The organism is Streptantibioticus ferralitis (assembly GCF_029223525.1).
GTDB classification, from domain to species: Bacteria; Actinomycetota; Actinomycetes; order Streptomycetales; family Streptomycetaceae; genus Streptantibioticus_A; species Streptantibioticus_A ferralitis.
In genome coordinates this window covers 57672-112868 of sequence record NZ_JARHTQ010000003.1, presented here as the reverse complement: position 1 = coordinate 112868, position 55197 = coordinate 57672, and the positions used below count along the sequence as shown (strand labels likewise).

Here is a 55197-nt window from a genome sequence, read left to right as displayed (position 1 = left end):
ACGGTGTCCGCGGCCTTCATGAACACGACCGGCTCGGCCGGGATCGGCGCCCCGGTCTCGACGGCGTGGTCATGGTAGTTGAGCCCGATGCAGACGATCTTTCCGATCCGGCCGAGCGGTGGACCGATGCGCGGCCCCGACTGATCGAGCACCGGCAGCGCGCCACCCTGCGCGGCGTCGCGCACAGTGGCCAGCGCGGACTCGTCGGCGAGCAGTGCCCCGTCGATGTCCGGCACCAGTCCCGACAGGTCGCGCAGGATCCCGTCGTGGTCCAGCAGCGCCGGGCGCTCCGCTCCCGCCGGTCCGACACGCAGCAGCTTCATTGAGGACTCCCGTGGTCGAGGGGTGGACACGTTGTGACGCAGGGCTGGCAGCCATGCGGTTCCACGCAGCCGACGAGGACGGTCATCGGATGACTTGTCTGATCCTCCAATCCCGGATGGCCACTCCGCAAGACCGGTTCACGGAATGGACTCAACGGCACCGGGTGCCACCTCGGGTGTGTCCGGAGTCCGTTGCAGCAGCGCCCGCTCAACGGCGGTCCAGGTCATGGTCGTCGCCAGGTACAGCCCGGTGGCGAGGGGGACGACGGCCGCGGTGACGAGCGTCCCGAAGGACAGCAGCGGAAGGAACTTCGCCAGGCCGCCCGCCCCCGGCAGTGCACCGGGTGCCGCGGCCGAGCCCGCATGCGCCGCCGCCTTGCGCGCTCGCCGGAAGGTCCAGGCCGCGACCGCCGTGATCACCGCGAACAGAGCAAGGAACACCACCCCATGCGGCCCGAACACCCCGCCCGCGCGCACCGCGTCCAGCCAGTGCCCACCGAGCGGCGCGCCCGCCAGGGTGTGGTCCCGTAGCGCCCCGCCGCCACCCGAGAACAGGTGGTACGTCACGGCGAAGACCGGCAGTTGCAGCAGCGTCGGCAGACAACCGGCGATCGGCGACACCCCCTCCTTCGCGTACAGCTCGGTCAACGCCCGTTGCATCCGCTGCGGATCGCCCTTGTGCCTGGCGTTCAGTTCGGCGATGCGCGGCGCCAACCGGTTGCGCACCCGCTCGCCTCGTGCGGCGGCCCGGGCCAGCGGGTGCAGTACGAGGCGTACGCACAAGGTGAACAGGACGATCGCGGCGGCCATCGCCGAGGCGCCGAACAGCGGTTGCAGGAGATGGGCGAGTTGGGACAGCAGGGTGACAAGTGGCGTGAAAACGGACATGGTTGAGCCCTCCACGGGTCTCGTCGAGCCGGAGCCGAGTAATCGGAATCGGAATTCGGCATGACGAGCCGCGTTGGCGTGTCCGGCGAACCGGACAGGCGCTTGCGCCTACGCGGCCGTCCAGAGCGGACGGCCTGGCGCTCGGGGCCGCGGACGGCCGGAGGCATCGGGATCCCGCTGTGCCAGAAACGCCGTTCGGCGCTCCCGATCGCGGATCGCGGTGCGTATTCGCCCCGGCGGCACGGGGCGGGCGGCGGCCGCGGTGACGAAGGCGCGGCACAGCAGCACCGCGGCGGCGGTGGTCGCGGCTGCCGCGACCACGGTCGTCACCTGGGCCTGGGTCAGCAGCAGCCCGCCCAGCAGAAGGATCAGCGTGCCGAGGCAGGCGCGCAGCGCGTGGACACCGCGGGACCCGCTGTCGCGGAACATCTCGGCACCCCCCTCCAGGTCTCAGGCTTCGACCTCGGATTCGATACTAGACCGCCTCACCGACAACGCGTTCGGGTCGGCCCTCCCCCAACGCCTCCTCGGCCAGCACCTCTTCATCGGGCCGCGGATCCGCCGAGCGCGGGCCGAGGTATGTCACGGTCAGCGTGACCAGCACGTTCACCCCGAGCGCGAGCAGCCCGGCATTCACCCCGCACAGCGGATCTTGGTCGGAGAAGACCAGCAGGCAGGCCACCGTGAACCCGGCCACCAGCCCGCTCACCGCGCCGACCAACGTCAGTCGGCGCCACAGCAGCCCCAGCAACACCATCGGCACGAGCTGGGCCATGCCCTCGTAGGAGATCAACGACAGCCGCACCAGCGTGTTGGGCGCCTCGTACGTCATGAGCAGCGCCGAGACCCCCGCCAGCACCACGACCAGTTGCGACCACAGCTTCTGCCGATTCGCCAGCCGCGGTACCGCGCCGAGCACGCTACGCCCCCACATCGTGCCGATGACCAGCATGAACACCGCCATCGGCACGATCGAGGAGAGTGCCGCCGCCACCCCGACAAGACCCACCAGCCATCCGGGCAGCGAATCGACCACCAGCTTGAACAGCGCCAGGTTCGACCCGGCACCGGTCAGCCCGGGCACCACGAACAGCGCGGCCATCCCCAACAGCACGGGGACGAACAGCAGCACCTGGTAGCAGGGCAGCCAGATCGCGTTGCGCCGGAGCACCTCGGCGTCCCGAGCGCCCAGATAGCCCGCGACGGTGGTCGGGAAGATCACGACCGTCAGCGAGTTGAGGACCGTGGTGGTGATGAACCAGGTCTGCCCCAGGCCGCCCGAGGCATGCCCGGGAAACGTCAGCCACTGCGACTTGTGCTGCACCAGCCGGCCGAACAACTCCCCGTACCCGCCGAAGTAGTGGACCGGCACGTACACCGCGAGGAATCCCAGTGTGCCGATGACCAGTACGTCCTTGAGGACCGACACCCAGGCGCTGCCGCGCAGCCCGCTCACCACCACGAAGCCGGTGGTCACCAAGAAGGCGATGAAATAGGCCCAGTTGAGGCTGATCACGCCATGGGAGACGGTGGTGACCACCACCCCCATGCCGGTGATCTGCAACTGGATGTACGGCAGCAGGCAGACCGTGGCCAGCACCGCGACCGCCGCACCGAGCCAGGGGCTGGCGAACCGGTGCGCGACCAGGTCGGTGATCGAGACCAGGCCGTGCCTGCGGGCGTAACTCCACAGCATCGGCCCGACGACGTAGCCCACCGCGTAGCCGCACGACAGATACGCGATGACGTAGAGCACCGGTGCGCCGTAGTTGTACCCCCAGCCCGCCGCGCCCAGGTAGCTGAAGCTGGTGTAGCTCTCCCCGGCCATCAGCAGCCAGATGAAGAACGTGCCCAGACTTCGGCCGCCCACCGACCAGTCGGCGAGGCCGCCCCCGGAGCCGCGGCCGCGCACCGCGAGCAGCCCCAGCGCCACCGTGAGCACCATGAAGACCCCGAACACCGAGGTCGCCACGGTGGCGTTCATGACCGCACGCCCCTGTCGCCGCGGTGCGCGAGCCAGACCGCGAGCGGTGTCACAGCGGTCGCCACCAGCATCCAGAAGAACAGGAACGGAATCCCCAGCACCACCGGATGAACCCGGTTCACCAGCGGTAGTGCCGCCAGGAAGAACACATACGGAACGAGCAGCCAAAGCAGCGAACGGCGGCGTTTGAGTGGCGTTGACACTCACTGACCCTAGCGTGGCCGCTCGGCCGTCAACCGCCCCCACACCACCAGCCGGTACCGCGAGGTGAATTCGGGTGTGCAGGTGGTCAGCGTGATGTAGTAGCCCGCACCGGTCATGCGGTCCTCCGGGTGCACACTGCTGTACGGCACCGGGTCGATGACCGATCCGTCGAGCGCCGAGGTCTGCGCAACCGTCTGGTCGACCACGTAGGTGAAGCGCGCCCGCGCGGTCTCCACCAGCACCTGGTCGCCGGGGCGCAGCCGGTTGATGTAGCGGAACGGTTCGCCGTGGGTGTTGCGGTGTCCGGCCAGCGCGAAGTTGCCGGGCTGGCCGGGCTGTGCGGTGTGCGGATAGTGGCCCACATAGCCGAGGTTGAGCACGGCGGTCTTGCTGGTGCCCTCGGCGACGGGGGCGCTGACCCCGATCGCGGGGATGCGGATGACGGCGTACGCCATGTCCCATTGCGGGGCGGGCGGCGGGTCGTTGGCGGGGGGCGCGGCGGTGGGAGCGGCGGTGCGGGCCGCGGATTCATCGGAGGTGTGGACGGAGGCGACCGGCGCCTGCGGCGGGGAGTCCCACTGCTGCTCCAGGGCTGCGACCTCGCGGTGCGCGGCGCCGCGCGCCTGGAGGTTCGTCCACCACAACTGGTGGACCACCAGCAGCAGCACGACGGCGCCGAGGGTCACCGAGGCCTCGGCCAGCCACCACCATGCCCGTACCAGCTTGCCCATGCGGGCAGGCTAGGTGACGCATCGTCAGGTATCCAGGCTGGCGGTGGAGGTTTTCCGCTTGCTTCGCTCCCGGATCCCGGACGGCTCCCCCGGCGGTCCCTAGCCGCCGACCACCCGTGACACCGTGAAGATCAGCAGACCCGCCAGGGCGCCGACCACCGTGCCGTTGATGCGGATGAACTGCAGGTCACGGCCGACGTGTGCCTCGATCTTCCGGGAGGTCTGCTCGGCGTCCCAACCGGCCACGGTCTCCGTGATCAGCGCGGTGATCTCGTCCCGGTACGTGGTCACCACATACGTCGCGGCGTCCTCCAGCCAGCCGTCCACCTTCGCCTGCAATCGCCGGTCGGACGCCATCCGGGCGCCCAGCGACAGCAACGACGCCCTGGTCCGCAACCGCAGTTCGCTGCGCTCGTCGCCGGCCGCCGAGACCACCATCGAACGCACCGCGTTCCACGTCGACTCGATGAGGTCCTGCACCTCGCCACGGGCCAGCAGGTCCCGCTTCAACCGTTCCACCCGCTCACGGGTGTCCGGATCGGACTGCAACTCCTGCGCGAAGTCCGCCAGGAAGCGGTCCAGCGCACCGCGTGCCGGATGGTCCGGCATGTCCCGCATCTCGCCGACGAACCGCAGCAGTTCCTTGTAGACCCGCTCCCCGACCCGCCGGTCGACGAACCGCGGCGTCCAGCCGGGTGCCCCGTTCTGCACCGCGTCCATCACCGAGTCGCCGTGCAGCACCAGCCAGTCGTGGGCCCGTACGCACACCAGGTCCACCACCCGGCGGTGGCCGCCCTCCCCGACCACCCGCGCCAGCATCCGACCCAGGCCCGGCGCCACATCCATGGTGTCCGCCCGCCGGGTGATCGCCTCGCCGACGACCGCCTGGACGTCGGAGTCCCGCAGCACCTTCAACGTGCCGCGCAGCGCGGCAGCCGCCTGCTCGGTGACCCGGTCGGCATGGTCCGGATCGGCAAGCCAGCCGCCCAGCCGCGAGCCGATGCCGACCGCCCGCAGCCGGGCTCTCACCACCTGCTCGGACAGGAAGTTCTCGCCCACGAAGTCGCCGAGCGACCTGCCCAGTACGTCCTTCTTCGTCGGGATGATCGCGGTGTGCGGGATGGGCAACCCCAGCGGCCGTTTGAACAGCGCCGTCACCGCGAACCAGTCGGCCAGCGCACCGACCATGCCGGCCTCGGCGGCCGCCGCCACGTACCCCGCCCAGGCCCCGGCACCCGCGGCGCCCGCCCACTTGGCGAGCCCGTACACCACCGTCGCCACCGCCAGGAACCCGGTCGCGACCAGCTTCATCTTCCGTACGCCGCGCCGCCGCTCCTCGTCCGCCGGGCTGTACGAGAATCCGCCGTGCCGCCCCGCAGGACCGCTGTCGACGGCGGTCTTCGCCACCACATCCATCCGTTCCACCCCGTGATTGTCTCCGTGATCGTCCACGTCACATCCACCTCTGGAACGATCGGCAGGTTCCCGTCGTCTCTAGGGGCGGAAACCCGCGGGTCAGCCTGGTCAGCGGGGAGTTCCGGAGCGCCCCATATGATCATGGGGCGCGGCGCGCGGTACCGCCGCCAGAGGACCGAGGAGAAGCACCGCGTGACCAGGAAGTCCGGTTATGCCCTGCTCGCTGCGCTGGCGTCGGTAATCGGCGTGGTGTGCACCGCGATATTCGTCGGCATCGGCGGTGCGCACACCGACGACACGCCGACGGCACCCCGGCCGCACTCCACCGCCGCCGCCCCGGCCGCCGCCGGAGCCTGGGTCGGCACCTGGGCCACCGCACCCGCAGCCGCGGAACCGAACACTCCGCACGGCTACCCCGGCATGTCGATCCGGAACGTGGTGCACATCAGCGTGGGCGGCACCGCCGCCCGGGTCCAGTTCTCCAACCTCTTCGGCACCGCACCGCTCACCCTGACCCACACCACACTGGCGGTCGCGGACGGCACCGGCGGGGCGGACGCGCTCCCCAGCACGCTCGCCGGGCTGGCCTTCGGCGGGCGCACCGTGGTGACCATACCGGCGGGCGAGAGCGTGCTCAGCGATCCGGTACGGCTGCCGGTGCCGAGCGCCGCCGACCTGCTGATCACCACCTTCAGCCCGTACGCCTCCGGTTCCGTCACGTACCACCCGCACGCCCGCCAGACGTCCTACGTGGCGCGCGGTGACCACGCGGCGGACGCGGGCGGAACCGCCTTCACCGAACAGAGCCCGTACTGGCGCTATGTGACCGCCGTCGACGTCTGGACCGATCAGGCCAAGGGCGCGGTGGTCGCCCTCGGTGACTCCATCACCGACGGCTTCACCTCCACGGTCGGCGCCAACCACCGCTGGCCCGACTACCTCGCCGAGCGGCTGGACGGCAGCGCCGCCGGGCCACACCTCGGCGTGCTCAACGAGGGGGTCAGCGGCAACCGTGTGCTGCTCGACGCCGCCCCGAACCTCGCGGGCAACGGTCCGAGCGCGCTGCACCGTGCCAACCGCGATGCGCTGTACAGGACCGGCGCCAAGACCGTGATCGTCGAGCTCGGCATCAACGACATCATCCAGACGCCGCGTCAGGCCGACCCGGACGCCATCGTCGCGGGCCTACAGGAGATCACCCGCGAGGCACACGCCCACGGCATCCGTGTGGTGGGTGCCACCTTGACCCCCTTCGAAGGCGAACGCGGCTACGACCCCCGCCTCAACACCGTTCGCGAACAGGTCAACGCGGCGATCCGCAGCGGCCGGGTCTTCGACTCGGTGGTCGACTTCGACCAGGCCCTGCGTGACCCCGCACACCCCGCTCGGCTCCGCCCGATGTACGACTCGGGCGACCATCTGCACCCCAGCGACGTCGGCTATCAGGCCATGGCCGACGCCATCGACCTCAGCTCCCTGCTGGGCGACGCCCCGGCCAGCCTCTGAACGGTCACTCCCGGGAAAGCGCGGCCGCACCCCGCCCCCCGTACATCCTGGCGATGACGTCCTCGATCGCGGGCTCCCGCACCGATAGGTCCACCAGCGGGTAACGGGCGGCCAGTTCGGCCACCAGGGGCGCCGCGCTGGTGGATGCCGGGAAGGCCAGCCACTGGCGCGGACCCTCGGTGCGTACCGATCGGGCGCCGGTGATCCGTACCGGGGGCAGTTCGCGGTCGAAGTCGACCACCAGGGTGCGCTCGCTCTCGCCGGCCGCGTGCAGGCCGTCGAGGCCGCCGTCGTAGACCAGCTGTCCATGGTCGATGACCATGACGCGCTTGCACAACTGCTCGATGTCCGTGAGGTCATGAGTGGTCAGCAGTACGGTCGTGCCCCGCTCGCTGTTGACCTGCCGCAGGAACTCCCTGACCTTCACCTTGCTGACGACGTCCAGGCCGATGGTCGGCTCGTCCAGGTAGAGCACCTCGGGATCGTGCAGCAGGGCCGCCGCGATGTCGGCGCGCATCCGCTGGCCGAGCGAGAGCTGGCGTACGGGGACGTCCAACAGCTCGGTCAGATCGAGGAGTTCGACGCACACGTCCAGGTTCGCCCGGTAACGGGCGTCCGGGATCCGGTAGATGCGGCGCACCAGCTCGTACGAGTCGCGCAGCGGCAGATCCCACCACAGCGTCGTCCGTTGGCCGAAGACCACGCCGATACGGCGGGCCAGCCGGGTGCGTTCGCGGGACGGGTCGACTCCCGCGACGCGCAGCCGTCCGCCGCTGGGCACGAGGATCCCGGTGAGCATCTTGATGGTGGTGGACTTGCCCGCGCCGTTCGGCCCGATGTAGCCGACCATCTCGCCATGCGCCACCTCGAAGTCCAGTCCGTCCACGGCGCGCACCGTACGGCGTTCGCGCCGGAGCAGCCCGGCCCTGCGGCGCACCTCGAACACCTTGCGCACGTCGTCGAGTTGGATCAACGTATCCATGGGCTCAGCTCCCTGTGCTTCGGTACGACCGCAGGCCCGCCCGCCAGGCCAGCCCGGCCAGCGCGCACACCGCCAGCGCCACCAGCGGCGAGCAGAAGTCCACCCACCCGGGCAGGCGCAGCGGATTGTCCCGGCCCAGGATGTGCAGCGCGGGCATCCAGTTGACGAAGGCGAGCGGCACGACGAAGGTGGCGCCGCGCACCAGATCCTTCGCGAACACGGTCGGCGGATACTGGGTGAGCGCGTTGCCGCCGTAGGTGAAGGAGTTCTGCACCTCCGCCGCGTCGGTGGCCCAGAACTGGAAGGCGGCTCCGGTGGTGAAGACCGCGGCGAATATCCCGGCACCGCTGAGCAGCATCACGGGAACGAGCAGTACGTTCACCGCCGTCCACGCCACGTGCAGCCGTGTCATCGACCAGCCGAGCACCACCGCCGCCTGGGTGATCCGCCCCAGCCGCCGCAGCGCGAAGCGGTCCGCCGCTGCCTGCGCGAAGACCGGTACCGGACGCACCAGCAGGGTGTCCATCGTGCCGTCCCGCACCCGCCGCCCGAGCCCGTCCATGCTGCCGACCGCCAGGTCCGCCAGACCGAGTGCGACGCCCGAACTCCCGTACAGGAAGGCCGTCTCGGTGAGCGTGAAGCCGCCGAGGACCCTGGTGTGCCCGAAGATGATCGCCACCGCGGCGAAGTCCAGTGCGGTCATGGCGAAGTTGCCGAGCGTCATCAGCACGAACGAGGTGCGGTACACCACCGTGGAGCGGACCCACATCCCCGCGATCAGCAGATACCCGCGCAGTCCGTCACGTACGGCGGCAGTCCGCCCACGGGGTTCGAACAGCGCGGTCCGCCGGCCGACCGGGTACTCGGCGTCAGCCACCCTGCACCACCACCTTGCGGGTGGCCACCGACTGCAGCAGTCGCCCGGCGCCCAGCAACACCGCCGCCCACCCGGCCTGGAAGGCCAGCGCCCACAGCTCCCCCGTACCGCGGTGCCGTCCGAGGAAGACGTCCGCGGGGACCTGGAGCTGGGCCGACCACGGCAGCGCCCGGGCCAGGGTGCCGAGCCAGCCGGGGAAGACGGTGAGCGGCAGCACCATCCCGGAGAAGAAGGTCGCCAGCAAGGTGGCCAGCAGCAGCGCGCCCGCGCCGTCGAGCAGCCAGAAGCTGGTGAGCGCCACCAGATAGCGAATGGCGAAACTGACCAGCACACCGAGCCCGACGGAGACCAGGAAGCAGACCCACGTGGACACCTCGGCGGGCCAGGCGAGCCGGAACACCACCGAGGCGGCGGCCATCGGCAGCACGCCCCGCCCGATCAGATGGAACGCGGCCCGCCCGAAGTCGCTGGCCAGCCACCACAGCTGCAGATCGGCGGGCCGGTAGAGGTCGATCGCCACGTCGCCCGACCGGATGCGTTCCACGAGTTCGGTCTCGAATCCGCCACCGAGCAGCGCGGTGGTCATCAGCAGCGCCTGGCCGAGCCAGACGAACGTCACGGCGTGCGGCAGGTCGTAGCCGCCCAGCCGCGGCCGTACGCTCCACAGGGCGGTGAAGGTGTAGGCGACGATGAAGCCGAAGACGGTGTTGGTGAACACCCCGGCCAAGGTGGCCACCCGGTACGTCGCGTACCGGCGGAAGCCGCGCACGGCGACGGCCGCGTACAACCGCATGCCCCCGCACTCCCATCACCCGACCGTGCGCCGAACCGCGCCTTACCGTCCGCCGAACCATGTCCGGCCCGGGCCGATCCCGCGCCTGACCATCGGTCAGCCCGTCGTCCGGCCGAAATCCCGCAGTGTACGGGCGCGGGCTGGACCGCAGCCACAGGTTTTGTCATCCGTTCCAGTGGAACGACACAGCCGTTCGGGCCGTGGGATGGTCATCTGGGTGCGCCCGCCGTTGGCGTCGCGCCTGATGGTGCGAAAGTGTCCCGCGGTACATCGCCTTTTCATAGCGTTCCGCCACGGCACAACCCCCAAGGCGGCCTAGGAGTCCGTACAGACATGAGCGACGAGCAGCCGGAGCGACCAGTGCGCACCAGCGCGGGGGACGGGTCCCCGCGCACCAAGCGGACCGGTCTGCGCCGCCTCGTCCCCACCTGGCGATTCACGCTCGGTGCCGTGCTGCTGTTCCTGATCGCGGTGAGCGGTGCGTTCATCGCCGGTTATCTGCTGGTCAGGATCCCGGCCGCCAACACCATGGCGACCGCGCAGAGCAATGTCTACCTCTACTCGGACGGAAAGACCGAACTCGCCCGCAGCGGAGCGGTCAACCGCGAGGAAATCCCGTTGAGCCAGGTTCCCAGAAGCACCCAGTACGCGGTGCTGGCCGCCGAGGACCGCGGCTTCTACCACGAATCGGCGATCGCCCCGCGGGCGATACTGCGGGCCGCCTGGAACACCGTGAGCGGCAAGGGCACCCAGTCCGGCTCGACCATCACCCAGCAGTACGTGAAGAACTACTACCTCAACCAGCAGCAGACCGTCAGCCGGAAGGTCAAGGAGTTCTTCATCGCGATCAAACTCGACCGCGAGGAGTCCAAGGAGGAGATCCTCCAGGGCTATCTGAACACCAGCTACTTCGGCCGCAACGCCTACGGGATCCAGGCCGCCGCCCAGGCCTACTACGGCAAGGACGCCAGCAGACTCAGCACCGCCGAGGGCGCGTACCTCGCCTCGCTGCTCAACGCGCCCAGCGCGTTCGACGTGGTCGCCGACCCGCAGAACAAGGACCGGGCGGTCGCCCGCTGGAACTACGTACTCGACGGCATGGTCAAGGAGCACTGGCTGAACGAGTCGGACCGGACGAAGATGACCTTCCCGATGCCGGGCAAGGCCAAGGCCACCACCGGCCTTTCCGGACAGCGCGGCTATCTCGTGGAAGCGGTCAGGAACTACCTGACCGAGAACAAGATCATCGACGAGCAGACCCTCGCCGCGGGCGGCTACCGCATCACGACCACGATCGACAAGCGCAGGGAGGACGCGTTCGTCAAGGCCGCCCGGGACCAACTCCTGGGCAAACTCGACCCGTCGGCCAACCCGACCGACAAATTCGTCCGGGCGGGCGGCGTTTCCATCGACCCGGGCACCGGAGGCGTGGTCGCGATGTACGGCGGACTCGACTTCACCAAGCAGTACGTGAACAACGCCACCCGCCGCGACTACCAGGTGGGCTCGACCTTCAAGCCGTTCGTCTTCGCCTCGGCGGTGCAGAACAACTCCACCACGCAGGACGAGCAGCCGATCACCCCGAACACCGTCTACGACGGCACCAACCACCGCCAGGTCCTGGGCTCCGACGGCCCGGTGAACTACGCACCAAGCAACGAGGACGACGTCGACTACGGCAACATCACCGTCTCCACCGCGACCAACAAGTCGGTCAACGCCGTCTACGCGCAGATGGCCGAGGACGTCGGCCCCGACAAGGTGAAGTCCACCGCCATAAGCCTCGGACTCCCCTCCAGCACACCGGATTTGAGCGCCTACCCGTCGATCGCGCTCGGAGTGGCGACCGCCAGCCCGCTGGACATGGCGCAGGCGTACGCGACGCTCGACAACCACGGCACGTACATCCCGTACACGCTCGTCAACAGCGTCACGAAGGGCGGCTCCCCAGTCCCCCTGCCGGGCCGCGACCACCGGCAGGCGGTGCCCAGGGAGGCCGCCGACACCACCACCTCCATGCTGCAGAACGTGGTCAACGCCCCGGACGGCACCGGCACCGCCGCGCAGGCCGCCGGGGTCCCCGCGGCGGGCAAGACCGGTACGGCGGACGAGGACAAGGCCGCCTGGTTCGCGGGCTACACCCCGAACCTGGTGACCGTCGTCGCCGTGATGGGGCAGAACTCCGACAACGGACAGCAGGAGAAGCTCTACGGCGCCACCGGCCTCGACCGGGTCAACGGCGGCGGCTTCCCGACGCAGATCTGGGCGGACTACACCGCGGCCGCCGAGCGGGGCGGCTCGGTCCCGGACTTCGACCTGCAGTTGCAAAGCGGCGCGAGCCCGTCGCCGAGCGGCGCGCCCTCGGAGAGCGGCGGACCGCCGACGGAGAGCGGTCCGCCGGGCAGCGAGCCACCGGGCAGCGGCCCGCCCGAGTCCCCGCCCCCGTCACCGCCGCAGATGAGCCCGGTCACCGGAGGGCTCAACGGCGGTCTCGACCAGGGCACGACCAGCGGTACCGACGGCGGTACCGGCGGCGGCGGTCCCAGCGGCGGCGGCACGGGCAGCCCCACCTCCGGCGGCACGTCAACGGGCGCGGCAGGCGGTACGACGGCGGGCGCCACGAACGGCGTGGGCTCGGGCGGCTCGAGCCCCGGCGGCGGCGCGAGCGGGACACCGGGCGGCACCACCGGCGCCACCCGGACGCCCAGCGGCACCACGGGCACGTTCGGGCCGTAGCCGGTCAGTGGCTGGACGTGGCTTCCAGGCCCACCACGGCCGCGACCAGCAGGCAGACGAAGAAGACCCGGGCGGCGGTGACCGGCTCGTGGAACAGCACCATGCCCAGCACCGCCGTGCCCACCGCCCCGATGCCCACCCAGATCCCGTAGGCCGTGCCGATCGGCAACTGTCGTACCGCGAGCGACAGCAGGCCCATGCTCACCGCGATCCCGGCCACCGTGAACAGGCTCGGCCACAGCCGGGTGAACCCCTCGCTGAACTTCATGCCGATCGACCAGGCGACCTCGAACAGACCGGCAAGCAGCAACAGCGCCCATGCCATGACGGCACCTCCGTGGTGGATGTCTCTACGGGGTGCGTCGTCTTTGCGGGGCCCGGTACGGCGCGTCTCGTCGGGTGCCACCGACCGTAGCAAAACATGAGAAAGCGGGCGGTGACCTCGGTCACCGCCCGCTTCCCCGCGGACAACGCCTTACAGGTACAGGCCCGTGGAGTCCTCCGAGCCCTGCAGCCGCTCGGCGGCCACCGCGTGCAGATCACGCTCGCGCATCAGCACGTACCCCACGCCGCGCACCTCGACCTCCGCGCGGTCCTCCGGGTCGAAAAGCACCCGGTCGCCGACCTCCACGGTCCGTACGTTCTGCCCCACCGCGACCACCTCGGCCCAGGCCAGCCGACGGCCGACCGCTGCGGTCGCCGGGATCAGGATGCCGCCGGACGAGCGGCGCTCGCCCTCCGGGATGTCGGTGCGTACCAGCACCCGGTCGTGCAGCATGCGGATGGGCAGCTTGTCGTGCGTACGCGCGTCGCGCGCGGCACCGCCGTCGAGGGACGTATTCGAGCTCACGGGCACGACGTTACCTGGCGTCCGGCGGGTGTGGCTCCCCGGCGCCCGTGATGCGCCGCTACGTACCGCACAGGACGGGCCAACGCACGCTATTTGCGCTTGCGCTTGCGCCGGGAGGACCGCCCGGACACCACCACGATCAGCGCCACCGCCGCGACCGCCACCGGCACGATGCGCTCCAGCCGCGGCGCGCCGTCCGAGGAGAACAGCTCGCCGCGGATCCCCGTCACCGCCCGGTTCACCGCCACGTACGCACGTCCGGCGGTCTGGTCCACCTTCTCGCGCACCGAAGCCGACGCGTTGCCAACGATGGTCTTGGGGTGCACTCGCACCCCGATCTCGTCCAGCGTCACGGCGAGCTCCTGCCGCCTGCGGACGATGTCCGCCTCGATCTGAGCGGGAGTCCTGCCATCCGACACCGCGCCGCCTCCGTCACCTAGACCGATATCGCAAAGTCGAACCGATACCGAACAACCGATATACCTTTGTCGATCAGTGTGTCAGCTCCCCTTACGGCGCGCTGCTTGGCACCCCGATTAGGCTCAACGGGTAGCGAACCCCGAGCCCGCACACGACGAGGAGCCCCAGCCATGAGCGAGCGCCTGACGCCCGGTGACACCGCCCCCGCCTTCACCCTGCCGGACGCGGACGGCAACCGGATCTCCCTCGCCGACCACAAGGGCCGCAAGGTCATCGTCTACTTCTACCCGGCCGCCCTCACCCCCGGATGCACCAAGCAGGCCTGCGACTTCACCGACAACCTCGACCTGCTCGCCGACGCCGGTTACGACGTCATCGGCGTCTCCCCCGACAAGCCGGAAAAGCTGGCGAAGTTCCGGGAAAAGGAGAACCTCAGGGTCACCCTGGTCGGCGACCCGGAGAAGAAGGTACTGGAGGCATACGGCGCCTTCGGCGAGAAGAAGCTCTACGGGAAGACCGTGACCGGCGTCATCCGCTCGACCGTCATCGTGGACGAGCAGGGCAAGGTCGAACGCGCGCTGTACAACGTCAAGGCGACCGGGCACGTAGCCAAGATCATCAAGGATCTCGGCGTCTGAACGCGGCAAACCAACCTTTGCCAGGCCCCGTCACCCGAACCGCGGCTTCCACCAGTACGATGGCGTTCGACAAGCGGCCGTGGTGGAACTGGCAGTCACGCTGGGTTTAGGTCCCAGTGGGGTAACACCCGTGAGGGTTCGAGTCCCTCCGGCCGCACACACGTCAAGGCCCGTCCCACACCGCTCGGTTGGGGACGGGCCTTCGCGCTGTCCGTGCCGTTCAGCCCAGCTCTTCCCGGATGATGGGGATCAGGGCGCGGAACGCCTTGCCGCGGTGGCTGATCGCGTTCTTCTCCTCGGGGGTCAGCTCGGCGCAGGTACGGGTCTCGCCGTCGGGCTGGAGGACGGGGTCGTAGCCGAAGCCGCCGGCGCCCTCGGGGGCGTGGCGCAGGGTGCCGTCCAGCCGGCCTTCCACGACGTGTTCGGTGCCGTCGGGGAGGGCCAGGGCGGCGGCGCAGGCGAAGTGGGCGCCGCGGTGTTCGCTGTCGATGTCGGCGAGTTGGGCCAGCAGGAGCTGCAGATTGGCCCGGTCGTCGCCGTGCCGGCCGGCCCAGCGGGCTGAGAAGATACCGGGGGCGCCGCCCAGGACGTCCACGCACAGGCCGGAGTCGTCGGCGATGGCGGGCAGGCCGGTGCCCTGGGCGAGGGCGTGCGCCTTCAGCAGCGCGTTGTCCGCGAAGGTGACACCGGTTTCCTCGGTGTCCGGGATCTCGGGGTAGGCGTCGGCGCCGACGAGTTCGAAGTCCAGGCCCGCGTCGGCGAGGATCGCCCGCAGTTCGGAGACCTTGTTGGCGTTGCGAGTGGCGAGAACGAGCCGCTGCATCGGCGTGATCATCCCTTTCCGCACGAGGACGTGAGCCCGCCGGCCGCGTTGGTGATCGGCCCCAGGTCGACGGGCTCCCCCTTGTCCAGTGCGTTCTTCGCGTTGGAGGCGGCGAGGGACAGGTCGGCCACCGCCTTGCTGGTCTTGGCGTTGTTGCCGCCGCTGGTCAGCTGGTCGAGGTTGAGCTGGAGCCTGCGCAGCGCGGTGGCGGCGTCCCGCGGGTTACCGGTCCCCCTGCTGACGGCCGTGCGCAGATCCTTGACGTCACCGTTCACCGCGCTGGCCACCGACGCGCAGTCGTGCTTGCCGGCCCCGCCGCCGCACCCGGTGAGCAGTCCGAGGGCCAACGCCGCGGCGGCCGCGGTCAGCGCGGTCCGCATGCCCGTCAGCCCCGCTCTACGGCGAGCGCGGCCCGCTGGATGCCGTCGAGTTGGGCGGCGCCGGTGACCGCGAGGTCGAGCAGCGCGTTCAGTTCGGTGCGGTCGAACGGCACGCCCTCGGCGGTCCCCTGGACCTCGACGAAGCGGCCGTCGCCGGTGCAGACCACGTTCATGTCGGTCTCGGCGCGCACGTCCTCCTCGTAGCACAGGTCGAGCAGCGGGACGCCGTCGACGATGCCGACGCTGACCGCGCTGACCGCGCCGGTGAGCGGCTGTGCCTTGGCCTTGATGAGCTTCTTCTGCTGCGCCCATTCGACGGCGTCGGCGAGGGCGACGTAGGCGCCGGTGATGGCCGCGGTACGGGTGCCGCCGTCGGCCTGGAGCACGTCGCAGTCGAGGACGATGGTGTTCTCGCCCAGCGCCTTGTAGTCGATGACGGCGCGCAGTGAACGGCCGATGAGGCGGGAGATCTCGTGGGTACGTCCGCCGATGCGGCCCTTGACGGACTCGCGGTCGCCGCGGGTGTTGGTGGAGCGCGGCAGCATCGCGTACTCGGCGGTGACCCAGCCCTCTCCGCTGCCCTTGCGCCAGCGCGGTACGCCTTCGGTGACGCTGGCGGTGCACAGCACGCGGGTGTCGCCGAAGGAGACCAGGACTGAGCCTTCGGCGTGCTTGCTCCAACCGCGTTCGATGGTGACCGGGCGGAGCTGTTCAGGGGTGCGGCCGTCGATGCGAGACATGCGTACGACCCTATCGACAAACGACGCGGGGCCCGCTCCGGGTCTGGAGCGGGCCCCGCGGAGGCGCTTGCGGCGGCCTACATCATGTCTTCGATCTCGGCGGCGATCGGGTCGGCGTCGGTGCCGATGACGACCTGGATCGCGGTGCCCATCTTCACCACGCCGTGCGCGCCGGCGGCCTTGAGCGCGGCTTCGTCGACGAGAGAGGGGTCGGCGACCTCGGTACGCAGGCGCGTGATGCAGCCCTCGATCTCTTCGATGTTGTCGAGCCCGCCGAGACCGGCGACGATCTTCTCAGCCTTGCTGGCCATGTCCACTCCTGTTGTCTCAGGCCCTCGGCAGCCCGCGTACCGCGCGCGCCAGTGAAGAATCCACACGTTAATGCACGTTTGGCCCACCTTCGCGAGCGGGTGCCAGCCATCTGCCCAATGATGGCGATCACTGGTGCCGCACCCCCTGGGGCAGTCCCCACCCGCACTGTGACTGGTCTACACCATTTTGCGGTGCCCGCCAAACCCGGTAGCAGCCCGCCAGGAGGTCGCCGATGAGTTCGGACAGCGCCGCCGCAGGCAAAGCCGGTCGGGCGCCGGGAAAGAAGTGGACGGCGTCGCTGTTCCAGGGCGCACAGAAGATGGGGCGCAGCCTCCAGTTGCCCATCGCCGTCCTGCCCGCCGCGGGCATTCTCAACCGGCTCGGCCAGGACGACGTGTTCGGCAGCACCGGACTCGGCTGGACCGATGTGGCCAAGGTGTTCGCCGGCGCCGGGGGCGCGCTGCTGGACTCCTCGCTCGGTCTGCCGCTGCTGTTCTGCGTGGGTGTGGCGATCGGGATGGCGAAGAAGGCGGACGGCTCCACGGCGCTCGCCGCGGTGGCCGGGTTCCTGGTCTACTTCGGCATCCTCCACCAGTTCCCCCAGTGCCCCCCGGGTGCGAGGTTCACCGCCGCGACCTGTCTGGCCGGGGCCACTGCCACCCTGCCCACGTACCAGAATCCGGGGGTCTTCGGCGGCATCGTGCTGGGGCTGCTGACCGCCTACTTCTGGCAGCGCTTCCACCGGGTGCGGCTCGTCGACTGGCTGGGTTTCTTCAACGGCCGCCGGCTGGTGCCGATCGTGATGGCGTTCGTCGCCCTGGTCTTCGCGGTGCTCTGCCTGTGGGTGTGGCCGCCGGTCGGCGCCGGGCTGACCACCTTCAGCAGGTGGATCAGCGACCTCGGGGCGGCCGGATCCGGGGTGTTCGGGGTGGCGAACCGCGCACTGCTGGTGATCGGCCTGCACCAGTTCCTGAACACCTTCATGTGGTTCCAGTTCGGCAGCTACACCAAGCCGGACGGAACCGTCGTACACGGCGACATCAACCGCTTCCTGGCGGGCGATCCAACGGCCGGGCAGTTCACCTCGGGGTTCTTCCCGGTCATGATGTTCGCGCTGCCCGCCGCCGCGCTGGCGATCACGCACTGCGCCAAGCCGCACCGGCGCAAGGCGATCGGGGGCATGATGCTCTCGGTCGGCCTGACCTCCTTCGTCACCGGCATCACCGAACCGATCGAGTACTCGTTCCTGTTCATCGCGCCGCTGCTGTACGCGGTGCACGCGGTACTGACCGGCGTCTCGATGGCGGTCACCTGGGCACTGGGCGTGCACGACGGCTTCAGCTTCTCGGCGGGACTCATCGACTACGTGATCAACTGGGGCCTGGCGACGAAACCATGGCTGATCATTCCGATCGGGCTGTGCTTCGCGGCCGTCTACTACGTGATCTTCCGGTTCGCGATCACCAAGTTCAACCTCCCGACACCGGGCCGCGAACCGGAAGAAGACGTGGAGGACACCACCAAGGCATAAGCCTTTGACCGGAGGGTTCGGCGGGCCGCGGCACAGCCGGCGTCATACCGATTCGCCGCGTGTCGCGGTTGCCTGAAATCATGGATTCCTTTATGCGCCCCCGACGTGTTAAAACTGGTCTACACCACTGAGTGGTGTAGACCAGAGCCGCGGGCCGTCCCCCTTCAGAGCCCGCCTCTCACCAGGAGGAATCTGATGAGTACGGCCACCGCTACGCCGGCGCCCGCGAAGAAGCGGGGCGCCGGCTTCATGCAGGGTATGCAGAAGGTCGGCCGCAGCCTGCAGCTGCCGGTCGCCGTTCTGCCCGCCGCCGCCATTCTGCTGCGTCTCGGTCAGGACGACGTCTTCGGCAAGACGGGTCTGCAGTGGGGCAAGGTCGCCACGGTCTTCGCCACCGCGGGCGGCGCCCTCTTCGACAACCTGCCGCTGCTGTTCTGCATCGGTGTCGCCATCGGCTACGCGAAGAAGGCCGACGGTTCCACCGCGCTCGCCGCTCTTGTCGGTTATCTGGTCTATCACAACGTTCTGACCGCGTTCCCGGTCGCCGGTTCGGTCACCGCGGCGCTCCCGGCCGGTACCCCGCAGAACCCGGGCGTACTCGGCGGCATCGTCATAGGCCTGGTGAGCGCCATCGTCTGGCAGCGCTTCCACCGCACCAAGCTGGTCGACTGGCTCGGCTTCTTCAACGGCCGCCGTCTGGTGCCGATCCTGATGGCCTTCATCGGCACCGGTTTCGGCGTGCTGTTCGGCCTGCTGTGGGGCCCGATCGGCACCGGTCTCGGCCACTTCAGCGACTGGCTGACCGGCCTGGGCGCCGCGGGCTCCGGAATCTACGGCGTCTTCAACCGCGCCCTGATCCCGGTGGGCATGCACCAGTTCCTGAACACCTTCTTCCAGCAGCAGGTCGGTACGTTCACGCACGCCGGCAAGGTCTTCCACGGTGACATCCCGCGCTTCTTCGCGGGCGACCCGACCGCCGGCCAGTTCATGTCCGGCTTCTTCCCGATCATGATGTTCGGCCTGCCCGCCGCCGCCATCGCGATCGCGCACTGCGCCCGCCCCGAGCGCCGCAAGGCGGTCATGGGCATGATGATCTCGGTCGCGCTGACCGCCTTCGTCACCGGCGTCACCGAGCCGATCGAGTTCACCTTCCTGTTCATCGCCCCGGCGCTCTACGCCATCCACGCGGTGCTCACCGGTATCTCGATGGCGGTCACCTGGGGCCTGGGCGTGCACGACGGCTTCGGGTTCTCGGCCGGTCTGATCGACTATCTGCTCAACTGGAACCTGGCCACCAAGCCATGGCTGATCATCCCGATCGGCCTGTGCTTCGCGGCCGTCTACTACGTGGTGTTCCGCTTCGCGATCACCAGGTTCAACCTCCCGACCCCCGGCCGCGAGCCCGAGGAAGAGGTCGAGGACCTCACCAAGGCGTAAGCCCGGCCGCATAGACGACGAAGGCCCCTGGAACCCATGGCGGTTCCGGGGGCCTTCGCGGTGTCGGCGGACGCTACAGCTCGTAGATCGCCCCCGCCCGGGCCAGTTCCACTGGCCCGGCGTACGTGGTCCGGGCGTCGGCGAGACTGACCTGCGGGTCGGTCCACGGCGGGATGTGGGTCAGCACCAGCCGCTGGACGCCCGCGCGAGCGGCGTGCTCACCCGCTTCCCGGCCGTTCAGATGCAACCCCGGCACGTCCTCCTTGCCGTAGGTGAACGACGACTCGCACAAGAAGAGGTCGGTGCCGTCCGCGAGCCCGAGCAGCGAGTCGCACGGGCCGGTGTCGCCGGAGTACGTCAGCGACCGGTCGCCGTGCTCCACCCGGAACGCGAAGGCCTCCACCGGATGACTGACCCGGTCGGTACGCACGGTGAACGGTCCGATGCCGAAGGTCCCCGGGGTGAGCGTGCGGAAGTCGAAGACCTCGCTCATGGACTTGTCGTCGGGCTCCTCGCCGTAGGCCGTGGCCAGCCGGGCCTCGGTGCCCTCAGGCCCGTAGACCGGGATCGGGTCCGGCATACCGCCGTCGTACCGGTAGTACCGGGCGACGAAATAGCCGCACATGTCGACGCAGTGATCGGCGTGCAGATGACTCAGCAGCACGGCGTCCAGGTCGTAAAGTCCGCAGTGGCGCTGCAGTTCGCCAAGGGCGCCGTTGCCCATGTCGAGAAGCAGCCGGAAGCCGTCGGCTTCGACGAGGTAGCTCGAACAGGCCGAGTCCGCGGACGGGAACGACCCCGAGCAGCCGACGACGGTGAGCTTCATGCAGGAGCCTCCAGGGTTGCGTCCGGGAGTCTTGCGCGGTCGCGTTCGGTCACACACCCGGTGGCGTCACAACGTCGTGAGTGTGCCGCCGGATGCGTGGTGCGGTTCTCTATGGCCCGCCATTGTGCAGTCGAGGGTAAGGCGGGGTGGCCGTTGGCGCGCCTTTGCCAGGCGCTGTTGTGGGCGGAATCACCAGTCCGTGTTCCGCCAGGCCGGTTGTCGGCCTGCCATGAGTCCGCGCTGTCCGCTGGTGGCTCTAGGCCCAGAGTTGGCCGTGCAGTGCCTCGATCGCGGCCTGTGTGGAGGCGGCGGTGTAGATGCCGGTGGACAGGTACTTCCAGCCGCCGTCGGCGACCACGAAGACCACGTCGGCGCTTTCGCCGACGCGCAGCGCCTTGTTCGCGACACCGAGGGCCGCGTGCAGGGCCGCGCCGGTGGAGACGCCCGCGAAGATGCCCTCCTCGCGCAGGAGTTCACGGGTGCGACGGACGGCGTCCTCACTGCCCACCGAGTAGCGCGTGGTGAGCACCGTCTCGTCGTACAGCTCCGGGACGAACCCCTCGTCGAGGTTGCGCAGGCCGTAGACGACATCGTCGTACCGCGGCTCGGCGGCCACGATCTGGACGCCGGGGACCTTCTCCCGCAGGTAGCGGCCGACGCCCATCAGCGTGCCGGTGGTGCCAAGGCCCGCCACGAAGTGCGTGATGGTCGGCAGATCGGCGAGGATCTCGGGGCCGGTGGTGGAGTAGTGCGCGGCGGTGTTGGCGGGGTTGCCGTACTGGTAGAGCATCACCCAGTCCGGGTGCTGGGCGCTGAGCTCCTTCGCCACGCGTACGGCGGTGTTGGAGCCGCCCGCCGCGGGCGAGGAGATGATCTCGGCGCCCCACATCGCCAGCAGCTCGCGCCGCTCCCGCGAGGTGTTCTCCGGCATCACGCAGACGATGCGGTAGCCCTTGAGCCGGGCCGCCATCGCCAGCGAGATGCCGGTGTTGCCGGACGTCGGCTCAAGGATGGTGCAGCCGGGAGTCAACGTCCCGTCCCGCTCGGCCTGTTCGATCATGTGGAGCGCGGGGCGGTCCTTGATCGAACCGGTGGGGTTGCGGTCCTCCAGCTTGGCCCAGATCGTCACGCTGTCCGACGGGGACAGGCGTGCGAGCCGTACCAGCGGGGTGTTGCCGACCGCGGCGAGCGGGCTGTCGTACCGCATCAGCGAACGCCACCCGCCAGGCGTCCGGTCACCGCGCCGGACCCTCCGGCCACGGCCGGAAGAATGGTGACGTTGTCGCCGTCGGCCACCGCGGTGTCGATGCCGTCGAGGAACCGTACGTCCTCGTCGTTCAGGTAGACGTTGACGAAGCGGCGCAGTTCCTCGCCGTCCACCACACGCTCGCGGATGCCGGTGTACCGGGTGTCAAGGTCGACGAACAGCTCGGCGAGGGTCCCGCCGGAGCCTTCGACGGACTTCGCACCGCCGGTGTAGGTGCGCAGGATGGTCGGGATGCGGACCTCGATGGCCATGGATGCACTCCAGTGAGGGAATCGACAGGGGTTGCACGGCGACAGGGCTGCGCCGGGCAGCGGGCGACGGGATGGTGCGTGCGGAGCGGTACGGCCGCGGCTCAGCTCAGGCCGGACAGAACGTGGCGCGTACACATGGCGCTGGCGAGACGGCACAGGTCGACGTGCAGCCGCGCGACGAGCATCATGCCCGGCGCCTTCTCGCTGTCGCTCACGTCGTGGACAACCATGCGGACATGGTATCGATTCCCCTCGTCGGCCCCAGTGCGCTGTCCCACCATGCGGACAGCAGGGCGGTCTCAGGAGGCGTACGGAAATTACGCCGGGTAGGTTGCCACGATTTCCACCGGTTCCTCGGTGACCGCACCGTCCACGATGCGGAACGAGCGGAACGAGACCGGCCCCTCGTCATTGCCGCACTCGGCGGTGGAGACCAGGACATAGTGGGCACCCGGCTCGTTGGCGTACGAGATGTCGGTACGGGACGGGTACGCCTCGGTCGCGGTGTGCGAGTGGTAGATGACCACCGGTTCCTCGTCGCGGTCGTCCATCTCGCGGTACAGCTTCAGCAGGTCCGCCGAGTCGAACTCGTAGAACGTGGGCGAGCGGGCGGCGTTCAACATCGGGATGAATCGCTCGGCCCGGCCGCTCCCGGCCGGGCCCGCGACGACTCCGCACGCCTCATCCGGGTGGTCGGCCCGCGCATGGGCGACGATCGCGTCGTACAGGGCCTGGGTGATGGTGAGCATGGCCTAGAGCATAAGAGGGACGCGAAGCATGCCCGCTGCGGGTGGTGGCGGGCGACGGGAGGACACGAAAGGGCCTGCCCCGATGGGATCGGGGCAGGCCCTTTGGCGGCTGGGCGCAGCGGTCAGACCCGCTCCGCCTCCCGCTCGGCGAGAGTGTCCCGCTTCGCGAAGACCTCCGGGCGGCGGGCCCGGATCACGAAGTACGAGACGACCATGATCACGCCCCAGATCGGAGCGCAGTACAGCGAGACCCGGGCGTCCTTGTCGATGCCCATCTCCACGATCACCAGGCCGATGAAGGCCAGCGCGATCCAGCTGGTCCACGGCGCACCCGGCATCCGGAAGTCGGAGGCGGGCAGTCGGCCGAGGTTCACCGCCCGGCGGTACCGCAGATGGGAGCAGAGGATCATGATCCAGGCCCACATACCGGAGATCGTCGCGAACGAGACCACGTAGTTGAACGCGTTGGACGGCCACTGGTAGTTGATCCACACACCGACGAGCATGAAGGCGCCGGAGACGGTGGTGCCCAGCAGCGGTGTGCCGCTACGAGTGAGCCGGGTGAAGATCTTCGGGCCCTGGCCGTTGAGCGCGAGGTCGCGCAGCATGCGGCCGGTGGAGTACATACCGGAGTTGCAGGACGACAACGCCGCACTGAGCACGACGAAGTTGACGATTCCGGCACCGAGCGGCAGACCGACCTTGGCGAAGGCGGCGACGAACGGGCTGACGCCGGGCTTGAATTCGGTCCACGGGACCAGCGACATGATGATGATGAGCGCGCCGACGTAGAACAGGCCGATTCGCCACGGCACCGTGTTGATGGCCTTGGGCAGCACGGTCTTGGGGTCCTTGGACTCGCCCGCGGTGACACCGACCAGTTCGACGGCGAGGAAGGCGAACATCACGATCTGAAGGGTCATCAGCGTGCCGCCGATGCCCTTGGGGAAGAATCCGCCGTCGTGCCAGAGATGGGTGATCGACGCGGTGTCACCGGCTTTGGAGAAGCCGAGGGTGAGAACGCCGATACCGATCAGGATCATGCCGATGATCGCGGTGACCTTGACCATCGAGAACCAGAACTCCAACTCGCCGAAGAGCTTTACGGAGATGAGGTTCACGAAGTACAGGGCGACGGTGAAGACCAGTGCGGACGACCACTGCGGGACGCTCGGCCACCAGTATTGGACGTAGCTCGCGGCCGCCGTGACCTCGGTGATGCCGGTGACCACCCAGAACAGCCAGTAGGTCCAGCCCGTGACGTAACCGAAGAACGGGCCGAGGAGTTCCCGGGCGTACTCCGAGAAGCTTCCCGACACCGGGCGGTACATCAGCAGTTCGCCCAGCGCCCGCATGATGAAGAAGATGATGATGCCGACCACGGCGTACGCCAGAATGAGGCTCGGCCCGGCCTTGGAGATCGCCTTTCCGGCGCCCAGGAAGAGACCTGTGCCAATCGCGCCGCCAATGGCGATCATCTGGATCTGACGATTGCCGAGACCTCGCTGATAACCCTCTTCAGAGGCGTTCTGCGCGGATTCTGCTGCGGCCTCGTCGCCGTCGATCCCTGGTTCGACCTGCTCTGAGGTCATGGTGGTGTGCGCCTTTCTCCACGTCTGCACGCCCGGCCGGTGCTACATGACCGGACCGGGTCCCGATTCCCCCGGATGGAGTTGCACGCCGACGATCGGTCGGCCCAGCGCCGCCGTCTGGACATGGGTGGCGTCCCACGGCTGGTCGTGGATTCCTATCACGGGTCACGGGGTGATCCACGCCCCCATATGTGACCAACACCACGGGAACAGGTCGACAAAAGGTACATATGGCAGTGAAAGCCGTATCGCGGGTAACCCGATCGTTATGCGGAGTTGAGCGTCCGCTGAGCGAACGCCCTTCGAACGGGCCAGGTGTGCGTGCCAAACGGCGGGGACTACGGCAGCAGCGTTTCGATCAGCGACTCCTGCAACCCGCCCAGCCACATGTACGCCATCATCAGCGGCTTGCGCGGGTCGTCGTCCGGCAGTCGGTACAACTCGCTGTCCGGGTCCTCGTCCACGTCGAGCCGGGACCCTATGGTCAGTCGCAGGTCGTTGAAGGCACCGAGCCACCGCTGGGCCTCGTCGCGGGTCACCTTGAGCACGACTCCCCGGTCACCGGCCGGAGTGAGCGCGTCCAGAGCGTGCACGACGGCGAGCGCGTCCTCGCGCTTACGAGCCCGCAGGTCGTTCTCGGTGTAGCGGCGGAACTCGGCGGAGGCCGCCTCGGCCTTGTCGTCCGGCGCCTTGTCCGGGTCGCAGTAGGCGTTGGGGAACAGCCGGGCCAGCGCGGGGTCTGACGGCGGCTGGGTGGGCCCCTCGGCGAACAGCGCGGCCAGCGGATCGCCGTCGTCCGCGGACCCGCCGGGTCCGGGGCCGATCAGTTCGAGGAACTGGACGGCGAGGCTGCGGAGGATGGAGATCTCCACCTCGTCGAGGGCGATCGCGGCTCCGCCGTCGGGGGCGGGTTCGAAGTATCCGGCCATGAGGCCCGTACGTCTCCGGGTAGTTGAAGGGTCAGCGGTCCTGGCTGAGCGTGGCCCACAGGCCGTAGCCGTGCATGGCCTGTACGTCGCGCTCCATCTCTTCGCGGGTACCGCTGGAGACAATGGCACGGCCCTTGTGGTGGACGTCCAGCATGAGCCTCTTGGCCTTGTCCTTCGGGTAACCGAAGTAGGCCTGGAAGACATAGGTCACGTAGCTCATCAAGTTGACCGGGTCATTGTGGACGATCGTCACCCAAGGGACATCGGGTTTAGGTTCCTCGAAAGCTGCCTCGCTCGACTCGGTCCGCTCGATCTCCACGGGTGCGACACTCACCTTTCCCATGCTGCCACTTTCCGGCCCCCGGCTCGCGCCGGGGGCCGGTCACCACGGGGGCGTCGCGCTTCGCGCGGGGGGCACAGCGGGTTCCGCGCTCCGCGCCCGGTGCGGGATGACGCGCTTCCCGTGGGGGTGCGGTGGGCTCCGTGCTCCGCGCGGAGGTGACGGGGTGACGTCCTCCGCACGGGGGTGACGGGGGCGCGTCCTCCGCACGGGGGTGACGGGGGCGCGTCCTCCGCACAGGGGTGACGGGGTGACTCGCTCCGCATGGGGGTGGCGTGGTCCGCTGCGCGGGTGCGGCGCGACGACGTGGTTCGGTGCGCTGCGGGGGCGGTGCGCTGCGGGGGCGGTGCGCTGCGGGGGCGGTGCGCTGCGGGTGTGGCGGAATCTCGGGCGTAGCGATGGTTTCGGCACCGCCGGTCCGCGTCGAGGGGCTTGCTCGCCGTCCGAAACGCGCCGCACCCGGACCAGTCGTGCCGCGGCCGGGCCGCGGAAGGGTGCGGTACCCCGGTCGAACCCCGGGCGCGGGAGCGACGGAGATCACGTGGGCCCTAATCGTCAATCTGACGAGAGATCGGGGTAGCATCCCGACATGGACACTCCAGCGATGGACCCGGCCATGGCGGGCCCCGATCGGTTGACCGGCTCCGCTCTTGGGCTGCCGGTGGCGGTGCCGTCCACCGCACTGTTCACGGACCGATACGAGCTGACGATGCTGCAGGCCGCGCTGCGCAGCGGCGCGGCCCGACGGCACTCGGTCTTCGAGGTCTTCACCCGCCGACTGCCGGAGGGCCGCCGCTACGGAGTCGTCGGAGGCATCGGCCGAGTCCTGGACGCGGTCGAGAACTTCCGGTTCGACGCCGACGTGCTGGGTTTCCTCTCCCGGGAGAACGTCGTCGACCGCGCCACCCTCGACTGGCTGGCCGACTTCCGCTTCACCGGCGACATCCACGGCTACCCCGAGGGAGAGGTCTACTTCCCCGGCTCGCCGATCCTTCAGGTCGAGGGCACCTTCGGCGAGGCGGTGCTGCTGGAGACGCTCATACTGTCGATCCTCAACCACGACTCGGCGATCGCCGCCGCCGCGTCCCGGATGGCGGTCGCGGCAGGCGACCGACCGCTGATCGAGATGGGCGCCCGCCGCACCCACGAACTGGCCGCCGTGGCCGCCGCTCGGGCCGCGTATGTGGGCGGCTTCAGCACGACCTCGGATCTGGCGGCCGGTTTCCGCTACGGCATCCCCACCGTCGGCACCAGCGCGCACGCCTTCACCCTGCTCCACGACACCGAGCGCGACGCGTTCACCGCGCAGGTGGACGCGCTGGGGGCCGGAACGACGCTGCTGGTCGACACCTACGACCTGACCGAGGCGGTGCACACCGCCGTGGAGATCGCGGGCCCCGAGCTGGGCGCCGTCCGGATCGACTCGGGGGACCTGCTGCTGCTCGCCCACCGGGTGCGCCAGCAGCTCGACGCCCTCGGCGCGAAGAACACCAAGATCGTGGTCACCTCCGACCTCGACGAGTACGCCATCGCCTCGCTGGCCGCGGCGCCCGTCGACGCGTACGGCGTGGGAACCTCGTTGGTCACCGGCAGCGGGCATCCGACCTGCTCGATGGTCTACAAGCTGGTCGCCCGCGCGCGGCACGACGCCAACGGCCCGGACAGCCCGCTGGTCCCGGTGGCCAAGAAGTCGCTGGGCGGCAAGGCCAGCATCGGCGGCCGCAAGTGGGCGGCCCGACGGCTGGACGAGAGCGGTGTCGCCGAGGCCGAGGTGATCGGCACCGGACCGGTCCCGGACGAGCTCGCCGACCGGCAGTTGCTGGTGCCACTGGTGCTCGGCGGCGAGGTGGTGGCCCGCGAGCCGCTGGACGCGGCGCGTACCCGGCATGTCCAGGCCCGCGCCGGACTGCCGCTGTCGGCCACCCAACTGTCCCGCGGGGAGCCGGTGCTCCCCACCGAGTTCGTGTGACGGATACCCGGCTGGGTACTCACTGATGGGGCAACGCCCCGCTTCCGGTACTACCCTTAGGGCCTTACGAAGGACGTGCACCATGCACCGGGCACTGATCGTCGTTGACGTGCAGAACGATTTCTGTGAGGGCGGCAGCCTTGAGGTGAAGGGCGGGGCCGATGTGGCCGCCGCGATCACCGATCTGGTCGGCGACGCCGGCACCGTGTACCGCCATGTGGCGGCCACCCGGGACTGCCACATCTCGCCCGGTGACCACTTCTCCGACCACCCGGACTACGTGACGACCTGGCCCGTGCACTGCGTGGCGGGCACCGAAGGCGTGGGCTTCCACCCGAACTTCGCGCCCGCGGTGGCCTCCGGCGCGATTGACGCGGTCTTCGACAAGGGCGCTTACAGCGGCGCGTACAGCGGTTTCGAGGGCGTGGACGAGAACGGGATGAGCCTTGCCGCGTGGCTGCGCGACCGTGACGTCAGCGAGGTGGACATCGTCGGCATCGCCACCGATCACTGCGTACGCGCCACCGCGCTGGACGCGGTACGCGAGGGTTTCACCACCCGGGTGCTGCTCGATCTGACGGCGGGCGTGCTGCCGGAGACGACCGAGCGGGCGCTGGAGGAGATGCGCCGGGCCGGGGCCGAGCTGTCCGGGAAGCCGGTCGTCTCGGACTGACGCCGTACGGCGGGCGCTCAGCCGGCCGCGTTCTGTCTGCGCAGTGCGCGCAGCGGATGCCAGAGCTCGGTGTCGTCGGCGTGCCGGGACCGCCAGACCAGGCCGTCCGGGTGGTGCAGTACGGCGCTGATCTCGTCCAGGGTCGGCGGCTCGGAGTTACCGCTCAGCCGTACCGCACGGAATCCGAGGTTCCGCACCCGGGTGAGCGCCCGCTGACGGTTGACCGCGTGAACGAGTACCCGCACGGTGGCCCCGCCATGGCCGCCTTCGCCGCCGTCCGGGCGCGGCAGGGTCAGCGCGACGACAACGTTGCCGTTCGGAAGCTTGGCGTAACCACCAGCGGCCACGATGTCTCCTCGATGCGTGGGACATACCGACAAGAACGATGATCACGCCGAATGGCCCCTGTCCGCCAGAGGGCGGAAGCCGGCCGGGCCCTGACCCTCGTCTCACCCCTTGGTCACCTGACACTGTGGCGCGCAATACCTGTACGGCCAGGCCGAGTTGGCGCACTGTGAATCCGTGCGCCCCTTGTGCTCCGTACGATGGGTTAGGTCACGCTTACCAGGCGTTCCCATCGGGCATGCGGACTCGTAGAGTCATTGGGCGGCACATCTAGCACGCGAACGACGAAGAACGACGAACAACGGACAACGCACCCCGCCCGACCGACTGACGTACCCCGCATCGAGGACGGATCACGCCATGCCGCGCCCGACCCCCGCACAGTTCGCCTATGGTTCGGCCACCGTCGTTTTCTCCACCGTCGCCATGCTGCTGCTCTCCCGGGCCAGTTCAGGTGCCGGGGTCATCGTGATAGCGCTCGCCGGGCTGGCGCTCGGCGTGCTCGTCGCGCTGACCTTCACCCTGCCCTGGGGGGCGCACACGACCCGGCAGTCACGATCAGCCGACCTGCCCGCCCAGACCGACGCCGCGCACCCACACCGGTTCGCCCGCGCCCGTACCGGTGGTGCGGCCAATCCGGCGCTCAGCGAGCACTCGCTGCGGCACTGACCCGCGACGGCTCCGGGGGCGGTGCGTACCACGGCGCACCGCCGATGGTCCGCCGCGCGCTCATTCCGCGGAGACCACGACGGTCTTCGCGGTCTTGTCGTGCAGTGCTTGCTGGTACGGCTTGTCCCACAGCAGCCACAACACGTTGATCAGCCAGAACAGCGAGCCGCAACACGGCACGATCGGCGGCAGGGCGTAGACGGCCGCGCGGATCCAACCGGGCTGACCGGCGGGTAGCGCGCCGTTGTCCAGCATCGCGACCCGGATCTTCATGAACTGCTTGCCGAAGGTCTGGCCGCGGGTGGTGAGCATGTAGCCGTCGTAGCCGAAGTACACCAGGGCGTAGATGAGTTCCTGCCAGAAGCTGCGGCCCGCCCTGTTGTAGTCGTACCCGCCGAAGGCGAAGCCGAGGATGATGCCGAGCGGGATCCCGACGATCAGCGCGTCGATGATCCGGGCGACCAGCCGCTTGAACCGGTTGGCGAGCGGCGGCATCCCGGCCAGCGGGTCGGTCTCGGTATGGCCGTACGTCGGTGGTGGCGGCATCCGGCCGTACGGCGGCTCGCCACCGGCGCCAGGGCCGGGCTCGCCACCGGCGCTGCTGGGCGGAGGGGTGCCGTCCGGCTTCTGCTGGAACGGTTCCTCCGGCGGCTCCTCACCGGAACCGGGCCTCGGCTGATCGGTACTCATAGACCGAGTCAAACCCGCCTGTCAGCACCGCGCCTGTGGTCGCACCCGTTCGGGGGACGCCGGGGGTCGGCTCAACCGCCGCCCGCGACGAAGGTACGGGCCGCCTTGTCGTGCCAGCACTGCCGCCACGGCCGGTCGAACAGGCACCAGGCGAGGTTGACGAGGCCCACCACGACGAGGTCCAGCAGCAGACGTACCAACAGGCGGCGCAACGCCTGTCCGAAGCCGGGGGTGAGCTGCGACTCGATGTCGAGGACCCGCAGCTTGAACAGCTTCTTGCCCAGGGTCCGGCCCCACTTGACGGTGGGCAGCACCTCGTAGAGCAGTCCGGCCAGCAGCAACGCGCCCAGGATGATGCCGAGATAGAGACCGGTGGTGCCGTCGATCAGCCATACCTGGACGTTCTCACCGCTTTGCCGGGCGGCGTCGATCTTGTCCTGGATGTGCCGTACGGAGGCCATGACGAGCGGGAAGGCGCCCCCCGCGACCACCGCGCCGACCAGCAGGCTGTCGATGACCCGCGCGGCGAGCCGGCGTCCGGTCGCAGCGGGGCGGGCCTGCTCCTGGGCCTGGAGAAACGGATTGCTGACGGGCGGTCGCCACGGGACGGCCTGACTCGGCGCCGCGCCGCTGTCCCCGGCCAGCTCCTGCACCTGTCGCTGCCACGGCACGGGGTCGCTGCCCGCCTGGGGGTAGCCGTAGCCGCCCCCGACCGGGGCCTGTGGCGGATAGGCGTAGGCGGCCCCCGCCCCGGGCTGACCGCCTGCGGCCTGCGGCCCGACGCCGGGGCCGCCAGCGGCTGGCGGACCGCCGTGGCTCACCGGAGCCGGGGCACCGCCGCCCGCGGCGGCCTGCGGATAGCCGTAGCCGCCAGCGGCTGGCGGACCGCCCGAAGCTCCACCGGCCTGTGCGGCGCCGCCTCCCGCCACCGCACCCCCCATCGCGGGCGGCTGACCGAAGCCACCGGGCGCGCCGCCCGAAGCCGGAGCGGCACCCGCCGACGCCGGGCCGACGCCAGCGGCAGGCATACCAGCCGAGCCGCCCGCGGCCTGCGGCCCGGCCCCGCCACCGGGTGCGGCCGAGTCGCCGGAACCCTGCGGCGGAAAGCCGTAACCGCCCGCCGCCGGTTGACCGCCAGGACCGGCGGGCGCGCCCTCCGAGGCGGCACTGCCCGCGGTACCGGGCGCACCCCCCGAAGCCGGGCCCTCGGGGGCGACCGGCGTGGCGGCCTCCGGGGTGGCCGGGCCGTCGGCGCCCCACTTCACCCGGCGGGCGGCGTCACCGACCCCGGACTGCCGGGCTGGGTCCGCCACCCAGGCGGGCCCGGGCGGGGTTTCGGCCACGGGAGCGGCGGGGTCCTCGTCGAGGAACATGGGGCCGGACTCGTCGACGGCCGGGGTGCGCGGCAGGACCTGCGGGGTCACCGGTCCGGCGGTGGACTTCGCGGCGGCCGGGGGCGGGGCGAGAACCTCGCCCGGCGTGGGCGCCGGGCGGCTGGTGCCGGGAACCCATGCCGCACCATTCCAATACCGGACATATCCCGGAATGGAAGGGTCTGGGTAATAGCCTTCGCGCGGCATTTCCTCACCACCGCCACCGGAGGTCACCACAGCCCCCAACTCCCATCCTGACCAACGTGCCCGGGCGAGACACCCCCGGGAAGGACACTAGCGAAGACACTAACGAAGAACACCGGGCCCAGTGGACGGCCGCGGACACAGACCCGAACACCACGCACACGTACGACGTATGGACGTACGAGCGCTCCCCGCTTCATTAGCCGCTACGGGCGCACGCTGGTGGGGGTTCCGAGAAAATTCAGCATTTTGGTCCGAAGTCGCGTAATGGTGTGGGGAGTATGCGCTCTCTCCCGGTGCGGCCCCGCCGCAGCACCCGCTGCGTCACTCCGCCAGGGGCTGCCGAGGAAAGGACGTCGCCTTCATGCACACCGTCGTGGAACGCGAACTGGAACTGAACCTGGTGCTGTCGCCTGAGCGCAGCGTCCCCGTACCGGCCCGGTTGGTGTACCGGGCCGATGACCCGTTTGCCGTGCACTTCACCTTCCACATCGGCTCCGACTCGCCGGTGAGCTGGACGTTCGCCCGTGAGCTGCTGGTCGAGGGGGTGTTCCGGCCGTGTGGACACGGCGATGTGCGGATCTGGCCGACGAAGGTGGAGGGCCGCAGCGTCATCTGCCTGGCGCTCAGCTCTCCGGACGGCAGCGCGCTACTGGAGGCGCCCTCGTCGCCGGTGGCCGCCTGGCTGGAGCGCACGCTGCGGGTCGTTCCGCCCGGCGCGGAGCACGAACAGCTCGGGATGGAGGACGAACTGAGCCGCCTGCTCGCCCCGACGACGCGCGACGACCTGTGGACGCGGGGTTGCCGGCCGGGGGACGACACTCCAGAAGCCGGGGCCTAGGCCGCTGGTGCAGGATGGCTCAGGCGTGCTCCAGGTCGTGATTCAGCCGTGATTCAGAAGAGCTTGCCCGGGTTGAGCAGCCCCAGCGGGTCGAAGACCTGCTTGACGCCACGTTGCAGTTCCACACCCACCGGGCCGAGTTCGCGGGCCAGCCAGTCCTTCTTCAGTACGCCGACGCCGTGTTCGCCGGTGATCGTGCCGCCGAGCTCCAGGCCGAGCGCCATGATCTCGTCGAAGGACTCGCGGGCCCGCCGGGTCGCATCGGGGTCGCCCGCGTCGAAGCAGACCACGGGGTGGGTGTTGCCGTCTCCGGCGTGCGCGCACACCCCGATCACCAGGTCGTACCTGGCGGCGATGGCGGCGACGCCGTCCAGCATCGCGATCAGCTTCGAACGCGGCACGGCCACGTCGTCGATCATGGTGGTGCCGGTGATGCGCTCCATCGCGGGCAGCGACAACCGGCGTGCCTGCAGGAGGAGTTCGGATTCGGCCGCGTCCTCGGCGGGCACCACCGTGGTCGCCCCCGCGGCGGCGCACAGTTCGCCGACCGCGGCCAGGTCGGCCGCCGGATCGGCGGTGTCGAAGGCGGCGAGCAGCAGCGCCTCGGTGGACTCCGGCAGGCCCATGTTGGCCATCTCGTTGACCGCGTGGATGGTCGTACGGTCCATCAGCTCCAGCAGCGACGGCACATGCCCCGCCTCCATGATCGCGCAGATCGCGTCGCACGCGGCGGCGGTCGACGGGAACTCGGCGCCGAGCGCCAACTGCCGTGGCGGGGTTGGCTTGAGCGCGAGGACGGCCTTGACGACGATGCCGAGGCTGCCCTCGGAGCCGACGAACAGCCGGGTGAGGTCGTAGCCCGCGACGCCCTTTGCGGTGCGCCGCCCGGTGCGCAGCAGCCGCCCGTCGGCGAGGACGACGTCGAGGCCCAGTACGTATTCGGCGGTGACCCCGTACTTCACACAGCACAGCCCGCCGGAGCCGGTGCCGATGTTGCCGCCGATGGTGCACTGTTCCCAACTCGACGGATCCGGTGGGTAGTAGAGGCCTTTTTCGGCGACGGCGCGGGAGAGCACCGCGTTGACGACGCCCGGTTCGACGACCGCGATGCGGTTGACGGTGTCGATCTCCAGGATGCGGTCCATCTTGACCAGGGAGAGCACGATGCAGCCGTCGCTCGCGTTGGCCGCTCCCGACAGGCCGGTACGGGCGCCCTGCGGTACGACGGGTACGCGCAGTGCGGTCGCGGTGCGCATGACGTGCTGCACCTGCTCCACCGTGCGCGGCAGCACCACGACGGCCGGTGCCCCCGCCGTGCAGAAGCTCGCCATGTCCCGGGCGTACGAGGCGGTGACGTCCTGGTCGGTCACCACCGCCTCGGCCGGGAGTCCGGTACGCAGCCGTTCCACAAGATCTGTCATGCCCTCAGCGTCGCACCGCCCGGCCGCGGGCGGAAGCACGCGGCCGGACTCCCCCAGACTCCCCGGGCAGGCGTGACGGCAGGTCGTCTCAGGGCTTGCTCGACGGATCTTGGTGGGGTGGCGGCAGGTTCGGCACCGCCGGTCCACGACGCCTCGGTGGGCAGGATCCGCCAGAAGGGCTAGAGGTTGCCGCGGCGCTCCTGCTCGCGCTCGATGGCCTCGAAGAGCGCCTTGAAGTTGCCCTTGCCGAAGCCCATGGAGCCGTGCCGCTCGATCATCTCGAAGAAGACGGTCGGACGGTCCTGGACCGGCTTGGTGAAGATCTGCAGCAGATAGCCGTCCTCGTCGCGGTCGGCGAGGATCTTCAGCTCCCGCAGGGTGTCGATCGGAACGCGGGTCTCGCCGACCCACTCGCCGAGGGTGTCGTAGTACGAGTCGGGCGTGTCGAGGAACTCCACACCGGCCGCCCGCATCGCCCGAACGGTGGCGACGATGTCGTTGGTGGCGAGCGCGATGTGCTGGACGCCGGGGCCGCCGTAGAACTCCAGGTACTCGTCGATCTGGGACTTCTTCTTGGCGATGGCCGGCTCGTTGAGCGGGAACTTCACCTTCCGGGTGCCGTCGGCGACGACCTTGGACATCAGCGCGGAGTACTCGGTGGCGATGTCGTCACCGACGAACTCCTTCATGTTGGTGAAGCCCATGACGTTGTTGTAAAAGGCCACCCACTCGTCCATCTTGCCCAGCTCGACATTGCCGACGCAGTGGTCGATGGCCTGGAAGCGCCGGGCGCCGGGCTCCACCATCGGCTTGGCGGCCACGAATCCGGGCAGGTAGGGGCCGTCGTAGCCGGTGCGCTCGACAAGGGTGTGGCGGGTCTGGCCGTAGGTGGCGATGGCGGCGAGCACCACCGTGCCGTGCTCGTCCTTCAGCTCGTACGGCTCCTCAAGGCCGGTCGCGCCCTGCGCCACGGCGTGCTCGTACGCGGCGCAGGCGTCCGGCACCTCGATCGCCAGGTCGACGACGCCGTCGCCGTGCTCCGCGACATGCCCGGCGAGGAAGCGGCCGTGGTCGGTCTCCGCCTTGATGACGGACGTGAACAGGAAGCGGGCGCCGCCGGACTCCAGGACGTAACTGGCGGTCTCTCGGCTGCCGTTCTCCGGCCCGGCGTAGGCGACGAGCTTCATTCCGAAGGCGGTGGAGTAGTAGTGGGCGGCCTGCTTGGCGTTGCCGACCGCGAAGACTACGGCGTCCATGCCCTTGACCGGGAAGGCGTCCTTGGTCTTGTCCTGGGTCTCAGTCATGGCGAAAGCCTCCCCCCCACGCTCCATAGTGCGCAATAGTTTGCAGAATCGCTGGACAGCTTGCGCAGCAAGGGGTGGGTTTCACCTGTCAATCTGTGCACGATGACCATCAAGGAGGCGTTATGGGCATCGATCCGCTCGACGGGCGGCTGATCAAGCTGCTGGAGCGGGAGCCGAGGATCGGGGTGCTGGAGGCGTCCCGCCGTCTGGGAGTGGCGCGCGGTACGGTCCAGGCACGGCTCGACCGCATGCGGGCCAATGGGGTGATCCGGGGCTTCGGTCCTCAGGTGGACCCGGCCGCCCTCGGCTACCCGGTCACCGCGTTCGCCACGCTGGAGATCAAGCAGGGCCAAGGCCCGGACGTACGGGCCCATTTGGCGACCGTCCCCGAGGTGCTCGAACTGCACACCACAACCGGACACGGGGACATGCTGTGCCGTCTGGTGGCCCGGTCGAACGCCGATCTCCAACGTGTGATCGACCGGGTCGTGGGTTTTGATGGCATCGTGCGGGCTTCCACGGCGATCGTCATGGAAAATCCGGTTCCGCTCCGGATCATCCCGCTGGTGGAGCAGGCAGCACAGGAAGGGACAGTCCAGGACGGTACGTAGACGACTTTCCTTGGCCGTCAGTACGGTAGATCTTCGGGAGGCCGACGTGGACTTCTGGAGCTTCGTCAGCAATCGGCGTCAGCAGCTGCTGATGGACACGTACCAGCACGCCAGCGCGGTGTTCCAGTGCATGGTGGTGGCGTCCGTGATCGGCATCGGGATCGGCGTGCTCACGTACCGCAACGACCGGGCGGGACGGCTGGCGATCGCCACCACCGTGACGATCATGACGGTTCCGTCGTACGCCCTGCTCGGCCTGCTGATCCCGGTGCTCGGCCTGGGCGTGCCGCCCACCGTGACGGCGCTGGTGCTCTACGCGCTGCTGCCGATCGTGCGCAACGCCATCGTGGGGCTGCGCGGAGTCGACCCCACGCTGGTCGACGCGGCCAAGGGCATCGGAATGAGCCGGGCGGCCCAGATCCTCCGGGTCGAACTGCCCATCGCCTGGCCGTCGATCCTGACCGGCATCCGGGTGGCCACCCAGATGCTGATGGGCATCGCCGCCGTCGCCGCGTACGCCTCAGGGCCCGGCCTCGGCAACGAGATCTTCAACGGCATCTCCAGCCTCGGCAGCGCCAACGCGCTCAATCAGGTGCTGGCCGGAACGCTGGGCATCGTCATCCTGGCCCTGCTCTTCGACTTCGCCCTGATCCTCATCGGACGGCTGACCACTTCGAGGGGGATCCGTGGCTGACAGCCAGCGGGCCGTCACCGGCGCGACCATAGAGCTCGACGACCTCACCAAGCGCTACCCGGGCAGCCGGCAGCCCGCCGTGGACAGCGTCAACATGGAGATAGCCGCCGGTGAGACGGTGATCCTGGTGGGGCCGTCCGGCTGCGGCAAGTCCACCACACTGCGGATGATCAACCGGCTGATCGAGCCCAGCTCCGGCCGGATCAGGATCGACGGCGAGGACGTCACCGACATCGACCCGGTGCGGCTGCGCCGCCGGATCGGCTACGCCATCCAGTCCTCCGGCCTCTTCCCGCACATGACCGTCGCGGAGAACATCGCACAGGTACCGAAGATGACCGGCTGGCCCAAGGCGAGGATCAAGGAGCGGGTCGAGGAGATGCTGGACCTGGTAGGACTCGATCCGCGCGAGTTCCACGCCCGCTATCCGCGCCAGCTGTCCGGCGGCCAGCAGCAGCGCGTCGGCGTCGCCCGGGCGCTCGCCGCCGACCCGCCCGTGCTGCTGATGGACGAACCGTTCGGCGCGGTCGACCCGATCACCCGCGACCACCTGCAGGACGAACTCATCCGGCTGCAGCACGAGTTGCACAAGACGATCGTCTTCGTCACCCATGACTTCGACGAAGCGATCAAGCTCGGCGACCGCATCGCGGTACTGCGGGAGCAGTCGCACATCGCCCAGTTCGACACCCCGGAGGCCATCCTCACCAACCCGTCGGACGACTTCGTCTCCGGCTTCGTCGGCGCGGGCGCCGCGCTGAAACGGCTCAATCTGACCCGGGTCCGGGACGTGGGGATCGAGGACGTCCCCACCGTCACCATGGACGATCCGCTCCAGGAGATCTTCAACAAGCTCCGCGAGCGCGGCGGCAACGAACTGCTGCTCCTCGACCGGCAGCGCCGCCCGTACAAGTGGCTGCGGCGCGGCGACCTGATGCGCGCCAAGGGCTCGTTGGCCCGGGCGGGCACGCTGGTCTCCCATCACGTCACCCGGGACGCGACCTTGCGGGACGCGCTGGAGGCGGTGCTCACCGACAGTGCGGGCCGGGTGCCGGTCACCGGGCGGCGCGGTGAGTACGTGGGCGTGGTGGACATGGAGACGCTGCTGAACTCCGTACACGAACTTCTGGAGGCCGACCGGATGGCCGCACTGGAGCACCGGCACGATCTGGAGGAGTCGCGCGCCCACCAGACGCAGGAGCAGTTGGAGAGCGGCTTCGCCGGAGGCGATCAGCCATGACCGGCGGCCCGGAGAAGCACGAGCGGCTGGCCGAACGGCAGGACCCGGGCGGCGAGCCCGCAGAACAGCCGATCGTCTCGATGCTGCCCAGCACGCCCGGCCGCAAGGTCTCGACCAAGAAGCTGGTCTTCACCCCGATCGTGATCGCGCTCGCGCTGGTCGGCACCTACCTGTGGATCACCAACATCCCGCTGGACTCCATCGAGCGGAACTCGCTGAGCGGCGGCGCGGTCCGCCAGGCGCTGTGGCAGCAGATCAAGCTCGTCGTCTACTCCACCTTCTTCGTACTGGTCATCGCCATCCCACTGGGCATCGCGCTCACCCGCCGGCCGCTGCGCAAGGCCGCTCCGGTGGCCACCGCGATCGCCAACCTCGGCCAGTCCATCCCGTCCATCGGCCTGCTCGCACTGCTCACCTTCTGGCTGGGCATCGGACCGGGCACCGCGCTGGTCGGCATGGTCGCGTACGCCGTGCTGCCGGTGCTCAGCAACACCATGGTCGGGCTGCGGGCCATCGACCCGAGTCTGGTGGACGCCGCGCGCGGCATCGGCATGTCCGGGTGGGGCGTGCTGCGGAAGGTCGAACTCCCGCTGGCCGTACCGCTGATCCTGGCCGGGGTGCGCAACGCGCTGGTGCTCAACGTCGGTACGGGCACGCTCGCCGGATTCGTCAGCGGCGGCGGGCTCGGCACGATCATCACCAACGGCATCGTCACCCAGCGCACCCGGGTGCTGATCGTCGGCTCGGTGCTCGCGGTGGCGCTGGCGCTGCTGGTGGACTGGCTGGCGTCGCTGGCCGAACTGCAGATGACCCCGCACGGTCTGGAGGCGGGGTGAGCCGTCCGCTGTGTGCCGTCATGGCCCTGGTGTGGGCGCTGTCCGGCTGCGGGCTGCACAGCGGTGAGGTCATCGCGGACCCGGTCAAGCCGGGTTCGGTCGGCGCCGGAAAGCCGCTGTCCGGCGCCCGGTTGACGGTGGCCTCCAAGCAGGACACCGAGCAGCGCGTCCTCGGCCAGATCACCGGCCTGGTGCTCAAGGCCGCGGGTGCGACAGTACGGGACCACACCGGCATCAGCGGCTCGATCGGCGCCCGGCAGTCGGTGCTCACCGGCACGGCGGACGCGATGTACGACTACACCGGCACCGCCTGGATCACCTACCTCGGCCACACCAGACCCATCACCGAACCCCAGGCGCAGTGGCAGGCGGTACGGGACCAGGACGCCGGGAACGGCCTGACCTGGCTGCCGATGGCGGAGCTGAACAACACCTACGCGTTCGCCGTCAACCAGGCCAACGCCGCGAGATACCGGCTGCGTACGCTCTCCGACGTGGCGGCGCTGGCCAGACGCGCGCCATCGGCCGTGACCATCTGCGCGGACAACGAGTTCGCGGTGCGCGACGACGGACTGCCCGGCGTACTGCGGGCCTACGGCATCTCGGTACCGAAGTCGCGGATCATGACGATGGACGCCGGGCTGATCTACACCCAGGTGGCGGCGGGCACTGCCTGTCTGATCGGCGATGTGTACGCCACCGACGGCCGCATCACGGCGGACCGCCTGACCGTGCTCACCGACGACCGGCACTTCTTCCCGGACTACAACGCGGCCCCGGTGCTCTACGGCAGGACGCTGCGTCGCTATCCCCAACTCGCCGCGCTGCTCGGCCCGGTGACCGCGAAGCTCACCACCGAGGAGGCGCGCAAGCTCAACGCGCAGGTGGACGTGGACGGCCGGGACCCGCGGGAGGTGGCGAAGTCATGGCTGGCCCGGGAAGGCTTCATCAGGAAGTGAGGGCGGCGGTGGCACTGGGCGCGGCCCTCGCGCTGTCCGCGACCGCCGCCCTGTCGGGCTGCGGACTCAAGAGCGGCCAGGCCATCGCCGATCCGGTACGGCCAGGTTCGATCGGGCAGGGGAAACCGCTCAAGGGGGTGACGCTGACGGTCACCTCCAAGAACTTCAGCGAACAGATCATCCTCGGCGAGATGATGGGCCTCGCGCTGAAGGCGGCCGGCGCCACGGTCATCGACAAGACCAACATCCAGGGCTCGATCGGCGCCCGCCAGGCGGTGCTCAAGCGCACGGCCGACGCGATGTACGAGTACACCGGTACCGCCTGGATCACCTACCTCGGCCACACCAGACCCATCACCGACCCCCGCGCGCAGTGGCAGGCGGTACGGAACGAGGACGCCGGGAACGGCCTGACCTGGCTGCCGCCGGCCAGCCTCAACAACACCTACGCCCTGGCGGCCAACCAGGCCAACCAGCGCCGGTACGGCTTCACCACCCTCTCCGACGTGGCCGCCCTGTCGAGGTCCGATCCGCGTGCGGTCACGCTCTGCGTGGAGAACGAGTTCGACGTACGCGACGACGGACTGCCCGGCATGCGGAAGGCGTACGGCATGAACATCCCCGGCGGCAACGTCCGGATCATGGACGGCGGCATCGTCTACACGCAGGTCGCCCAGGGCGGTTCCTGCATCCTCGGCGAGGTCTTCACCACCGACGGCCGGATCCCCGCCACGCACCTGCGGGTCCTGGCCGACGACCGGCACTTCTTCCCCAACTACAACGCCGCCCCGGAGATCAACAGCAGGTCGCTGCGCGAGCATCCGGCGATGGCCGCCGTCCTCGACCCCATCACGGCGAAGCTGACCACCGAGAACCAGCAGCAGCTCAACGCGAAGGTGGACGTGGACGGCCAGGACCCGCGCAAGGTCGCCAAGGACTGGCTGGTGCGGGAGGGGTTCATCAAGACGGGCTGAGCATCAGCAGGTGGGCAGCGGCCCGCCGGTGCGCAGCGCCGTGAGGGAGGCCAGTGCGTCGTTGAGGTTGTTGACCGGGATGAGCTTCAGGCCCGCGGGGAGCTCCGCCTTGGCGTCGGAGCACTCGTCCTTGGGGGCGAGGAAGGCGGTGGCGCCGTCGCGTTCGGCGGCCTGCTCCTTGAGCGGCACGCCGCCGACGGCGCCGACGGTGCCGTCGGCGTCGATCGTTCCGGTGCCGGCGATGTTGCGGCCGCCGGTGAGGTCGGAGCCCCTTCCGTCACCCTGGATGCGGTCGATGATCCCGAGGGAGAACATCAGTCCGGCGCTGGGGCCGCCGACGTCCGCGAGCTTGAGGTCCACCTTCACCTGTGAGGGCGACAGCCCCAGATGCTTCAGGGCGGCCGTGGCGGCCTCCTGCTGGGACTGCTTCATCTCGTTGAGGTTCCGCTGGTTCACCTGCTGCACGGAGCCGCCGCCCGGGTAGACGGCACTGCGCGGCATCGCAGCCTCGCTCTTGGACCACCACGCCTTCCACACGTCGGTGAAGTGCACATCGGCGTTGGGCGCGGTGGCGGCGATGGTGACCATCCGCAGTTGTCCGCTGGTGGGGCGGGTCCTGGTGCCGCTGACCGTGATCACCGGCTGTCCGTTGTTCGAGCCGAGGACGTTCGCGGTCATGCCCGGGTAGGCGATCGTGACCGGCAGCGGGGCGAAGACGGCCACCGCGATCAGCGCGACGACGAGGGCGGAGCAGACGGCGAGGATCCTGGCGCGAGAAGACACACAGGCATTACAGCATTTTCCCGGGGACCGCCTCCGGTCCCCCAGGCACCAGCGCCCCCAGCGCCTCCCCGGGAGCCGACCCCGCACCCGGCTGAGGGCGCGGGCCCTGTCGCCTCACCCGAAGGCGAACCGTCATCGCAGTGCCTCGGAGACCTCCACCGCTGCCTCCACGACCCGCTGCCCGACCCGCTCCGGGACGGAGTCCGCGAGCATCACGACCCCGACGCTGCCCTCGATGCCGGTGACGCCGAGCAGCGGGGCGGCGGCGCCGCTGGCGCCCGCTTCGAGCTCGCTGTGGGTGAGCACGTAGCCGGGGGCGTCCGGACGTGGCTGCCCGTTCTGCTGCGCCTGCGGTGCGGGGCCGCCCGCGCAGGCGGGGGCGGGCACGGTACGGCGGGCCGCCTGCCACAGGCGGGCCTCCAGGATCGCCTTCCCCGCGGCGCCGCGGTCGAGGGGATGGCGGAATCCGGTGCGGTAGGCAACGTGGTAGTCGGTCCAGCTCGGCTCGACCACGGCGACCGCGAGGGCCTCGTTGCCGTCCACCAGCGTCAGGTGCGCGGTGGCGCCGATGTCCTCGGCGAGCGAGCGCAGCGCGGGCAGCGCGGCCTCGCGCAGCAGCGGGTGCACCTGATGGGCCAGCCGCAGGACGCCCAGCCCTACCCGGGCCCGGCCACCGAGGTCGCGGCGGACGAGGGCGTGCTGTTCGAGTGTGGCGAGCAGCCGGTACACCACGGTGCGGTTGACGCCGAGCTTCGCCGCGAGCTCGGTGACGGTGAGCCCGTGGTCGGTGTCGGCCAGCAGCTTCAGGACTCGCAGTCCCCGGTCGAGCGTCTGTGAGGTCTCCGCAGTCACGACGCCCCCTCCTCAAGTGAGTGGCGGCTCGGCGCGGCGGAACCACTGCCGACAACGCGGCAGCGCGCGCAGAGGCCGCCGGTCGCGTGGAACCCGGCTGCGCTCCGCGGCGGCGTTGCCACGGCGCGTGCGTGAGCCGGACAGTAGCGAGCTTGTACCGCTCAGCGAAAGGTCTCGTCCACAATCCGGGCAGAGAGCTTTACCTTTTCGCGATCAACCTGGCCAGATCGCACCGCTTTACTCGCATTGGCCAATGCGGAATCTTGACTTCAGCCCGGACGATGCGGACAGTTTCCCCCCGCCGCCCACCGGACGGGCTCAACGCCCCCGGGGCGGCAGCCCCCGGATCTCCCAAGGCGGGGGCCCGGTGGGCGGCAGCCCCCGGAATTTCCCAAGGCAGGGGCCCGGGGGCGGCAGCCCCCGGAGTTACCCCACCGCACAGCGCGAGCGTCACCGTAGGCGCGTGGCCCACTCCTGGACCTTCTTGATCCGCTCCTGGATCTGGCCCGCGGTCGCCTCCGCGCTGGGCGGGCCGCCGCAGGCGCGGCGCAGTTCGTTGTGGATCACACCGTGCGGCTTGCCGCTCTGATGGTTGTAGGCGGACACCATCGTGTTGAGCCGCTTGCGCAGCTCCAGCAGTTCCTTGTGGCTGACGACCGGACGCCGCTCCGCGGGCAGTTCCACCAGGTCGGCTTCGGTGTCCGGCTTCTTCCGGCTGTGCGCGATCTGCCGTGCCTGCCGCCGCTGCAGCAGCAGCTGCACCTGGTCCGGCTCCAGGAGCCCCGGAATGCCGAGGTAGTCCTGTTCCTCCTCGCTGCCGGGGTGCGCCTGCATGCCGAACTCGGCGCCGTCGTAAAGCACCCGGTCGAAGACCGCGTCCGACTCCAGCGCCTCGAACGGCAGTTGGTCCTCGGTGACCTCGTCCTGCGTCTTCTCGGCCTCCGCGAGGAGCTTGTCCTCCTCCGCGTAGATGTCGTCCTCGCCGGACTTCTTCGGCTTGTCGAGCACGTGGTCGCGCTCGACCTCCATCTCGTTGGCGAAGCCGAGCAGCATCGGGATGGTGGGCAGGAAGACCGAAGCGGTCTCACCGCGCCGCCGGGACCGAACGAAACGGCCGACCGCCTGCGCGAAGAACAGCGGCGTGGAGATCGTCGTGGCGTAGACGCCCACCGCGAGGCGCGGTACGTCCACGCCCTCGGACACCATGCGGACCGCGACCATCCAGCGGTCCTCCGAGTTGCTGAAGTCGTCGATCCGCTTCGACGCGCCCGTGTCGTCGGAGAGCACGACCGTCGCCTTGGTCCCGGTGATCTCCCGGATCAGCTTGGCGTAGGCGCGGGCCGAGTCCTGGTCGGTGGCGATCACCAGACCGCCCGCATCCGGAATGCCCTTTCTGACTTCGGTGAGCCGCTGGTCGGCGGCGCGCAGCACGTTCGGGATCCACTCACCGGTCGGGGACAGCGCGGTGCGCCATGCCTGCCCGATGGCGTCCTTGGTCATCGGGTCGCCGAGGCGGGCGGCGATCTCGTCGCCCGCCTTGGTGCGCCAGCGCATGTTCCCGCTGTACGACAGGAAGATGACCGGCCGCACCACACCGTCGGCCAGCGCGTTGCCGTATCCGTACGTGTAGTCGGCGACGGAGCGCCGGATCCCGTCCGGCCCCTCGCCGTACGCCACGAACGGGATCGGGTTGGTGTCGGAACGGAACGGCGTACCGGTGAGCGCCAGCCGCCGGGCGGCCGGGTCGAACGCCTCGAAGCAGGCCTCGCCCCACGACTTGGAGTCACCGGCGTGATGGATCTCGTCCAGGATGACCAGCGTCTTGCGCTGCTCACAGCGGTTGCGGTGGAGCATCGGGCGGACCCCGACGCCCGCGTAGGTCACCGCGACGCCGTGGTACTCCTTCGACACCGGGCCCGCGCTGTAGTCCGGGTCGAGCTTGATGCCTATCCGCGCCGCCGCCTCGGCCCACTGCTTCTTCAGGTGCTCGGTCGGCGCGACCACGGTGACCTGCTGCACGACGTGGTTGTGCAACAGGTACGAGGCAAGGGTCAGCGCGAACGTCGTCTTGCCCGCGCCCGGTGTCGCCACGGCGAGGAAGTCGCGCGGCTGGGACTGGATGTACGCGTCGAGGGCGGCCTGCTGCCAGGCACGCAACTTCCCGGCCGTACCCCATGGGGCACGACCGGGGAAAGCGGGTGAGAGGTGGTGCGGGGCGGTGGTAGTCACGGTCTCCGGGCGGGTCCGTCGGAACTGTCGGTCACGTCGGTCGGATACGAAAACCGTGACAGCTTACCGGCGCCCCATCACCGCCCCGCGCGAACGCGGCGAGTCCCGGCAGGGGTGCGACAGAGGTCACACGGCGCGAACCACCGAAGGAATCCAGCGATCTCGAGCGGTCCGGCACGGCCCGGCGGACAACCGGCGTCCGCTGCCGCGGGCCTGGCGCCAGGAGGATGCCAAGTCGCCTACCGGGAAGGGCTCTCGGCGCCGCGGTCCGGCCCGCGCCGCACTCTGCCCGCCACTGCCATACCCACCAGTGCGACCGCCGCCGCCAGGCAGAACACCGCCGCGAAGGCCGCCGGGTGGCCGTGGACGACCGTCGAGGTGCCACCCGTCGCGGCCACCGCACCACCGCCCAGGGCGGCGAACAGGACGCCCCCGGCAGCGACCAGGACCACGTTGGACAGCGCGTCGCACACCTGGAGCGCCGCCGAGTTGGCCCCCGCCTCCCGCGGGGGCGAGTACTGGAGGAGCAGGACGCTCATCGAGGCGATGACCATGCCCATGCCGAGCCCGCCCACGCACCACGCGACCGCGACGATCCACGCCGGTACGCCCGGCACCAGCACCAGCGCCGCGCCCACGATCGCCGCGACCACCAGCCCCATCCCCGCACGCACCAGACGCTCCCGGTACGGCTCCAGGCGCGGCCGGGACTGCACATAGCTGCCCAGCGCCCAGGTCAGGCCGCCGCCGGCGAGGGAGAGCCCGGCCAGGGTCGGGGACAACTGCCGTTGGGTCACCAGCATCAGCGGGACGAAGCTCTCGGCGGCCAGGAACGACCCGGCCGCGATGCCGCGCAACAGCACCACCGACGGCAGCCCGCGCCCGGCACGGAACGTACCGGGCGGCAGCAGCCGTACCGCCGACGGCGCCAGCACCGCCACCCCCGCGAGCCCCGGCAGCAGCGACCACCACGTCCGCACGTCCTGGCCCGCGTACTGCAGCAGCGCCGCGCCCAAGGAGACGCCCAGCGCCAACAGGATCCGGCGGCGGCCCCGCACCGGCGGGTCGGCGGCGCCCGGGGACTCCTCCGGGAGGGACGGCCGTTCGACCGCGACACGGCGCAGCGCGGGCAGTGCGATCGACACCGGCAGCGCCACCAGGACCGGAATGCCCAGGAACACCCAACGCCAGCCGAGCTGTTCGGTCACCGCTCCGGAGACCAGCGGCCCGACGATGGACGGCACCACCCAGGACGCGGCGAACGCGGCCAGCACCGAGGGCCGCAGGCGCTCGGGATAGGCGCGGCCCACGACCACGTACAGCGCGACGATCAGCAGCCCGCCGCCGACGCCCTGGACGGCCCGGCCCGCGATGAACGGCCACATCGCCTGTGCGGTACCGGACACCACGAGTCCGGCGGCGAAGCAGCCGATGCCGGTGCTGAGCGGCGCGAGCGGCCCTGACCGGTCGCACCACTGGCCGGAGACCACCATCGCGAACAGGCTGGTGGTGAAGTACCCGGAGAAGCCGAAGCCGTACAGCGACAGCCCGTGCAGGTCACGTGCGGCGACCGGCATCGCGGTGCCGACGGCGGTCGCCTCGAAGGCGACCAGCAGCACGACCGAGACGATGCCCAGCGTCAGCGCGCGGTAGCGGCGGCTGAGCACCGTCTCCGCGCTGGCGGCGGAAGATCCCGGTATGGGCGGCGTCCCTCGTTCGTCGAGGTGCTCGTTGAGCGTGGTCACCGCGCCAGCGTAAGTGGCGCCGAGCGCAACGGCCCCTGTCCGGAGTCCGGTTCCTCGTCGTCCGATGGTCGTACGCCGTAGGCCCCGGTGGTCCACCGGCAGTGGATCAGTAGAGTCGCCTGCCATGAACACGGCAGACACGACACGGACGTTCGGAGGGATGCGGCAGCCGCCGACCGAGGTCGAACGCCTGCTGTACGGGGCGAAGTACCGTGGCGACGCGGAAGGCTTCCTCGGCATCCTGGCGTGCTTCGCCATGTTCGTCGACGTGCTGAAGGTGCACGCCGACGCCGATCTGGACAGCATCACCTTCGTGCCGCACTGGGACCCGGCCGGGCGGTTGTGCGTCGCGCTGCACACCCGCGGTGAACTGCCGCCGCGCCGCCCCGATCACGTCGTCTCGCCCACCAACCTACGGCTGCTCGCCGAGGCCTGGCCCGATGACAACGCATGGCTGGTGGTCAATCCCGGGACGCCCGGCGAGATGTACTTCCCCGCCCGGGCGGCGGACCGCAAGCGGTGGAAGCGGATCGCCAAGCACGCGCCCAGGCCGGTGCACGGCGACGCCGAACTGCTGACGAGGTACACCGGCCCGCTGCACGGCCCGCTCGCCCACGCGCTCGCCTGCGGCGCCCACCTCGCCGTGCACCACCAGGCGCTGTGGAACGACCTCGGGGACGTCTACGACAGCTACCCCGGCGATGTGGAGATCCTGCGCGATCCGTGGAACGTGACCACCCGCGACGAGTGGCACCGGCAGTTGGACCAGCTGCTCAAGGGCGTGCACGCCGCCCCCGAGCCGAAGTTCGTGCTGCGGATCCGCGCCGAGCTGGCACAGGCCCACGGTGCCCCACCGCCGGTCGACGTATGGCACCGGTCGGCCGAGGCCACGCTGCGCCACTCAGGCACCCACGAGCCCGAGATCGCGGCGGTGCTCTCGCTGATCGGCAGAGTGCTGCGCTACGAGGCCCGCTTCCAGGCCGACGGGCTGCTGCCGCCGTACGGCTTCGTCCGCTCCATCAACGGCTACGACTACGGCCAGGCGGTCAACTTCGTCCGCTGGGGGCTGGGCGCCCGCTTCTGCGAGCCCGCCGAAGCGGAGCAGGCGGTGCTGCGGGCGGGACAACTGTGCGGCGAGACGTACGCGTCCTGGGCGGAGTTCGCCGCGGGCTACGCGCTCGGCGACGTCCTACGCTCCGACGAGGAGCAGTTCGGGCCCGCGTACGACTCCGTACTCGACCCGCACCACATCCTCACCCGTGCTCCCGCCAGCCCGTGGCGGAACATCCCCTGGCGGGCTTCGTGAACGCGGTATGGCGGTCGCGTTGCAACGCGCGCGGAATCGTTGACCCCGCCCCGGTACGGCGGCCTATCGTCGAGGACGTCAACACGGCCGTGTGCCCGAGTGGTTGAGGGGCTCGCCTGCAAAGCGAGTTACGCGGGTTCGATTCCCGCCACGGCCTCCACGAAGTTCCGTGACGCCCGCCACGAAAAGGAATGCGGTGCCGACAGCGAATTCGCTGTCGGCACCGCATTCAAAAGGCTCGTCAGTAAGCCGAGTTCACGTTGTCCATCGAACCGTAGCGGTTCGCGGCGTAATTGCACGCGGCCACGATGTTGGCGACCGGGTCGTAGATGTTGTGCGACGTACCGGCGACGTGGAACGCGTTGAACGTCGGGTCGATCACCTGGAGCAGGCCCTTGGACGGGATGCCGTTCCGGGCGTTGATGTCCCAGTTGTTGATGGCGTTGGGGTCACCACTGGACTCGCGGATGATGTTCCGCCTGATGCCCTCGTAGGAACCCGGGATCCCGTGCCGGTGCATGATGTCCAGCGACTGGCGGATCCAGCCGTCGAGGTTGTCCGGGTACGAGACCGGGGCGGGCTGCGCCGGAGCGGCGTGCGCGGGGGCGGCCGGACGGGACTCCGAGCGGCTGGCGGCCTGCGGCGCGTTCCTGCGGGCCTCGTCGGCCTTGTGCCGGGCGGCCTGGTGCTGGGCCGAAGCGTGGCCCTGGACCCGCTTGACAGCCTCGGCGGCCTGCTGGGAGACGTTGACCTGCTCGGTCTTGGTGGTGGCGCCGTCGCTGGACGTGCTCCACGCCATGGCGGCGGACATCACCGGGTTGCTCAGGTTCGCTGCGTGCGCCGATCCCGGAGCGACCGTGAAGGCCAGGACAGAAGCACCGGCGACGGCGACACCGGCCGCGGAGAGCTTGTGCTTCCGGGTCAGGCCGTCGAGGCGGTCCAGGGTCGTCCGGGTCATGCGGTTGAGAGCGGGAAAGGCGGCTATGGGCATGGCTGAGTGGGTCCTCTTCCAGGTCGCTTGGTCGCAGTCGCCCGTCCGGCACAGAGTCCGAGCGGCACCTTCGCCTTTTCGGCGAGAAGCGCCGCGTTCTGGTCACACGGCGCCCTGCGGCTCGGCAATTCTTAGCGACCGGAAAATCCGCTGGCAAAGATGTGACCTACTATCCGGGCTAGTGGCCGCAGGGTCGTTCATCCGACGCCAAAAGGGCCGCCCATGCCCATGGCGGCCCCATCAACAGCACCCTTATGCGTCCACTAGACGTCTTCGTAAGTGACCCACGCCCTATGCGGAGGCTCACACGCGGGGCACTTCGACGTCACCCTCCGTACCGCCCCCATCACGGCTTTCGGAGGGTGTGCGGGGGCGAAGAGGGCGAAGGCCCTCACACCTGCCGGGCCACCGCCGTCTGCGGGCGGATCGGCAGCCGTCCCACGGGTCGGCCGGTCGCCGCCCGTACCGCCGCCGCGACCGCCGCGGGCGAGACCACCACCGGCGCCGCGCTCACGGCCTTGGCCCCGAAGGGCGCCACCACGTCCCGTTCCTCCACGAGCTTCACGATCCGCACCCGCGGGGCGTCCAGCGCGGTGGGCAGCGCGTAGCCGGTGAGCGACGGGCGCTTGACCACACCCCGCGCGGTGCGCAGGTCCTCCGTGAGCGCCATGCCCACGCCCTGCGTCACGCCCGCCTCGATACGGGCCGCGACCTGCCGCGGATTGAGCACCCGGCCGACGTCCTGGGCGACCGCCATGTCCACCACCCGGATCGTGCCGAGTTCGATGTCCACGTCGACCACGGCCCGGATCGCCGCGAAGGCCAGGCCGACGAAGGCGTCGCCCTGGCCGTTCTCGTCCAGCTTCTCGGTGGGGTGCGGGCGGCACTGTGCGGTCGCCCACAGTTCCTTGCCGTGCAGCGTCTCGGCGACCGTGGTGCTGAGCACTCCGTCGTACGAGGTGATCTTGCCGTCGGCGATGGTCAGCAGCTCGACCGACATCCCGAACTTCGCGGCCAGCGGTTGCAGCAGCTGGGTGCGCACCATCTTCGCGGCCCGCTCCACCGCACCGCCGGACACCCAGGTGTGGCGGCCGCGGGCGGACGGCCCAGCGGGCGGCTGGTCGGTGTCGGCGGGCAGCACCGCCACCTCGTCGACGCCGAGCACCTCCTGCACGATCTGCCGGGCGAGCGTGGCGAAGCCCTGGCCGGTCTCGACGGCCGAGCAGATCACCGTCGCCGTGCCGTTCTGCACCCGGACCGTCGCCGTGGAGACCTCGTCGTGGCCCTCGGCGCCCAGCATGTGCACCATGCCGAGCGCGTAACCGACGCCGCGCCGCACCGCGCCCGGCTCGCCCGCGCCCTCCAGGCCGCCGGGCAGCAGCCACTCCGTCTCGTCGTCGGCGGACGGCAGCGGCGGCAGCTCGGCGTCCCGCACCGCCTTGAGCAGTTCGCCGACCGGCGCCGGGCAGGTCACCGTCTGGCCGGTGGGCAGCAGGTCGCCGGTGGCCATGACGTTGCGCATCCGCAGCTCGGCCGGGTCGAGGCCGAGCTTGGCGGCGAGCTTGTCCATCTGTCCTTCGTACGCGGCGCACACCTGCATCGCGCCCTCGCCGCGGACATGCCCGGACGGCGGGTTGTTGGTACGGACCGCCCAGCCCTCGACGAAGACATGCGGCACGACATAGGGACCGGCGGCGAACGCCACCGCCGCGGCCAGCGCGTCGGAGGAGGCGTCCGCGTACGCGCCCGCGTCCAGCAGCAGCTGTGCCTCGACCTTCACCAGTCTGCCCTCGGCATCGGCGTGGTGGCGGTAGCGCAGCAGGGCCGGATGCCGGTGGGCGTGCCCGAGGAAGGACTCCTCGCGGGTGGCGACCAGCTTGACCGGGTGGCCGGTCTTCAACGCCAGCAGCCCGAGCGGGAGTTGGAAGCCGGGGTCCTCGCGGTCGGCCATCGCGCCGGGCACACCGGTGACGACGACCTTGACCCGGTCCGTCTCCAGGCCGAAGCAGGCGGCGGCCAGGTCGCGGTCGGTGTGCGGGTCGGTGGAGGCCACGTACAGCTCGACCCCGCCGTCCGGCCGCGGCACGGCGAGCCCGGCCTCGGCGCCGACCGGGGCCGGATCCTGGCGGCCGATGCGGTACACGCCCTCGACCACCACCTCACCGGTGGCCGCGGGGTCACCGAAGCGCAGCGGGATGTGCCGGATCAGATTGCCGTCCGGGTGCAACGGCGGTGCGGCGAAGGCCTTCTCGGGATCGGTGACCGGCTCCAGGACCTCGTACTCGACGATGATCGCGGCTGCGGCCAGTCGCGCGGTGTCGGGGTGGTCGGCGGCCACCGCGGCGATCGGCTCGCCGTGGTGGCGGACGACGTCGTGCGCGAAGACCGGGCGGTCCGCGACCCGGCGGCCGTGCATGGCGTCACCGGGCACGTCCGCGTGCGTGATGACGGCCCGTACGCCTGGCATGTCGGCGGCGTGCGTCGTGTCGATCGAGACGATGCGGGCGTGCGGATGCGGGGAGCGCAGCACGGCCGCCCACAGCAGGCCCTCGGCCCACAGATCGGCTGCGTAGGGGAAGATCCCCTGGGTCTTCGCGGCGGCGTCGGCGGGCAGCACGCAGACCCCGAGACCGCGCTCGGTCTCCCCGGTACCGAGGGGGGCGGCCACGGTGGGCAGCGCGGTCACCGCATCGGGTCCGGCCGCCGCCTCCCGTCCGCCACGCGCCGCTGTCATCCCTTGTCTCCGATCTCGCCGATGCCGCTGGCGCGCGTCATACCAACCCTCCGTCGTCCGCCGCGCCAGAGGACTGGTGCGGGATGAGCGGAGTCGCGTTGCCCGTGGCCGGGTTCGCGCTCTCCTCGCTCTCCGCCTCGGCCGCCGCCTCACGGGAGGCGACGACCTGCCGGACGGCGTCCAGTACGCCCTGGTAGCCCGAGCAGCGGCACAGGTTGCCGCAGAGCGCCTGCCGGGTCTCCAACTCGGTCGGCCGGTGGTTGCCCGCGAGCAGGTCGTGCATGGTCATCGCGAGTCCCGGTGCGCAGAAACCGCACTGCACCGCGCCGCAGTCGACCAGCGCCTGCTGTACGTCGGACAACTGGCCGTCCCGGGCCAGGCCCTCGACGGTGCGGACGTCGCACCCGGCGGCGGTCGCCGCGGGCATCAGGCAGGAGGCCACCAGCCGCCCGTCGACCTGCACCGAGCACGCGCCGCACTCCCCCTGCTCGCATCCGTCCTTGGCACCCGCGAGCCCGAGGCGTTCGCGCAGGACGTAGAGGAGGGACTCACCGAGCCAGGCATCGGTGACCGGCCGATCGGAGCCGTTGACCCGCAGCACGTAGGAGGCGACGGGGTGTTCGCTGTGCGGGTCGGGCTCGGCCGCGGGCTCCGACGGCTCGGGCGCGGCGGAGGCATCGGCCGGTACGTCGGCGGGGCCTTCGGCACGGATTTCGGCGAGGGCGTCAACTGACGCCTGCGCAGCGGCCGCCATCGCCGCGGGCTCCGGGTCGTCAGGCGCGTGGGCCGTCCACTCACCCAACGGGACATGTCCGGCCTCGCGCGGTGTGGCCACCATCTGCCCCACCGAGTACTCGCCGGACTCGTCGCCGGACTCGTCCGGCGCGAACGGGATCGACCACTGCTGTGTGGCGCCCGGGTCGGCCGTGCCGGGCGCGGCTTCCGGGACGGACGGCGCCGGCCAGCCACCGGGCCCGGCGGGCTCGCCCCAACCGGCTGCCGCCGCGTCCTGCGGCGGTACGTACCCGTGCCCGGGAGCCGCCAGCGGTTCCGTACCGGACGGCACCGCCAAGTCCTGGAACTGCGCGGCGAACGAGACGTGCATGGTCGCGTCGGCGTCGTAGTCGCCGCCCGGCGTGAGCGGCTGCCACACTCCGGCGCCCGGCGCGAAGCCGTACTCGGATCCGGCACCGTGCTCGGGTCCGGCGCCGTGCTCCGGCTGTCCGTTCATGCCTGCGTCCGTCGTCCCGTCGTCGCTCACGAAAGTGCCCTCCCCAATGCACGGCGGGCCAGTGCGGCCACCGTACGCCGCAGGTGCGCCACCGCGGGCGGTAGCGCGCCACCGGCCGGGCCTGTCGGATCCACCGGATTGACCGGGTCGTCGACGGGGTCCGGGATACATGCCATGGCCACATATTCGCCGAACGCCGTGCAGACCTGCGGGTCCAGGGTCCGCGCGCCGTCCCAGTCGATCAGTCCGGCCACCCACCGCTCAGCTTCCAACGGACGCAACGGCATTGGCGCCACCGCACCGACCGCGCACCGCACCCCGCGCCGCGCCGGGTCGAGCACCAGGGCGACGGAGGCCGTGGCACGGCCCGGACCGGTACGCGCGGTCGCCTTCAGGAAGACCTGCGGGGCGTGCAGCAGCGGAGCCCGCACGAACGCCAGGAGTTCACCGGGGCGCAGCGGGTCCATCCCGGTCAGCAGATGACTGACCGGGACCTCACGGCTGCCGTCCGGCCCGGCCAGGATGACGTTCGCCTCCAGTGCGGCGAGCACCGGCAGCGCGTCACCGGTCGGCGCGGCGGAGGCGATGTTGCCGCCCAGGGTCCCGGCGTTGCGGATCTGCGGGGGACCGGCGGCGCGCGCGGCGGCGGCGAGAGCGGGAATGAGCGCGGCGAAGTCCGGCCGCCCCATACGCGCATGGGTGAGCCCGGCGCCGAGCAGCGCATGCCCGTCCGCGTACTGCCAGCCGCGGATCTCACTGATCCGGCCGAGGCCGACCAGTCCGGCGGGGCGCAGCAGCCCCGAGTTGACGGCCGCCATCAGATCGGTGCCGCCGGCGACCGGCACGGCTGTGGGCATGGCGGCGAGCGCCGCCACCGCCTCGTCCAGCGAGGCGGGCAGGGTCACCGTGCTTCCCGTCTGCCGTGCGTACGTGCTCACGGAGCTGTCCCTTCCACGGCGCTCACAGCCCATCCGGCCTTGTCACGGCCCATACCGGCCTGTCGCCGTACGGTACGTGCCGACAGCCCGGTCACGGCAACTCTGGCACATGTTCCGGGCCGATCAACCCGAGGGTCCATGAAGGGCGGTTCTGTCCCCGTGAGGACCGATGGTCCCGATGACTATCACCTCTCCCCTACTTGGGCATTAGCGCGGTTCGGGCGCGTTGTACGGTTTCTCCTGCCGCCCAACCGTGCCAGCACGGCCCGCACGACGGCGAGACGATGCACCTCGGCTCACACGATTGGGGGCGCCCCTTCGATCGGGCGTCCGATGACCCCGGGGCGCCGCTGCCAGGGGTACGGCCCGGCCGGTGGCCGGTATTCGACCCCCAGTGCGTCAAGTCGCGCGTAGTGCCCGGCCATTCGGGCCGCGAAGTCCGGGTAATCGCGCAGTTCGGGAGCGGGCAGCCGGGACCAGGCCACCTCGGCGAAGGCCGCGAGCCGCGGAAAGACCAGATAGTCGACGGCACGCACCGAATCGAGGGTCTCCGTCCAGATGTTCGCCTGGGTACCGATGACATGCCGTGCCTGCTCGTCGTCGAGTTGCGGCGGCACGGGCTCGAACCGGTAGACGTCCTCCAGGGTTCGTACGTACCCGATGGGCACCGGCTCGTCGGCGCCGTCGTGCTGCCGGTGGTCGAGGTAGACCTGCTGCTCGGGGCACATCACGACGTCATGTCCGGCCTGCGCGGCGGCGATCCCACCCGAGTAGCCGCGCCAGGAGGAGACGGCCGCGCCCGGCGCCAGGCCCCCTTCGAGGATCTCGTCCCACCCGATGAGGCGGCGGCCGCGGTCGGTCAGCCAACGGTCGAAATGCCGGATGAACCAGCTCTGCAGCGCGTCCTCGTCCGCCAGACCGAGCTCCTTGATCCTGGCCTGCGCGGTCTGCGACCGCCGCCACTGCTCCTTGGGACACTCGTCCCCGCCGATGTGCACGAAGGTGGCGGGAAAGAGCGCCAGGACCTCGGTCAGCACGTCCTCGTAGAACCGCAGGGTGGTGTCAGTGGGCGACAGTACATTGGGATTGACGCCCCAACTGGTCAGCACGGGAAGGGTGGTGGTGTCGATGACGTCCCGGTTGCCGAGCTCCGGATACGCGGCGATGGCGGCCTGCGAGTGCCCGGGGATGTCGATTTCGGGAACGACGCTGATATGCCGCTCCGCGGCGTACGCGACGATCTCGCGAATGTCGTCCTGCGTGTAGTAACCACCATGTGGCCGCTCGTCCCACAACGGCGACTCCCGCAGCCCCACCTTGGTCCGGGTGCGCCATGCACCGACCTCGGTCAGCCGCGGATAGCGCTTGATCTCGATCCGCCATCCCTGGTCGTCGGTCAAGTGCAGGTGCAGCACGTTCAGTTTGTGCGCCGCGAGCAGATCGATGTAGCGGAAGACCACGTCCTTGGGCATGAAGTGCCGCGCGACATCGAGCAGAAAGCCTCGCCACCGGAAGCGGGGCGCGTCCTCGACCGCGACACAGGGCACCCGCAGGGTCGCGGCCCCGACGGGCGCCCGCCGGAAGGCCTGCGGCCCCAGGAGTTGGCGCAGGGTCTGGGCTCCCCAGAACACCCCAGCCGGGTCGCCGCCGGTGATGTCGAGCGCCGGTGAACTCACCGTCAGCCGGTAACTCTCGGCGGCCAGCCCGCTGTCGGTACGCAGCCGGATGACGTGCCCGTCACTACCGGGGGCGAGGGCCAGCCCGGTCGCCGCCCCCACGGCGGACCGCAGCCAGCGCGCGACGCCCTCGGTGCCGGGGGCCGCGTCGATCACGGTCGAGTCGTCGAGCGGGAAGGAGGCGCTGTCGGACGCTTCGTGGAGGTGGGTGGGGGCGGGGATGAGATCCATGGACGACAAGTCTGGACGAGGCCCGCGGCGAGCAGAAGCGGGCCATCTCATCACCCGGCCACGAAGTCCAGCGGTTCGCGTGCCGTGTCACCCGCGCGGGCGGTCCGTCGCACACGGCGGCGGCCCGATGGAGGAAGATCGCCACATCGACCT

At 70.2% G+C, this 55197-nt stretch carries 56 protein-coding genes, 2 tRNA genes and 1 riboswitch (2 of these 59 running past the window's edge); of the genes, 19 read left to right on the top strand and 39 right to left on the bottom strand.

The genetic code is table 11. The features are described from left to right. The 7 genes from P2L57_RS06145 to P2L57_RS06115 all read right to left on the bottom strand — a co-directional run. Nucleotides 1-323, bottom strand: partial view of a fumarylacetoacetate hydrolase family protein gene (locus P2L57_RS06145; RefSeq protein WP_275809514.1) — the 5' end (the start) only. The gene continues 535 nt to the left of window position 1, outside the view; 323 of the gene's 858 nt are visible here — the first part of the coding sequence; its start codon is at nucleotides 321-323; its stop codon lies off the left edge, out of view. Between the two features lie 138 nt (nucleotides 324-461). Next, nucleotides 462-1211, bottom strand: coding sequence for a YidC/Oxa1 family membrane protein insertase (locus P2L57_RS06140; protein ID WP_275809511.1), 750 nt, complete (start codon nucleotides 1209-1211; stop codon nucleotides 462-464). 108 nt (nucleotides 1212-1319) lie between these two features. After that, nucleotides 1320-1640 (bottom strand): DUF6412 domain-containing protein, encoded by a 321-nt coding sequence (locus P2L57_RS06135; protein ID WP_275809508.1) that lies wholly within the window; start codon nucleotides 1638-1640, stop codon nucleotides 1320-1322. A gap of 46 nt (nucleotides 1641-1686) precedes the next feature. Beyond that, nucleotides 1687-3195 carry a sodium:solute symporter family protein gene (locus tag P2L57_RS06130; protein WP_275809505.1) on the bottom strand — a complete coding sequence of 503 codons (1509 nt, stop codon included), beginning with the start codon at nucleotides 3193-3195 and terminating at the stop codon, nucleotides 1687-1689. Continuing rightward, the gene (locus P2L57_RS06125) at nucleotides 3192-3398 is read right to left on the bottom strand and encodes a DUF3311 domain-containing protein (protein WP_275809502.1); all 207 of its coding nucleotides are present in this window, start codon (nucleotides 3396-3398) and stop codon (nucleotides 3192-3194) included. Before P2L57_RS06125 ends, P2L57_RS06130 begins: the two co-directional genes overlap by 4 nt. A gap of 9 nt (nucleotides 3399-3407) precedes the next feature. Continuing rightward, entirely contained in the window at nucleotides 3408-4130 is a 723-nt protein-coding gene (locus P2L57_RS06120) for a class E sortase (RefSeq protein ID WP_275809499.1), read from the bottom strand. A gap of 99 nt (nucleotides 4131-4229) precedes the next feature. Continuing rightward, a complete protein-coding gene (locus P2L57_RS06115) occupies nucleotides 4230-5546 on the bottom strand; it encodes a DUF445 domain-containing protein (RefSeq protein WP_275810121.1) in 1317 nt (438 codons plus the stop codon). 192 nt (nucleotides 5547-5738) lie between these two features. Here P2L57_RS06115 and P2L57_RS06110 point away from each other — a divergent pair, with 192 nt between their 5' ends. Continuing rightward, nucleotides 5739-7052 (top strand): SGNH/GDSL hydrolase family protein, encoded by a 1314-nt coding sequence (locus P2L57_RS06110; RefSeq protein WP_275809496.1) that lies wholly within the window; start codon nucleotides 5739-5741, stop codon nucleotides 7050-7052. A gap of 4 nt (nucleotides 7053-7056) precedes the next feature. Here the strand turns inward: P2L57_RS06110 and P2L57_RS06105 are convergent, their stop codons facing one another. The 3 genes from P2L57_RS06105 to P2L57_RS06095 all read right to left on the bottom strand — a co-directional run bounded on the left by P2L57_RS06105 (nucleotide 7057) and on the right by P2L57_RS06095 (nucleotide 9704). After that, nucleotides 7057-8034 carry an ABC transporter ATP-binding protein gene (locus tag P2L57_RS06105; protein ID WP_275809493.1) on the bottom strand — a complete coding sequence of 326 codons (978 nt, stop codon included), beginning with the start codon at nucleotides 8032-8034 and terminating at the stop codon, nucleotides 7057-7059. Nucleotides 8035-8038: 4 nt separating this feature from the next. Beyond that, on the bottom strand, nucleotides 8039-8803 hold the full coding sequence (locus P2L57_RS06100; RefSeq protein ID WP_275810118.1) for an ABC transporter permease: 765 nt from the start codon (nucleotides 8801-8803) through the stop codon (nucleotides 8039-8041). Between the two features lie 100 nt (nucleotides 8804-8903). Continuing rightward, nucleotides 8904-9704 (bottom strand): ABC transporter permease, encoded by an 801-nt coding sequence (locus P2L57_RS06095; RefSeq protein WP_275809490.1) that lies wholly within the window; start codon nucleotides 9702-9704, stop codon nucleotides 8904-8906. 333 nt (nucleotides 9705-10037) lie between these two features. Between P2L57_RS06095 and P2L57_RS06090 the strand changes: the two genes are divergently transcribed. Next, nucleotides 10038-12440, top strand: coding sequence for a transglycosylase domain-containing protein (locus P2L57_RS06090; protein ID WP_275809486.1), 2403 nt, complete (start codon nucleotides 10038-10040; stop codon nucleotides 12438-12440). 4 nt (nucleotides 12441-12444) lie between these two features. Here P2L57_RS06090 and P2L57_RS06085 read toward each other — a convergent pair whose 3' ends face one another. The 3 genes from P2L57_RS06085 to P2L57_RS06075 all read right to left on the bottom strand — a co-directional run bounded on the left by P2L57_RS06085 (nucleotide 12445) and on the right by P2L57_RS06075 (nucleotide 13709). Continuing rightward, nucleotides 12445-12765: a DMT family transporter gene (locus tag P2L57_RS06085; RefSeq protein WP_275809483.1), complete on the bottom strand. Its 321-nt coding sequence runs from the start codon at nucleotides 12763-12765 to the stop codon at nucleotides 12445-12447. 31 nt (nucleotides 12766-12796) lie between these two features. Then, nucleotides 12797-12861, bottom strand: a riboswitch (guanidine-III (ykkC-III) riboswitch). Nucleotides 12862-12915: 54 nt separating this feature from the next. Continuing rightward, entirely contained in the window at nucleotides 12916-13218 is a 303-nt protein-coding gene (locus tag P2L57_RS06080) for a GroES family chaperonin (protein ID WP_269857790.1), read from the bottom strand. A gap of 161 nt (nucleotides 13219-13379) precedes the next feature. Further along, nucleotides 13380-13709 carry a DUF3618 domain-containing protein gene (locus tag P2L57_RS06075; protein WP_275809480.1) on the bottom strand — a complete coding sequence of 110 codons (330 nt, stop codon included), beginning with the start codon at nucleotides 13707-13709 and terminating at the stop codon, nucleotides 13380-13382. A 171-nt stretch (nucleotides 13710-13880) separates the two neighbouring features. On the opposite strand from P2L57_RS06075, the gene bcp reads away from it, so the two are divergent. Together bcp and P2L57_RS06065 are read left to right on the top strand one after the other, a co-directional pair. Further along, entirely contained in the window at nucleotides 13881-14348 is a 468-nt protein-coding gene (bcp, locus tag P2L57_RS06070; RefSeq protein WP_275809477.1) for a thioredoxin-dependent thiol peroxidase, read from the top strand. 73 nt (nucleotides 14349-14421) lie between these two features. Next, nucleotides 14422-14505 (top strand) — tRNA-Leu (locus P2L57_RS06065). A gap of 63 nt (nucleotides 14506-14568) precedes the next feature. Here the strand turns inward: P2L57_RS06065 and rdgB are convergent. The 4 genes from rdgB to P2L57_RS06045 form a co-directional block, all read right to left on the bottom strand. Beyond that, a complete protein-coding gene (rdgB, locus tag P2L57_RS06060) occupies nucleotides 14569-15171 on the bottom strand; it encodes an RdgB/HAM1 family non-canonical purine NTP pyrophosphatase (protein WP_275809474.1) in 603 nt (200 codons plus the stop codon). An 8-nt stretch (nucleotides 15172-15179) separates the two neighbouring features. Further along, entirely contained in the window at nucleotides 15180-15551 is a 372-nt protein-coding gene (locus tag P2L57_RS06055) for a hypothetical protein (protein ID WP_275809472.1), read from the bottom strand. Between the two features lie 5 nt (nucleotides 15552-15556). Beyond that, on the bottom strand, nucleotides 15557-16291 hold the full coding sequence (gene rph, locus P2L57_RS06050; protein ID WP_275809469.1) for a ribonuclease PH: 735 nt from the start codon (nucleotides 16289-16291) through the stop codon (nucleotides 15557-15559). Between the two features lie 77 nt (nucleotides 16292-16368). Next, complete coding sequence (locus P2L57_RS06045; protein ID WP_275809466.1) at nucleotides 16369-16608, bottom strand: PTS sugar transporter subunit IIB; 240 nt, start codon at nucleotides 16606-16608, stop codon at nucleotides 16369-16371. A gap of 227 nt (nucleotides 16609-16835) precedes the next feature. Here P2L57_RS06045 and P2L57_RS06040 point away from each other — a divergent pair, with 227 nt between their 5' ends. Together P2L57_RS06040 and P2L57_RS06035 are read left to right on the top strand one after the other, a co-directional pair. Then, the gene (locus tag P2L57_RS06040; protein WP_275809463.1) at nucleotides 16836-18134 is read left to right on the top strand and encodes a PTS transporter subunit EIIC; all 1299 of its coding nucleotides are present in this window, start codon (nucleotides 16836-16838) and stop codon (nucleotides 18132-18134) included. A gap of 195 nt (nucleotides 18135-18329) precedes the next feature. Then, nucleotides 18330-19571: a PTS transporter subunit EIIC gene (locus P2L57_RS06035; protein WP_275809460.1), complete on the top strand. Its 1242-nt coding sequence runs from the start codon at nucleotides 18330-18332 to the stop codon at nucleotides 19569-19571. Nucleotides 19572-19644: 73 nt separating this feature from the next. On the opposite strand, the gene P2L57_RS06030 is transcribed toward P2L57_RS06035, so the two are convergent. The 8 genes from P2L57_RS06030 to clpS all read right to left on the bottom strand — a co-directional run bounded on the left by P2L57_RS06030 (nucleotide 19645) and on the right by clpS (nucleotide 25528). Further along, nucleotides 19645-20397 (bottom strand): MBL fold metallo-hydrolase, encoded by a 753-nt coding sequence (locus P2L57_RS06030; RefSeq protein WP_275809457.1) that lies wholly within the window; start codon nucleotides 20395-20397, stop codon nucleotides 19645-19647. 256 nt (nucleotides 20398-20653) lie between these two features. Beyond that, nucleotides 20654-21604 (bottom strand): PLP-dependent cysteine synthase family protein, encoded by a 951-nt coding sequence (locus P2L57_RS06025; protein ID WP_275809454.1) that lies wholly within the window; start codon nucleotides 21602-21604, stop codon nucleotides 20654-20656. Next, nucleotides 21604-21915, bottom strand: a complete 312-nt coding sequence (locus tag P2L57_RS06020) for a MoaD/ThiS family protein (protein ID WP_275809451.1) — start codon at nucleotides 21913-21915, stop codon at nucleotides 21604-21606. Before P2L57_RS06020 ends, P2L57_RS06025 begins: the two co-directional genes overlap by 1 nt. A gap of 101 nt (nucleotides 21916-22016) precedes the next feature. Continuing rightward, complete coding sequence (locus P2L57_RS06015) at nucleotides 22017-22145, bottom strand: putative leader peptide (protein WP_303656009.1); 129 nt, start codon at nucleotides 22143-22145, stop codon at nucleotides 22017-22019. Between the two features lie 87 nt (nucleotides 22146-22232). Then, nucleotides 22233-22664 (bottom strand): M67 family metallopeptidase, encoded by a 432-nt coding sequence (locus P2L57_RS06010; protein WP_275809445.1) that lies wholly within the window; start codon nucleotides 22662-22664, stop codon nucleotides 22233-22235. A gap of 122 nt (nucleotides 22665-22786) precedes the next feature. After that, nucleotides 22787-24256, bottom strand: a complete 1470-nt coding sequence (locus P2L57_RS06005; protein WP_275809442.1) for an amino acid permease — start codon at nucleotides 24254-24256, stop codon at nucleotides 22787-22789. A gap of 338 nt (nucleotides 24257-24594) precedes the next feature. After that, nucleotides 24595-25185 (bottom strand): DUF2017 domain-containing protein, encoded by a 591-nt coding sequence (locus P2L57_RS06000; protein ID WP_275809439.1) that lies wholly within the window; start codon nucleotides 25183-25185, stop codon nucleotides 24595-24597. Nucleotides 25186-25216: 31 nt separating this feature from the next. Next, nucleotides 25217-25528 carry an ATP-dependent Clp protease adapter ClpS gene (gene clpS, locus P2L57_RS05995; RefSeq protein WP_275809436.1) on the bottom strand — a complete coding sequence of 104 codons (312 nt, stop codon included), beginning with the start codon at nucleotides 25526-25528 and terminating at the stop codon, nucleotides 25217-25219. 613 nt (nucleotides 25529-26141) lie between these two features. On the opposite strand from clpS, the gene P2L57_RS05990 reads away from it, so the two are divergent. Then, nucleotides 26142-27494, top strand: a complete 1353-nt coding sequence (locus P2L57_RS05990) for a nicotinate phosphoribosyltransferase (protein ID WP_372515634.1) — start codon at nucleotides 26142-26144, stop codon at nucleotides 27492-27494. 82 nt (nucleotides 27495-27576) lie between these two features. Next, complete coding sequence (locus P2L57_RS05985) at nucleotides 27577-28167, top strand: isochorismatase family protein (protein WP_275809433.1); 591 nt, start codon at nucleotides 27577-27579, stop codon at nucleotides 28165-28167. 17 nt (nucleotides 28168-28184) lie between these two features. Here P2L57_RS05985 and P2L57_RS05980 read toward each other — a convergent pair whose 3' ends face one another. Next, on the bottom strand, nucleotides 28185-28514 hold the full coding sequence (locus P2L57_RS05980) for a hypothetical protein (RefSeq protein ID WP_275809430.1): 330 nt from the start codon (nucleotides 28512-28514) through the stop codon (nucleotides 28185-28187). Nucleotides 28515-28872: 358 nt separating this feature from the next. On the opposite strand from P2L57_RS05980, the gene P2L57_RS05975 reads away from it, so the two are divergent. Then, the gene (locus P2L57_RS05975; RefSeq protein WP_275809427.1) at nucleotides 28873-29181 is read left to right on the top strand and encodes a hypothetical protein; all 309 of its coding nucleotides are present in this window, start codon (nucleotides 28873-28875) and stop codon (nucleotides 29179-29181) included. A 60-nt stretch (nucleotides 29182-29241) separates the two neighbouring features. On the opposite strand, the gene P2L57_RS05970 is transcribed toward P2L57_RS05975, so the two are convergent. Together P2L57_RS05970 and P2L57_RS05965 are read right to left on the bottom strand one after the other, a co-directional pair. Beyond that, a complete protein-coding gene (locus P2L57_RS05970; protein WP_275809424.1) occupies nucleotides 29242-29871 on the bottom strand; it encodes an RDD family protein in 630 nt (209 codons plus the stop codon). A 71-nt stretch (nucleotides 29872-29942) separates the two neighbouring features. Beyond that, on the bottom strand, nucleotides 29943-31451 hold the full coding sequence (locus tag P2L57_RS05965) for an RDD family protein (RefSeq protein WP_275809421.1): 1509 nt from the start codon (nucleotides 31449-31451) through the stop codon (nucleotides 29943-29945). Nucleotides 31452-31812: 361 nt separating this feature from the next. Between P2L57_RS05965 and P2L57_RS05960 the strand changes: the two genes are divergently transcribed. Next, nucleotides 31813-32289 (top strand): SsgA family sporulation/cell division regulator, encoded by a 477-nt coding sequence (locus tag P2L57_RS05960; protein ID WP_275809418.1) that lies wholly within the window; start codon nucleotides 31813-31815, stop codon nucleotides 32287-32289. Between the two features lie 53 nt (nucleotides 32290-32342). On the opposite strand, the gene P2L57_RS05955 is transcribed toward P2L57_RS05960, so the two are convergent. Together P2L57_RS05955 and hppD are read right to left on the bottom strand one after the other, a co-directional pair. Beyond that, a complete protein-coding gene (locus tag P2L57_RS05955) occupies nucleotides 32343-33710 on the bottom strand; it encodes an FAD-binding oxidoreductase (protein ID WP_275809415.1) in 1368 nt (455 codons plus the stop codon). Between the two features lie 179 nt (nucleotides 33711-33889). After that, complete coding sequence (hppD, locus tag P2L57_RS05950) at nucleotides 33890-35014, bottom strand: 4-hydroxyphenylpyruvate dioxygenase (RefSeq protein WP_275809412.1); 1125 nt, start codon at nucleotides 35012-35014, stop codon at nucleotides 33890-33892. A 122-nt stretch (nucleotides 35015-35136) separates the two neighbouring features. Between hppD and P2L57_RS05945 the strand changes: the two genes are divergently transcribed. The 6 genes from P2L57_RS05945 (at nucleotide 35137) to P2L57_RS05920 (ending at nucleotide 40328) form a co-directional block, all read left to right on the top strand. Further along, nucleotides 35137-35625: an Lrp/AsnC family transcriptional regulator gene (locus P2L57_RS05945; protein WP_275809409.1), complete on the top strand. Its 489-nt coding sequence runs from the start codon at nucleotides 35137-35139 to the stop codon at nucleotides 35623-35625. A gap of 46 nt (nucleotides 35626-35671) precedes the next feature. Next, nucleotides 35672-36319 carry an ABC transporter permease gene (locus P2L57_RS05940; protein WP_275809406.1) on the top strand — a complete coding sequence of 216 codons (648 nt, stop codon included), beginning with the start codon at nucleotides 35672-35674 and terminating at the stop codon, nucleotides 36317-36319. Next, nucleotides 36312-37559, top strand: coding sequence for a betaine/proline/choline family ABC transporter ATP-binding protein (locus P2L57_RS05935; protein WP_275809403.1), 1248 nt, complete (start codon nucleotides 36312-36314; stop codon nucleotides 37557-37559). Before P2L57_RS05940 ends, P2L57_RS05935 begins: the two co-directional genes overlap by 8 nt. Nucleotides 37560-37639: 80 nt before the next feature. Further along, nucleotides 37640-38395 carry an ABC transporter permease gene (locus P2L57_RS05930; protein WP_275810108.1) on the top strand — a complete coding sequence of 252 codons (756 nt, stop codon included), beginning with the start codon at nucleotides 37640-37642 and terminating at the stop codon, nucleotides 38393-38395. Beyond that, entirely contained in the window at nucleotides 38392-39354 is a 963-nt protein-coding gene (locus P2L57_RS05925) for a glycine betaine ABC transporter substrate-binding protein (protein ID WP_275809400.1), read from the top strand. Before P2L57_RS05930 ends, P2L57_RS05925 begins: the two co-directional genes overlap by 4 nt. Next, nucleotides 39321-40328, top strand: coding sequence for a glycine betaine ABC transporter substrate-binding protein (locus tag P2L57_RS05920; protein WP_275809397.1), 1008 nt, complete (start codon nucleotides 39321-39323; stop codon nucleotides 40326-40328). The genes P2L57_RS05925 and P2L57_RS05920 overlap by 34 nt, the downstream gene beginning before the upstream one ends. Nucleotides 40329-40331: 3 nt before the next feature. On the opposite strand, the gene P2L57_RS05915 is transcribed toward P2L57_RS05920, so the two are convergent. The 4 genes from P2L57_RS05915 to P2L57_RS05900 all read right to left on the bottom strand — a co-directional run bounded on the left by P2L57_RS05915 (nucleotide 40332) and on the right by P2L57_RS05900 (nucleotide 45892). Beyond that, nucleotides 40332-41111: a YlbL family protein gene (locus P2L57_RS05915; protein ID WP_275809395.1), complete on the bottom strand. Its 780-nt coding sequence runs from the start codon at nucleotides 41109-41111 to the stop codon at nucleotides 40332-40334. A 132-nt stretch (nucleotides 41112-41243) separates the two neighbouring features. Further along, nucleotides 41244-41963: an IclR family transcriptional regulator gene (locus P2L57_RS05910; protein ID WP_275809392.1), complete on the bottom strand. Its 720-nt coding sequence runs from the start codon at nucleotides 41961-41963 to the stop codon at nucleotides 41244-41246. 450 nt (nucleotides 41964-42413) lie between these two features. Then, nucleotides 42414-44192, bottom strand: a complete 1779-nt coding sequence (locus P2L57_RS05905; protein WP_275809389.1) for a DEAD/DEAH box helicase — start codon at nucleotides 44190-44192, stop codon at nucleotides 42414-42416. A gap of 239 nt (nucleotides 44193-44431) precedes the next feature. Then, the gene (locus tag P2L57_RS05900) at nucleotides 44432-45892 is read right to left on the bottom strand and encodes an MFS transporter (RefSeq protein WP_275810105.1); all 1461 of its coding nucleotides are present in this window, start codon (nucleotides 45890-45892) and stop codon (nucleotides 44432-44434) included. Between the two features lie 169 nt (nucleotides 45893-46061). Between P2L57_RS05900 and P2L57_RS05895 the strand changes: the two genes are divergently transcribed. Both P2L57_RS05895 and P2L57_RS05890 read left to right on the top strand, forming a co-directional pair. Then, nucleotides 46062-47243, top strand: coding sequence for a DUF1266 domain-containing protein (locus tag P2L57_RS05895; RefSeq protein ID WP_275809385.1), 1182 nt, complete (start codon nucleotides 46062-46064; stop codon nucleotides 47241-47243). Nucleotides 47244-47328: 85 nt separating this feature from the next. Next, nucleotides 47329-47403 (top strand) — tRNA-Cys (locus P2L57_RS05890). 81 nt (nucleotides 47404-47484) lie between these two features. Here P2L57_RS05890 and P2L57_RS05885 read toward each other — a convergent pair. From P2L57_RS05885 to P2L57_RS05865, 5 genes are all read right to left on the bottom strand, one after another. Next, a complete protein-coding gene (locus P2L57_RS05885; protein ID WP_275809382.1) occupies nucleotides 47485-48201 on the bottom strand; it encodes a transglycosylase SLT domain-containing protein in 717 nt (238 codons plus the stop codon). Between the two features lie 424 nt (nucleotides 48202-48625). Next, nucleotides 48626-50968, bottom strand: a complete 2343-nt coding sequence (locus tag P2L57_RS05880) for a xanthine dehydrogenase family protein molybdopterin-binding subunit (RefSeq protein ID WP_275809379.1) — start codon at nucleotides 50966-50968, stop codon at nucleotides 48626-48628. A 37-nt stretch (nucleotides 50969-51005) separates the two neighbouring features. Next, on the bottom strand, nucleotides 51006-52229 hold the full coding sequence (locus tag P2L57_RS05875; protein ID WP_275809376.1) for a 2Fe-2S iron-sulfur cluster-binding protein: 1224 nt from the start codon (nucleotides 52227-52229) through the stop codon (nucleotides 51006-51008). Beyond that, nucleotides 52226-53170 carry an FAD binding domain-containing protein gene (locus P2L57_RS05870; protein WP_275809373.1) on the bottom strand — a complete coding sequence of 315 codons (945 nt, stop codon included), beginning with the start codon at nucleotides 53168-53170 and terminating at the stop codon, nucleotides 52226-52228. Before P2L57_RS05870 ends, P2L57_RS05875 begins: the two co-directional genes overlap by 4 nt. Before the next feature lie 263 nt (nucleotides 53171-53433). Then, nucleotides 53434-55044 carry a beta-N-acetylhexosaminidase gene (locus P2L57_RS05865; RefSeq protein ID WP_275809370.1) on the bottom strand — a complete coding sequence of 537 codons (1611 nt, stop codon included), beginning with the start codon at nucleotides 55042-55044 and terminating at the stop codon, nucleotides 53434-53436. A gap of 127 nt (nucleotides 55045-55171) precedes the next feature. Here P2L57_RS05865 and P2L57_RS05860 point away from each other — a divergent pair, with 127 nt between their 5' ends. Beyond that, a protein-coding gene (locus P2L57_RS05860) for a hypothetical protein (protein ID WP_275809367.1) crosses the window boundary here: on the top strand, nucleotides 55172-55197 show its start. It continues 193 nt past the right edge of the window; the window shows 26 of its 219 coding nt (coding positions 1-26); it begins with the start codon at nucleotides 55172-55174; its stop codon lies beyond the right edge, outside the window.

What these genes read in the sequence shown, in the direction of transcription:
- P2L57_RS06140 (WP_275809511.1), bottom strand. Translation starts at nt 1,211, where the DNA reads ATGTCCGTTTTCACGCCACTTGTCACCCTGCTGTCCCAACTCGCCCAT.
- P2L57_RS06135 (WP_275809508.1), bottom strand. Translation starts at nt 1,640, where the DNA reads ATGTTCCGCGACAGCGGGTCCCGCGGTGTCCACGCGCTGCGCGCCTGC.
- P2L57_RS06130 (WP_275809505.1), bottom strand. Translation starts at nt 3,195, where the DNA reads ATGAACGCCACCGTGGCGACCTCGGTGTTCGGGGTCTTCATGGTGCTC.
- P2L57_RS06120 (WP_275809499.1), bottom strand. Translation starts at nt 4,130, where the DNA reads ATGGGCAAGCTGGTACGGGCATGGTGGTGGCTGGCCGAGGCCTCGGTG.
- P2L57_RS06115 (WP_275810121.1), bottom strand. Translation starts at nt 5,546, where the DNA reads ATGGATGTGGTGGCGAAGACCGCCGTCGACAGCGGTCCTGCGGGGCGG.
- P2L57_RS06105 (WP_275809493.1), bottom strand. Translation starts at nt 8,034, where the DNA reads ATGGATACGTTGATCCAACTCGACGACGTGCGCAAGGTGTTCGAGGTG.
- P2L57_RS06100 (WP_275810118.1), bottom strand. Translation starts at nt 8,803, where the DNA reads ATGTGGGTCCGCTCCACGGTGGTGTACCGCACCTCGTTCGTGCTGATG.
- P2L57_RS06095 (WP_275809490.1), bottom strand. Translation starts at nt 9,704, where the DNA reads ATGCGGTTGTACGCGGCCGTCGCCGTGCGCGGCTTCCGCCGGTACGCG.
- P2L57_RS06090 (WP_275809486.1), top strand. Translation starts at nt 10,038, where the DNA reads ATGAGCGACGAGCAGCCGGAGCGACCAGTGCGCACCAGCGCGGGGGAC.
- P2L57_RS06085 (WP_275809483.1), bottom strand. Translation starts at nt 12,765, where the DNA reads ATGGCATGGGCGCTGTTGCTGCTTGCCGGTCTGTTCGAGGTCGCCTGG.
- P2L57_RS06080 (WP_269857790.1), bottom strand. Translation starts at nt 13,218, where the DNA reads ATGCTGCACGACCGGGTGCTGGTACGCACCGACATCCCGGAGGGCGAG.
- bcp (WP_275809477.1), top strand. Translation starts at nt 13,881, where the DNA reads ATGAGCGAGCGCCTGACGCCCGGTGACACCGCCCCCGCCTTCACCCTG.
- rdgB (WP_275809474.1), bottom strand. Translation starts at nt 15,171, where the DNA reads ATGCAGCGGCTCGTTCTCGCCACTCGCAACGCCAACAAGGTCTCCGAA.
- P2L57_RS06055 (WP_275809472.1), bottom strand. Translation starts at nt 15,551, where the DNA reads ATGCGGACCGCGCTGACCGCGGCCGCCGCGGCGTTGGCCCTCGGACTG.
- rph (WP_275809469.1), bottom strand. Translation starts at nt 16,291, where the DNA reads ATGTCTCGCATCGACGGCCGCACCCCTGAACAGCTCCGCCCGGTCACC.
- P2L57_RS06040 (WP_275809463.1), top strand. Translation starts at nt 16,836, where the DNA reads ATGAGTTCGGACAGCGCCGCCGCAGGCAAAGCCGGTCGGGCGCCGGGA.
- P2L57_RS06035 (WP_275809460.1), top strand. Translation starts at nt 18,330, where the DNA reads ATGAGTACGGCCACCGCTACGCCGGCGCCCGCGAAGAAGCGGGGCGCC.
- P2L57_RS06030 (WP_275809457.1), bottom strand. Translation starts at nt 20,397, where the DNA reads ATGAAGCTCACCGTCGTCGGCTGCTCGGGGTCGTTCCCGTCCGCGGAC.
- P2L57_RS06025 (WP_275809454.1), bottom strand. Translation starts at nt 21,604, where the DNA reads ATGCGGTACGACAGCCCGCTCGCCGCGGTCGGCAACACCCCGCTGGTA.
- P2L57_RS06020 (WP_275809451.1), bottom strand. Translation starts at nt 21,915, where the DNA reads ATGGCCATCGAGGTCCGCATCCCGACCATCCTGCGCACCTACACCGGC.
- P2L57_RS06015 (WP_303656009.1), bottom strand. Translation starts at nt 22,145, where the DNA reads ATGGTTGTCCACGACGTGAGCGACAGCGAGAAGGCGCCGGGCATGATG.
- P2L57_RS06010 (WP_275809445.1), bottom strand. Translation starts at nt 22,664, where the DNA reads ATGCTCACCATCACCCAGGCCCTGTACGACGCGATCGTCGCCCATGCG.
- P2L57_RS06005 (WP_275809442.1), bottom strand. Translation starts at nt 24,256, where the DNA reads ATGACCTCAGAGCAGGTCGAACCAGGGATCGACGGCGACGAGGCCGCA.
- P2L57_RS06000 (WP_275809439.1), bottom strand. Translation starts at nt 25,185, where the DNA reads ATGGCCGGATACTTCGAACCCGCCCCCGACGGCGGAGCCGCGATCGCC.
- clpS (WP_275809436.1), bottom strand. Translation starts at nt 25,528, where the DNA reads ATGGGAAAGGTGAGTGTCGCACCCGTGGAGATCGAGCGGACCGAGTCG.
- P2L57_RS05990 (WP_372515634.1), top strand. Translation starts at nt 26,142, where the DNA reads ATGGCGGGCCCCGATCGGTTGACCGGCTCCGCTCTTGGGCTGCCGGTG.
- P2L57_RS05985 (WP_275809433.1), top strand. Translation starts at nt 27,577, where the DNA reads ATGCACCGGGCACTGATCGTCGTTGACGTGCAGAACGATTTCTGTGAG.
- P2L57_RS05975 (WP_275809427.1), top strand. Translation starts at nt 28,873, where the DNA reads ATGCCGCGCCCGACCCCCGCACAGTTCGCCTATGGTTCGGCCACCGTC.
- P2L57_RS05970 (WP_275809424.1), bottom strand. Translation starts at nt 29,871, where the DNA reads ATGAGTACCGATCAGCCGAGGCCCGGTTCCGGTGAGGAGCCGCCGGAG.
- P2L57_RS05965 (WP_275809421.1), bottom strand. Translation starts at nt 31,451, where the DNA reads ATGCCGCGCGAAGGCTATTACCCAGACCCTTCCATTCCGGGATATGTC.
- P2L57_RS05960 (WP_275809418.1), top strand. Translation starts at nt 31,813, where the DNA reads ATGCACACCGTCGTGGAACGCGAACTGGAACTGAACCTGGTGCTGTCG.
- P2L57_RS05955 (WP_275809415.1), bottom strand. Translation starts at nt 33,710, where the DNA reads ATGACAGATCTTGTGGAACGGCTGCGTACCGGACTCCCGGCCGAGGCG.
- hppD (WP_275809412.1), bottom strand. Translation starts at nt 35,014, where the DNA reads ATGACTGAGACCCAGGACAAGACCAAGGACGCCTTCCCGGTCAAGGGC.
- P2L57_RS05945 (WP_275809409.1), top strand. Translation starts at nt 35,137, where the DNA reads ATGGGCATCGATCCGCTCGACGGGCGGCTGATCAAGCTGCTGGAGCGG.
- P2L57_RS05930 (WP_275810108.1), top strand. Translation starts at nt 37,640, where the DNA reads ATGCTGCCCAGCACGCCCGGCCGCAAGGTCTCGACCAAGAAGCTGGTC.
- P2L57_RS05920 (WP_275809397.1), top strand. Translation starts at nt 39,321, where the DNA reads ATGGCTGGCCCGGGAAGGCTTCATCAGGAAGTGAGGGCGGCGGTGGCA.
- P2L57_RS05895 (WP_275809385.1), top strand. Translation starts at nt 46,062, where the DNA reads ATGAACACGGCAGACACGACACGGACGTTCGGAGGGATGCGGCAGCCG.
- P2L57_RS05885 (WP_275809382.1), bottom strand. Translation starts at nt 48,201, where the DNA reads ATGACCCGGACGACCCTGGACCGCCTCGACGGCCTGACCCGGAAGCAC.
- P2L57_RS05880 (WP_275809379.1), bottom strand. Translation starts at nt 50,968, where the DNA reads ATGACAGCGGCGCGTGGCGGACGGGAGGCGGCGGCCGGACCCGATGCG.
- P2L57_RS05870 (WP_275809373.1), bottom strand. Translation starts at nt 53,170, where the DNA reads ATGGGCTGTGAGCGCCGTGGAAGGGACAGCTCCGTGAGCACGTACGCA.
- P2L57_RS05865 (WP_275809370.1), bottom strand. Translation starts at nt 55,044, where the DNA reads ATGGATCTCATCCCCGCCCCCACCCACCTCCACGAAGCGTCCGACAGC.